General features: G+C 39.0%; 40 protein-coding genes (2 of these 40 running past the window's edge). 4 read left to right on the forward strand and 36 right to left on the reverse strand.

Annotated elements, in window-relative coordinates:
- The 3 genes in view from HCZ11_RS07520 to HCZ11_RS07530 are tightly spaced (at most 50 nt apart) and all read right to left on the reverse strand, a layout consistent with a single transcriptional unit that may run on beyond the window.
- Positions 1-990, reverse strand: partial view of an AAA family ATPase gene (locus HCZ11_RS07520; RefSeq protein WP_119231777.1) — the 5' portion only. The gene continues 486 nt to the left of window position 1, outside the view; 990 of the gene's 1,476 nt are visible here — the first part of the coding sequence; the start codon lies at positions 988-990; its stop codon lies off the left edge, out of view.
- A gap of 50 nt (positions 991-1,040) precedes the next feature.
- Positions 1,041-3,287 carry a hypothetical protein gene (locus HCZ11_RS07525; RefSeq protein ID WP_119231778.1) on the reverse strand — a complete coding sequence of 749 codons (2,247 nt, stop codon included), beginning with the start codon at positions 3,285-3,287 and terminating at the stop codon, positions 1,041-1,043.
- Between the two features lie 2 nt (positions 3,288-3,289).
- On the reverse strand, positions 3,290-4,111 hold the full coding sequence (locus HCZ11_RS07530) for a TnsA endonuclease N-terminal domain-containing protein (protein WP_167658088.1): 822 nt from the start codon (positions 4,109-4,111) through the stop codon (positions 3,290-3,292).
- Between the two features lie 460 nt (positions 4,112-4,571).
- Here HCZ11_RS07530 and HCZ11_RS07535 point away from each other — a divergent pair, with 460 nt between their 5' ends.
- Entirely contained in the window at positions 4,572-5,516 is a 945-nt protein-coding gene (locus tag HCZ11_RS07535; protein WP_217702831.1) for a DUF2971 domain-containing protein, read from the forward strand.
- Between the two features lie 406 nt (positions 5,517-5,922).
- Here HCZ11_RS07535 and HCZ11_RS07540 read toward each other — a convergent pair whose 3' ends face one another.
- The 7 genes from HCZ11_RS07540 to HCZ11_RS07570 form a co-directional block, all read right to left on the reverse strand.
- Positions 5,923-7,386: a hypothetical protein gene (locus tag HCZ11_RS07540; protein WP_167658090.1), complete on the reverse strand. Its 1,464-nt coding sequence runs from the start codon at positions 7,384-7,386 to the stop codon at positions 5,923-5,925.
- A 315-nt stretch (positions 7,387-7,701) separates the two neighbouring features.
- A complete protein-coding gene (locus tag HCZ11_RS07545) occupies positions 7,702-9,468 on the reverse strand; it encodes a hypothetical protein (protein WP_167658091.1) in 1,767 nt (588 codons plus the stop codon).
- Positions 9,465-9,944: a hypothetical protein gene (locus HCZ11_RS07550; protein ID WP_167658092.1), complete on the reverse strand. Its 480-nt coding sequence runs from the start codon at positions 9,942-9,944 to the stop codon at positions 9,465-9,467. Before HCZ11_RS07550 ends, HCZ11_RS07545 begins: the two co-directional genes overlap by 4 nt.
- Before the next feature lie 3 nt (positions 9,945-9,947).
- Entirely contained in the window at positions 9,948-11,111 is a 1,164-nt protein-coding gene (locus HCZ11_RS07555) for a dsDNA nuclease domain-containing protein (protein ID WP_167658093.1), read from the reverse strand.
- 307 nt (positions 11,112-11,418) lie between these two features.
- Complete coding sequence (locus HCZ11_RS19630) at positions 11,419-11,607, reverse strand: hypothetical protein (protein ID WP_254869122.1); 189 nt, start codon at positions 11,605-11,607, stop codon at positions 11,419-11,421.
- A 449-nt stretch (positions 11,608-12,056) separates the two neighbouring features.
- Positions 12,057-12,365 carry a hypothetical protein gene (locus HCZ11_RS07565; protein ID WP_167658094.1) on the reverse strand — a complete coding sequence of 103 codons (309 nt, stop codon included), beginning with the start codon at positions 12,363-12,365 and terminating at the stop codon, positions 12,057-12,059.
- 124 nt (positions 12,366-12,489) lie between these two features.
- Positions 12,490-14,682 (reverse strand): hypothetical protein, encoded by a 2,193-nt coding sequence (locus HCZ11_RS07570; protein WP_167658095.1) that lies wholly within the window; start codon positions 14,680-14,682, stop codon positions 12,490-12,492.
- Between the two features lie 296 nt (positions 14,683-14,978).
- Here HCZ11_RS07570 and HCZ11_RS07575 point away from each other — a divergent pair, with 296 nt between their 5' ends.
- Complete coding sequence (locus tag HCZ11_RS07575) at positions 14,979-16,769, forward strand: cold shock domain-containing protein (RefSeq protein ID WP_167658096.1); 1,791 nt, start codon at positions 14,979-14,981, stop codon at positions 16,767-16,769.
- Here the strand turns inward: HCZ11_RS07575 and HCZ11_RS07580 are convergent.
- The 25 genes from HCZ11_RS07580 to HCZ11_RS07700 all read right to left on the reverse strand — a co-directional run bounded on the left by HCZ11_RS07580 (position 16,747) and on the right by HCZ11_RS07700 (position 52,002).
- Positions 16,747-16,920 (reverse strand): hypothetical protein, encoded by a 174-nt coding sequence (locus tag HCZ11_RS07580; protein WP_167658097.1) that lies wholly within the window; start codon positions 16,918-16,920, stop codon positions 16,747-16,749. The two genes, HCZ11_RS07575 and HCZ11_RS07580, sit on opposite strands and share 23 nt — an antisense overlap.
- 89 nt (positions 16,921-17,009) lie before the next feature.
- Positions 17,010-17,471 carry a DUF2384 domain-containing protein gene (locus HCZ11_RS07585; protein ID WP_167658098.1) on the reverse strand — a complete coding sequence of 154 codons (462 nt, stop codon included), beginning with the start codon at positions 17,469-17,471 and terminating at the stop codon, positions 17,010-17,012.
- Between the two features lie 62 nt (positions 17,472-17,533).
- Positions 17,534-18,298, reverse strand: a complete 765-nt coding sequence (locus HCZ11_RS07590) for a hypothetical protein (RefSeq protein ID WP_167658099.1) — start codon at positions 18,296-18,298, stop codon at positions 17,534-17,536.
- The gene (locus HCZ11_RS07595; RefSeq protein ID WP_167658100.1) at positions 18,295-19,128 is read right to left on the reverse strand and encodes a hypothetical protein; all 834 of its coding nucleotides are present in this window, start codon (positions 19,126-19,128) and stop codon (positions 18,295-18,297) included. The genes HCZ11_RS07590 and HCZ11_RS07595 overlap by 4 nt, the downstream gene beginning before the upstream one ends.
- A 100-nt stretch (positions 19,129-19,228) precedes the next feature.
- The gene (locus tag HCZ11_RS07600; protein ID WP_167658101.1) at positions 19,229-20,647 is read right to left on the reverse strand and encodes a TnsD family Tn7-like transposition protein; all 1,419 of its coding nucleotides are present in this window, start codon (positions 20,645-20,647) and stop codon (positions 19,229-19,231) included.
- Positions 20,648-20,672: 25 nt separating this feature from the next.
- Positions 20,673-21,665, reverse strand: a complete 993-nt coding sequence (locus tag HCZ11_RS07605) for a TniQ family protein (RefSeq protein WP_167658102.1) — start codon at positions 21,663-21,665, stop codon at positions 20,673-20,675.
- On the reverse strand, positions 21,662-23,104 hold the full coding sequence (locus HCZ11_RS07610; protein ID WP_167658103.1) for an ATP-binding protein: 1,443 nt from the start codon (positions 23,102-23,104) through the stop codon (positions 21,662-21,664). Before HCZ11_RS07610 ends, HCZ11_RS07605 begins: the two co-directional genes overlap by 4 nt.
- The gene (locus HCZ11_RS07615) at positions 23,104-24,873 is read right to left on the reverse strand and encodes a transposase family protein (RefSeq protein ID WP_167658104.1); all 1,770 of its coding nucleotides are present in this window, start codon (positions 24,871-24,873) and stop codon (positions 23,104-23,106) included. The genes HCZ11_RS07610 and HCZ11_RS07615 overlap by 1 nt, the downstream gene beginning before the upstream one ends.
- A 443-nt stretch (positions 24,874-25,316) precedes the next feature.
- Positions 25,317-26,123 (reverse strand): TnsA endonuclease N-terminal domain-containing protein, encoded by an 807-nt coding sequence (locus tag HCZ11_RS07620; protein WP_167658105.1) that lies wholly within the window; start codon positions 26,121-26,123, stop codon positions 25,317-25,319.
- A gap of 417 nt (positions 26,124-26,540) precedes the next feature.
- Complete coding sequence (locus HCZ11_RS07625; protein ID WP_167658106.1) at positions 26,541-27,806, reverse strand: DUF2130 domain-containing protein; 1,266 nt, start codon at positions 27,804-27,806, stop codon at positions 26,541-26,543.
- A 207-nt stretch (positions 27,807-28,013) separates the two neighbouring features.
- The gene (gene brxL / locus HCZ11_RS07630) at positions 28,014-30,077 is read right to left on the reverse strand and encodes a BREX system Lon protease-like protein BrxL (protein WP_010607316.1); all 2,064 of its coding nucleotides are present in this window, start codon (positions 30,075-30,077) and stop codon (positions 28,014-28,016) included.
- A 62-nt stretch (positions 30,078-30,139) separates the two neighbouring features.
- Positions 30,140-32,722 (reverse strand): BREX-1 system phosphatase PglZ type A, encoded by a 2,583-nt coding sequence (gene pglZ / locus HCZ11_RS07635; RefSeq protein ID WP_167658107.1) that lies wholly within the window; start codon positions 32,720-32,722, stop codon positions 30,140-30,142.
- Positions 32,719-34,587, reverse strand: coding sequence for a DUF262 domain-containing protein (locus HCZ11_RS07640; protein ID WP_167658108.1), 1,869 nt, complete (start codon positions 34,585-34,587; stop codon positions 32,719-32,721). Before HCZ11_RS07640 ends, pglZ begins: the two co-directional genes overlap by 4 nt.
- An 8-nt stretch (positions 34,588-34,595) precedes the next feature.
- Complete coding sequence (gene pglX / locus HCZ11_RS07645) at positions 34,596-38,144, reverse strand: BREX-1 system adenine-specific DNA-methyltransferase PglX (protein ID WP_167658109.1); 3,549 nt, start codon at positions 38,142-38,144, stop codon at positions 34,596-34,598.
- A gap of 13 nt (positions 38,145-38,157) precedes the next feature.
- On the reverse strand, positions 38,158-38,685 hold the full coding sequence (locus tag HCZ11_RS07650; protein WP_167658110.1) for a hypothetical protein: 528 nt from the start codon (positions 38,683-38,685) through the stop codon (positions 38,158-38,160).
- Entirely contained in the window at positions 38,682-39,800 is a 1,119-nt protein-coding gene (locus tag HCZ11_RS07655; RefSeq protein WP_167658111.1) for an ATP/GTP-binding protein, read from the reverse strand. The genes HCZ11_RS07650 and HCZ11_RS07655 overlap by 4 nt, the downstream gene beginning before the upstream one ends.
- A complete protein-coding gene (gene brxC / locus HCZ11_RS07660) occupies positions 39,797-43,363 on the reverse strand; it encodes a BREX system P-loop protein BrxC (protein ID WP_167658112.1) in 3,567 nt (1,188 codons plus the stop codon). The genes HCZ11_RS07655 and brxC overlap by 4 nt, the downstream gene beginning before the upstream one ends.
- A gap of 15 nt (positions 43,364-43,378) precedes the next feature.
- The gene (locus HCZ11_RS07665) at positions 43,379-44,002 is read right to left on the reverse strand and encodes a DUF1788 domain-containing protein (protein ID WP_167658113.1); all 624 of its coding nucleotides are present in this window, start codon (positions 44,000-44,002) and stop codon (positions 43,379-43,381) included.
- A 1-nt stretch (position 44,003) separates the two neighbouring features.
- A complete protein-coding gene (locus HCZ11_RS07670) occupies positions 44,004-44,585 on the reverse strand; it encodes a DUF1819 family protein (protein ID WP_167658114.1) in 582 nt (193 codons plus the stop codon).
- Entirely contained in the window at positions 44,582-44,779 is a 198-nt protein-coding gene (locus tag HCZ11_RS07675) for a helix-turn-helix domain-containing protein (protein ID WP_010607323.1), read from the reverse strand. The genes HCZ11_RS07670 and HCZ11_RS07675 overlap by 4 nt, the downstream gene beginning before the upstream one ends.
- 117 nt (positions 44,780-44,896) lie before the next feature.
- Positions 44,897-46,417, reverse strand: a complete 1,521-nt coding sequence (locus tag HCZ11_RS07680) for a sigma-54 dependent transcriptional regulator (RefSeq protein ID WP_167658116.1) — start codon at positions 46,415-46,417, stop codon at positions 44,897-44,899.
- Positions 46,418-46,608: 191 nt separating this feature from the next.
- Positions 46,609-49,500 (reverse strand): aminomethyl-transferring glycine dehydrogenase, encoded by a 2,892-nt coding sequence (gcvP, locus tag HCZ11_RS07685; protein WP_167658118.1) that lies wholly within the window; start codon positions 49,498-49,500, stop codon positions 46,609-46,611.
- Positions 49,501-49,699: 199 nt separating this feature from the next.
- On the reverse strand, positions 49,700-50,089 hold the full coding sequence (gene gcvH / locus HCZ11_RS07690; RefSeq protein WP_054551324.1) for a glycine cleavage system protein GcvH: 390 nt from the start codon (positions 50,087-50,089) through the stop codon (positions 49,700-49,702).
- A gap of 51 nt (positions 50,090-50,140) precedes the next feature.
- A complete protein-coding gene (gene gcvT / locus HCZ11_RS07695; RefSeq protein WP_167658119.1) occupies positions 50,141-51,223 on the reverse strand; it encodes a glycine cleavage system aminomethyltransferase GcvT in 1,083 nt (360 codons plus the stop codon).
- Positions 51,224-51,402: 179 nt separating this feature from the next.
- Complete coding sequence (locus tag HCZ11_RS07700; RefSeq protein WP_130050852.1) at positions 51,403-52,002, reverse strand: hypothetical protein; 600 nt, start codon at positions 52,000-52,002, stop codon at positions 51,403-51,405.
- A 124-nt stretch (positions 52,003-52,126) separates the two neighbouring features.
- Between HCZ11_RS07700 and HCZ11_RS07705 the strand changes: the two genes are divergently transcribed.
- Together HCZ11_RS07705 and HCZ11_RS07710 are read left to right on the forward strand one after the other, a co-directional pair.
- Positions 52,127-52,972: a LysR family transcriptional regulator gene (locus tag HCZ11_RS07705; protein ID WP_130050851.1), complete on the forward strand. Its 846-nt coding sequence runs from the start codon at positions 52,127-52,129 to the stop codon at positions 52,970-52,972.
- Between the two features lie 928 nt (positions 52,973-53,900).
- Positions 53,901-56,051 (forward strand): TonB-dependent receptor, encoded by a 2,151-nt coding sequence (locus HCZ11_RS07710; protein WP_167658121.1) that lies wholly within the window; start codon positions 53,901-53,903, stop codon positions 56,049-56,051.
- A gap of 395 nt (positions 56,052-56,446) precedes the next feature.
- Here HCZ11_RS07710 and nagP read toward each other — a convergent pair whose 3' ends face one another.
- On the reverse strand, positions 56,447-57,671 hold the 3' portion of the coding sequence (gene nagP / locus HCZ11_RS07715; protein WP_130050849.1) for an N-acetylglucosamine MFS transporter NagP. 77 nt of this gene lie beyond the right edge of the window; the window shows 1,225 of its 1,302 coding nt (coding positions 78-1,302); its start codon lies off the right edge, out of view; the stop codon is at positions 56,447-56,449.

Below are 57,671 nucleotides of genomic sequence, written 5' to 3' on the forward strand. Positions count from 1 at the left end.
AGGCTTGTAATAGCACTGCACGTAGTAATTCCAAAACGGATTGGCAATGTGTTTTTTGGTAACAGGATCATACACAGTTGTCTCAATTCCATCACAACGCTCAGATATACCTGATGAAATACGTCTAGAGGTAGACATGGTAGTTTGGAATAAAGGCCACGCGGCATAGGTGCCTGCCACAATCATAGGGATGCCAATGCTATTAAAAAACGCGTCGATAAAATTCAGTGTTGACCGGTTTTCATCTTTAGCATCATTACGGTCATAGACGCAGCGCTGTATTTCATCAATGAAAACAATGCCAATGTTGTACTTCATTGCCACTTTCTTTGCCTCAATCACAAAGGCTGAATTATTCGCCTTGGAATCTTTCCAAAGCTCGTAATGGCTAGAGCCTAGTAGCTGGTCGATTGCAAAGAAAAAATTGAGAATAAAACCCTTTTTGGTTTTAGTCGCGGGAGCCTCAAACTTGACATAAACAACCTGCTCCTTACGAAACAAGTGACCTTTGTATTCATTGTGTTCGATAACCTGTGGCAGCAAGCTCAAACACTTATCTATCGTCTTGGTTTTGCCCCCGCCACTAATACCGATATGCGAGATACACGTTGATAAATTAATCGCGCTTGGCATTTCATAGTCTTTACCTTTCCCAATTTCACTTTGCATGATGTTGTAATCGATAGTGAAAGGTCTTCTATGCAAGTACCCCACCATGATTGCTTTGACGATGTGCCTATAAATTTTAAACGTCTTAGGCGATGGCACAAAGGTCAGTGGGATTAATTCAATCATTAACTCCCTGTCGAAGTCACTCATCTGAGTAACGCTTACATCAACGTTATGATTAACCAAAATCGCCTTAGTGAATGCCTCCAAACTCTTTGCTGGTCGAATCGCTTCAATCAACGGATTGTTGTTATAGGCAGTGATGTTGTGAGGAATATATTCCGCTTTTACAGCCACTGGTTGTGCTTCTAAAATTTGCATGTTTTTACCTTATTTATATTTAATGTTGTCTCCTTCATGGTTATTTTTTCCTATTGATTTTGCCCAGATGAGGGATACATCTGCTGCATTTGGCGCATCATTGAAGACTGCAACGTCTCCATCGATACTGTTTCTTCTTTGGATTTCGACTCACCTACCATCAACGTGCTAATCATGGAGGCGGTCTGCCTATCCATATTCGCCTTGGTAATTTCCTTCAATGCTTTAACCGTAGATTGCGATGATTTGGCCTTAGGCCTTGTCAAATCTTTAAGCGCATCCAACGCTTCTTTGGTGAGCCGTTGCGTATTGTTCTTCTGTATGAAGCGGGCTTGCCGGAGTTCGCGTTGTTGTTCAGCTAGAGCCGTTTTCTTCTGAGATTGTTTATGCGACACATCGAACCAAGTAACACCTTCAAAGGTATCGTCCTGTTCGGTGTTGAGTGTTGCTTCATAAACAACGCCTTCATGCTTGTACCAAATCTTGTCAGTAGAGCCATCAAAGTAACGGATGTCTAATTTCTTCACTGGGCGTTTTGGGTTTGCATTAAGCCAGCCTTGTCGTGCCGCATGTTCGCAGTGGTAGTAAACGTTGCGGTACTTAATCCCCTTTGCAGTAGTTGCTGCCCGACTCCGAGGTAGTAGCTTGAACATGACATCTTCTTTTTTCATAGTCATGCCTCGTCCATTGTTCATGTAATGGCGCAGCCCAAAGTTCCACCTAGCTCTGGAAGTTGCACGCACACCTTCCACTTCCATTGCTTTGCTGGATACTCTCGGTTTTGGCACAAAGTTATTTCTGATGATGGTGTTTATGATCAGCAATTGCACAAACTTGTCGTAGTCATACACTGCGAGGTTCGAAGCGTGCGTATCGCCTTTTTCGGGTATGCGTTCAACCAGTCCCGGCATGAATTGGATGATGTCGTTTTTGGTATGCTGAAACTCACCTTCCACAGTACCTTTGGTGTAACCAGCATAAATTTGCAAATAGTTGATACAGTCAATGCCCATTTTCTCATCAAGCAACTGCATCATGTTTTTCTTGGGATATTCCACACCATTATCAATGGCAAGTTCCGTACACAGCAGGTTACAGGGCCAATCTTTATGCGTGATATCGACACCAAACTGTTTGCAGAATTCCACTTTATCTGTGAAAGCATTGTAAAGTGCCTGCATGACTCCGCGCCAGTTGGGGCCACCAATCCCAACGTGAAAGCCTACCGTCATCCCTGAGTCCACATCCATCACACGGTATACAGTGGGTCTGCCAGATGATAAGCGCTCTTTTTTGTTGTACGGGTAGATAAGATAAACATCTTCAATCGTGGCATCTACCTCATAACGAAATGCTGGACCCGGCACATCTGAACGGGCACGTTTTAGCTTAGCGCGGTATTCAGATAGATACCGCTTATCACCTTTTTGCTGCCACTTCAGTCGCCCTTCTTTTTCAGCCGCTCTAACAAAGGTATAGTATTGGTCATAGCTAATACACTCATTCTCTTCCAGCGGTTTACGCTCGACAATTTCCTTTCCGTCTTCATCAATGTACTTCTCTTTTTTTGACTGAAAATAGAAGTCATACACCTCATACTGTTTGGTATGAGGCATTCGCTTGAATTTCTTTTTACCTAATCTTTCCAAGTGCTTGAGAATATTGTCTTCGTCTAGCTTGGTGCGCCCACGAAAATAGGTATCTGATGATTTTCTGCCACGCTTAGACATTCCCTCAGTCGGGACAAGCGGTAGCACAAAGTTGCTGCCACATTTTCGATAATCCGGATACATCGCGTTGAAACAGCTACCACGATAAAAGTACTGTGCAAGTAATCTGGATATTTGCGCTGCATTTACGCCACTTTCAGCGCTGATTTCCTTGATAAGTTCAGTACCTCTGTCGGTATACAGGTATTCATAGGTTTTTTCTGAATCCTCAACAATAGGCTTTATCAGGTCATAGTTAAATCGAGCGTTATCCCGCCTTTTTAGTTTGATTTCTAGCTGCTCATTTGGAGACTTGCTACGCGGTACGTAAAGGCCGTTGTCATATTCAATCCCACGGATTTCATATTGGTAATGCGACAACATATCGGCTAACTTTTGTGCATCCATTGTTAGTGGTTTGCTTTGAAGGCGTGAGCGTCTTTTTTGTAAGGGTTTGTCCACTCTCGGTTTGCGTTTAACCACCGATTTATTCAAATCGTAATAAGCGACCTTATCGCGGGTTGCATGGACTATACGCAGGTGTAGTGAGCCTGTTGGCGTGATGATTTCTGTATGTTTACGGAACATGATTAAGCGACCTCCAATAAAGGAACTGGCTTAAACACATCAATTTTTATATCTAAATCAATCGGTAATTGATGAGACCATATGCCCCACTGGAACAGGCCGAAGCCATCGTCATAACTGAGTCCCAATCGATGACTGACTCGCTGAATAACCTCTTGTAACGGTGTTTCAAAGTACAGGCTTGCCATCTCAACAAACGCCATAAAAAATGGCTGTTGATGGTGCTTAATCTCGTGAATGTATTTCAAGCACCCCTTGGACCACTTTAAATTGTATGCACAGTTAACGCTGACGTTGTGGTCAGTTTCCAAAACAAACGGTATCTGTTTGTCTTCATAGTATCGTCTTTCCAACTCAAGTTTTTGCAGAGTACGCGTAACAGATACAGGGTGCTTGATTTCTCTATCCAGCGAATCCAGCGTTTTATATGTTCTGGCGACCTCTTTTGTTGCGAGGTTTTTGTCGTTTAAATCTGCCTCTAGACAATAGAAGTCGGTACTGAGCACATAGGCTTCACCTTCTTCATCGCACGGATACTTGATACCCATATCGATTGCGATACGAACACATAGCTCTAAGTCCCACAATGGATATTGCTCAAAGTAATTAACGGTTTCCGGCAAGGAATCTCTTATGATGCCTAAGCGTCTTTCACCATCGCTTAAGAAATGGTGGTTGCGTTTGCTCTTAGCGCCTTTGTACAAATGCCTTCTTGTACCCTTAGGACCGCTCCACACTTTAATTAGAGGCTCGTATTGCTTCTTATCTAACGCATCATGCCATTTATCAAGCGTTTTAAGGGCCTTATTAAATTTTAAAAGCATTCACCCGCCTTACCCATGAAAATCTTTTGACTTGGGAAATATAAATTTGGCGAATGAAATAACTTAGAGTTGGAAGTTTGATGTTTTTCATTTTGTCTACTCAAATTCGTTTAAATACGAACGTGATCGTAGATCTAAATTTTGAACAGCACAACTTGCATATCTGTATAAGGCATTGAATTTTAAGTAATTAATATTTATAAAAATAAATATTATAATTTTCTATTAATTATTTAGACTTCATAAACAATTGAAAAAACATCAAATATTTTGTGATATTTTTTGATTATACGAATACGCATATTTCTCATGGTTATCGATTTAAAATCAGATATTGATTAAATAAATACATTCCTCTTATGACATTCACATGCAGAAGATATTTTGACAGCTTTATTCACAATGGATTCTACACAGTGTAGATTAACTGATTAAGATAACCTTGACGTAATACATGGAAATGGAACAACCAGAAAAAGTTTACCGATATAGAAATTTTAGCAACCTAACAATTGATAGCCTTTGTATGGATCAATTGTATTTCGCTAACCCAAATTCATTTAATGACCCAATGGATTGCCAACCAACGATTCAGTCTGACTCAACCAATGAAGAGTTGAGCGATATTTTAACAGTACTAGTTAAAAATAGAGTCGAAGCGGAAACTCTTGCTTCTTTGAATTCAGCAAAAATCAGTGATGAAGGAAGTAAAGACTACGCGAAGAATTTGGGTGTAAAAACAGCACAAGATGAACTAGCTAGAATTGCATATTATGCTACAAACCCTGATTACGACGAACAAGGAATAAATAAGCAACAAGCGCAAAACTGGCTTTTACGATGTGAAATACAAAGAGAGCTTTTGAATAAATATCGAAAAGGGGTTTGCTGTTTCTCTTCGACTTACGAAAACTCGCTACTTTGGAGCCATTATGGTGATCAACATCAAGGAATCTGCATCGGGTACAATTTAGATCGAAATCCAAAGCCTGCTCTTCGAAAAGTTATATACAACGATAATCGAATTCTGCACACCAGCCTAATAGCCAAAGCAATACTTGATAAAGATCCGGAAGCCCAAAATCAGCTAGACGAAAGTGTATTATTAAGAAAAGCAACACCTTGGGAATATGAAGATGAATGGAGGCTTTTTGATAAAATTGGATTAAATGACTCACCACTTGCTATGATCGATATTACATTCGGCCTTAGATGCCCCGATTCTATTATCCATACAGTTGTAAATGCATTGAGTAACAGAGAAGGCGGCATAAACTTTTATCAAATGAGACAAACGATTGGCAGTTATAAGCTTTGTAGAGAGCAGATCGATGGTGAAATATCAGCATATTTCCCAAGAGTGGCACGATCAGGTATTGAGATGTTCGGACCAATAGACAGCTAACCCAGAAGAGCAAAGCCCCGCGAGTGCGAGGCTTTGTATTCAAAAGGTTTAGATCATTCCAACCCTAGCAGTATTTTGCTTTTGGGTGAACTTAGATTTTCTCATCGTCAATTTTCCTATTTCAATTAATGGAAAATTCTACTTATGAACTGTTTCATTTTATGGTGGAGTTACAATCGCAGCTCGAACAGCAGCAATTGTAAGGAAAACAAATTCCCCATCAGGGTTAGTGTATTTATACGGATTATTATTGGTAAAAGCATAGCGGTTGAAACCATGTGCAATGCTGTTACCACGTTGTATGTGCCAATTGCGGATCTTCACACATCACTAATAGGCTTAAAATTGTTGGCAAAAATTGTAAACCCAACTATTTTAGTCCTCTTAAGTGATTTACCAGCTGAATTCAACCTATATTCAAGTACTTACGATATGAAATATGTACAGCCCAAACTATTTTATTTTCTCTATTTTGAATGGTTCTATATAAGTCTGGATTTTCTTGATAATGGGTAAACGTGCGTCCATCATCATGTTTACGTGAAATGAACCCAAGTTTATATAAAAATGCACCTAAGTCTTCTGCTGAATTGTATTTAATCCCATCGACTGGTGGTACATCCTCTATTGTTCGCCCTCGAATGAAATTAGTTTCTAGTAAATCAACCAATTCATTATATGTATAGTGAATATCTTTAGCTCTAAAACAGTCAATTAGAGCGTCTAACTCAGTAAATTGATGCTTATGCTCTTTTAGCAAGTCACTTTTTCTATTTTTACCAAACTCTTCTAATATATCATTAATATCACTGAGTTTTATTTTTTGACTTCTAGAATTGTTTTTCTTCGATTGAACTGCTGACATTCGACAAAGTTGACTTACCCACCGAGGTCTTTTATTTGAGAATGACGCAATAGCATCAAACATTGAAGTTTCTCTTTTTCCAGCCCAGCTAATCGGGTGCTCAAATGCTATTTGAAATAACCTATTGTAGTCTGATGAATAACTAAGTTTTGCTTCAGGTGAGCCTTCATGATTGCGTTGTATATATGACAATATTTTATTTGCAAGCATGTCACGCAAATACCGATTTGTCCAAGTAATTGGAAGAATATACTGTTCCCATTTATCAAGATCTTCTAAATAACGCAAGTTTTGCCAAACGTCCGATCTAACTGTCGCTCGGATATTTAGCTGCTTCATATCAAAAGCTATAGAACGAATAGCACTAAAAAAAGAACCAATTCGTGCTTGATATTCTTCGGTATCTACATACTTAGCATCAATGTCATCAACCAATAACCATACTTTAGAGTTTTTATGACTTTCTTGGTAAGCATTTAAAACACTCTCTAAGTTTTCGGGTATGTTTGATGTTACCTCTTGTTTTATTAAAGGTATCTTTCCTTTCAGTCTTGAAACCATTCCACCTATTAAGTTCTTCGACTTCAAACCATCTAGTTCAGCTACTTCTACCATCGTTATGCTATTACTAGATAAAGCTAGGTTTATTTGACAGCCAATTTCAATTATTATTTTTTTGCAAATGATTCTTTTCCAATAGTTTTCGAGATATGCTTGATCTTTCGCTGAAAAATCCCCTAACCCCAGTAATTCATTACCAGTTACTCGAACAACTAATGGAGATAAATATTCCTCTTCTTCCCTTAACCGATATTCCAATCTAGAAAGTAGAGCTGATTTCCCCATGCCTTTTCTAGCACTAACAACACTTAATGGTGTTGCTGCATCAAAAAAATCATAAAAATCATCATTGTCTACATAGTATGAATTTAAGATATCTAAACTTTCGTCTTCACCCGCTTCATTGCCAAATAAATTTTTATCCCTAAGGTTAAGTACTATCATAATTCTCCGTAATTCGTTTTTCTGGTTATACAAGAAAGTTGTATAAGCTATATTTATATTCAGTTTTTTAGCTCAGCATCGTTAACAAAATACAAAGTAAAAGACTAACTTGCTCGCTAAAGAAATCGTAAAGAGCAGCCATTCGCTCATAGCTGTCTGTCAGATAAAATCTAAACCTATTTGCTTATGCTGTAAGCTCAGATATAAGCTACTGCAAATTAGAGTAAAAACGATCTGTGACTGGATCATAGTATCGTGCCTGCATATAAATTAGTACGAACTACGATCCAGAAGCTTAAGTCTGCTGTCTAAGTTTTATTTACCTAAATACATTGTCTGATCAAATGATTCATCATCGTATGACGGCAACCAATCTTTATCACCATTTCCAGATTCGTATTTATATTCGGTAGTTGAGAAAACGACTTGAACATTATTCTCATCAGCCAAAATTTTCAGTGCCTTGATAAACTGATCTAAATCTTCTGCACTAATATCATGCTGTCTTGGAGTATCAAGAATCAAAAACCTTATACCCATAGGGTTTAACTTAACAATTTGTTCAAACAAAGCAGCGTGATAAGCTAAAACGACTCTTAGTTTCGTACTTCCTTTTATTTGATTAAGCTTTTCTCCACCAAAACTAGCTTTGAATCCATCATATAAATCAATATTGTCAGAAACATTTTTAGTGTTAATCACATTCTTCCAGTTTGATATTGAATTCTTTAGGTTAGATTGGAACCTGATCAACTCAATTGAAGATTTGTTAATTCCAGAGCCTAAAGATTCCTGCTTACTTATGGCGTTATCTCTTTCTCTCTCTGCGGCAATATATTTTTCTTCGAGTACATTAATATTTTCTAATTCCCGCTTTTTAATTTCTAAGGAAACAATCTCAGATAAACTTATATGAATAGACTCTACCAGCGCAGATAGGCCATCATCATCTACAGCATTTTCTCTTTCTTTGTTTAGGGTTTCTATATCATCCAAGTGTGTTTTCAATTCAACTTTAATAGCCTCAATTCTTTTTTCGGAACTTACGCTACTAATTTCTAAATCTTTTATTTGATCTTTTAGATAAAGAAGATTTTTACCGTATGACTCCGAACTACCAAGAAATAGGCCACACCCATCAACAGAACAAATATCAGCAAAAGATTTAAAAACCCTTCTGGCCTCTTCATTTAGAGATAGCGTATTTATTTCCACTTCAATTTCAGAACGAATAGTCGATATACTGGCGCATTTACTTTCTAATAAATCAAGCTCTTCCTTTAGCAGCCTAACTTGTGTCATTTTAGAGGAAAGCAATCTGTCTATATTATCCGTAGCATCAAGCTTTAAGTTCTTACTCGACTTTAACTCTTCAATTTTTGCCTTAAGCAAATCTAATTGGTTATCAACTTCAACAATATTTAATTTACCACTCTCACTTTCATTTAACGCATCTTCATACAATCCTTTTAAGCGATGAACTTTATTATCCAATCGCTCAACAGCCTTTTTCGCATCAATGGCACTTTTTTTCTTATCAAAGGAATTCTTTGAAGGTAGGTTTACACAAATCCTGACAGCCTCTGAAAATTGATCTCTAATGAAATTACTGCCCGGAGACTTATAAAAATCTGTATATCCAATATCTTGATCTAAATAAAAAATTGGTAATACTGTCGATAAATAAGGGTGCGTGTGTGTATTGGAGTTAGTCACCAAATGAGGGAATTCATACCCAAATACTTCAAATAAATAACGGCTATAATCGCCCTCTTTAAAAAATCGTTGATTAGTACCTGTTGGCTCCAAAACTTGAATGTCAAACTCTCGCGAATATTGACGCTTTAATTTATATTTTTTCCCATTTAAAGATACTGTTAACACAACACTTTCACAGTGAACATAAATATCATCTCTAAATTCGCACGGGTAGCCTAAACAAAAGGCTATTGACTGCACAAGAGGGGTTTTTCCTGAGCCATTTGGCCCGTACAACTGAGTGATAGATTTAGCAAATGTAAGCTCACTTGATCCCCATCCATTGCTGCCACGAGCATACACTTTTAGACTTTCTAACTTCATGCTAATTCAAGCTCCATTTGTTTTTCTCTGCATATATTTCGATAATGTCTTTGAATTAAAAGCAGGTTGTAAGACAAGTCTGATTTCTCATCTATGGCCTTGTTAATTACTTTTTTGCCTAATTCAGTAGCTTCTAATTTAGTCTTTCTGTTATTAACCGAAACCAATTTCGCTATTTCCAAAAACGAAAGTGCTTTTACCGTTCTCACTCGGAGATTTGCAGACCAGCCTAAATGCTGAGAAGAACCTTTAAACTCTTTAATCGACCTTTCTATGCACTCTCCAACTAATTGTCCCAATTCTGGAGTGTTAGGTTTCCGCCTCTCTTTTGCCATCAACAAAACAACCATAGAAATAAAAGGTAAGTGAAATAAAGCTTCATTACTCAGCCTATGTGACCTAACAGTCTTTACTTCATCAAGTTGAATTCTAAGATTTGAAGCTTTGGCTACCTCAAAAAACTCTTCTATATCCATAATTTATTGAGACCTCACCATTACTGAGAACAATCCACCTAAAACAATCTCTTCACTTAAAGCTGTGAAGCACTTTTCCTTTTTTAAGTCACTAAATATTCTTTCTACATCTTCTTTTAATTCAGTAAATCCAAACCCTGTCACTATTCTCTGTTTTACAGCGTCCGATAACTTAGATTCCAGCATCATTAAATTAAAGTCAGGTACATCGTGCCTGTACTTCCTATACCAAATGTCCCATTCAGTTTTGCATTTTGCTGCATAGTCAATGAGTTGCTTTGGTGTATCAGTTTTCTTTAAAATCCGCTGTAATATTGAAAGGTTTTTTAGCGCCTTTGTGTCACCACCACTAGTTAGCATATCGTAGCCAATTTTCGATAAACTCAAGACTTCCAGCAATTCATCAATGCCAACCCCAGCTAATTCATCCAAGGTTTTTTCATCTAACGATTTCGGCAAAACTCCCACAGATTTGCTTTCTACCAAAGCCATCAAGTTATCAATAATCTCTCTTGCTTCCATATACTGAAGATCAATTTCGCTGTACAGAAAGATTTTTTCTCTGGCAATAGACTCGAATATAGCGCCTTCTACTTTTAAGTATTCGACACCCGGATCTATTCCAAACTTTGAGATTAAAGATTTAACTTCATGTTCTTTATACAATTGAGTTTCGTCACTGAAACAATTGTTAAAATGCTCAACTAGAGCTGCTAAGGTTTTATTTGTAAAATCTTCTTCATCTAACGCTTCCAGCAGATCTTCAACTTCGTCTTTGACATGGATGTTGGTTAGAAAAATAACTTTTTCACACGAAGCTGAAAAATTGACAGTATGAATCAAAAGTTTTCCAGCAAAGCTATCCGTAATTCTCTCAACGATATCTTCAGGCTTTTTTTTATTGTTTATCCCAAAAATATCTATTAGCGACCATTGTGCATTTCTTCTTTTCTTAGTTTTAACCTGAAAAAAGTGATAATACGTTTTCCCGTCAATAATCTTTCTAACAACGAAGTCGTCATGCCAATCGCAAAACACTCGATCAACAGTATTATTTTCTAGAATTTCTAAAGTGGCTAAACTAGCAGCTCTAGTTTGGGCTTTATACCTAGATAAAGTATCTCTACCGTCCTGTTCTCTAGGATCTACTTCATGTAACTTAACCAACTGTCAGCAACCTCTCATTATTGGAGTTGCTTTGCAGGAAAGATTTGTGATTGGATATGCATCACTTTCTATCCATGAAAGCTTATTATTAATATTTTTAAAGGTTAATAATGACAGTTAAGTCGATTTAAATCGACACTGTATATTATTACAGTGCTTTTACCAATATCAAGTGTCAGTTTTGAATTATTAAAACACCACTCCCCCCTTCCGCAGAGTGATTTGTAGCTTCATAAACCTCTGACAGCTTCTTACGACTTACATGAGTATATAACGGTGTAGTGAGGATACGGGCATGGCCCCGCATCTATTGAAAGTGGCGTAAATTAGCACCATTGTCTAACATTATTGTGGCGGTATAGGTGGCACGCTCCACTGCGGTCAAACCTGCAAGTTTGGCATACTGTGATGCCATATCAGGCAACTTGCCCGGCACATAGAGTTTGCCATTTTTAGCCAGAAACAATGCCTTTTCTGAACCAGTGAATACGAACATTGGGCGAATCTTACCAATATAAAAAGCTAACCATTCACACCCTAGCAGACTGATTGGAACCAAACGTTCTTTTTACCTTTGTCGTGAACGCGAACCAACTATATTGAAGTAAAAAATAATATATCTGATCGTCAAAACAAAAAAGGTGAGCAAAATACTCACCTTTTGAAAGTTGTGTTAACCCACTTAAATAAGTTAACCATCTTAATTAAAACGTTAACCCACTTAATTACATGATCACAGTTGCAAACTTAATTCCGATAGTTGCATTCTTTATTCGAGATCTACAATTATGATCAGAGTTATTTAAGTTTGGGAAAATGCAGCCTCAAAATACTCATTTTCCTTTATCCAATTTTAATTTATAGATTGGGAATCTATTTATTAAAAATGAGTTCTCTATTATTAGCCATAATTAAAGTTTGGGAATCATAAACAAGTGAAATTCTCTATCTATATCTAGGCTTTCTCAAATGCCAACCACTACCTACGGGACATCTATAAGTTTCGAGCTCTCGATTGGAGCGCTCATAGAAATCATCAGCAGCTCTTTCTGCTTCAATAGAGCTACCGTAAATTCGCTTTTTAATACCATCACCAGAGACACACTTTTTACATGTCGTAATACCTGACTGAGCTATTCGAGCTTGGTCATCATGAACACCTGACCCAAATTTCAACATTTGGTAGTCAGACTCAATATCAACTTCTATTTGTTTAATGTGTTTTTTAAATAAATTTTCAGAAAAATTAGGCATACGTATACTCCTTGACTGGCCATATTGACCGTAAAGTTTTTACATGGCGGACGACTAGCGTCAAAGTAAGGGCATCAGGCTCTAGTACACCAAGTTTAGTTTTTAGATAAAAGGTAATTAATAGTTATGGGTTGCGCATTAGATTACGCCTAGTTCTTACGGCCTTTTCAGAGTCAGTTTCATAACCTAACTCAGTTCGCTGACACATAAGAAGCCACCATTCAGCAGCATTGATGCTTCTTTTTATATCTTGAATAGTGGGATCTTTCTTAGCATGTCTTCGAACTGCCTTATAACACTCGCTGGCAATAGCTCGCACATCCTCATTGGGATCTGATTTTTTAGTGAAGTTGACTGTTTTATGGACTTTTCCATTCAAGTCTAAACCTAATTCAGTAAGAGCTTTTAAGTAACCTTGCCTCCAAATTGATGATTGCTCTGTTACTTGGCTCGTTTCATATTTATCATCTTTAGCTTTTTCACCTCTACGAAGACGAAGGCGGCTTAGGAAAAATTCAGCTAATTGTTGGGAAAATTGTACATAAAAGTCTTCTTGAAATTGTTTATGCTTAGCTGCTGTAAGATTTCTATGCTCATTTATTTTTTTTGCACACTGATCTGCTGCTAGTTGTTTTAAAGAATCGTACCATTTGCTAAAACCTTTTTGCTCATACGAATAATCAAACTTTGAAAGAGCCTCATCAGAGAATGGTTCGGTCGAAGAGCGCATTAGAAAAAGGCGATGTCGTAAAGCTTTATCTGGTGCAGAACGATCTAAAAAACTAAGTAACCTAACAAGTTTTTGATGATATGCCTCTAAATTTTCTTCATTCTCCTCTTTTACGATTTCACCACGTATTATCCCAATACTTTTATCTATATAGGAAACCATCTCTTCTTGTTTTAGCCTGTCCATTGCTACAACAGTCCAATCAGGAATTAACGATTTAGAAAAATCCTTAGAGGCAATCAAGTCGGTAAAAAGCTCATTCCACCAAGCAGCGCATTCTGGATATAAATCTTCAGCTCGGCGGCTATTAAAAGGAATTGAACAAGATAAAATTAGTAGTTTGCTTTGATAGTCTAACTCTTCTAGAGCGGCTAAAAATACTTTTTTCCATAAGGTGAAATACTTACCATAACCCCATAAATCAACGCTATCCTTTAATTCACCTCGAGACTGACTAGGCTTTGATTCAAGTAACCTTCGAAAATCTTCTTTTATAGAAAACTCAATCCAAGCCGATATCTGTAGCGGTTTCAATTTTAAACAAAACTCATGATGAGCATTGTCTTTACGCTTATATAAATTATAAATATTTGAGGTGTTGTGGTTATAGTGCGTCTCAAAGTTACGATACGTAAACGTTTTAAAGTATCTGTCTAGGTCTCGAGCCCACTGTTCATGCTCTTCGGATGGAACATTATCTAAGTTAGTATTTATATAAAGTAATTCTTGAAGCTTTAGCTTAGTGTTTTCAAGCCATTCATAATTTAAAGCTTGAGTTTCATCACTATCTATAAGCTCAAGAGATATTGAATCATCAAGATTAGAGAAGGACTTATTGTAAAAGTATAAAAAATCGAACCACTTATAATTAAATCTACCAGCTTGAGAGTCGTAAGTTATCCATGCCCTTATAAAATCTAAACCACGAATTATATTAGTTGAAGTATTAGTTATTTCTTCAGTTTGCGGCCCTTGCACGACGTTTGAATTAGCTATATAAGCCATAGCTTTATATAAGCGCTTGCTATCTAGTGACTGTAATCGATGAGATATTTCATCAAAGAAACTCCAAAGTAAAAAAGCTCTATCGCTATCATTCAACAAACATAATGAAGTATCATCAAAAAATGCTTTAGTGAGGCAGTAATCCTTTCCGTACAACCATGATGAAAACATAATATAGCTACCACATTTATCCATACCGTCATTAAATAACCCAAACAGTGCGTTAGGGTAATAAATGTCAGCTACGTCCTTTAAAAAAGCAATTATTGCCTCATCATCCAAAGGGAGTAGGTAATATCCGTAATAACTTGCAATACTATTTACAATAGTTTTCTGTTGAGTCAATAAGATAGAAATGCACTTTGCAGACTCTGATGTATGGGATTGAGTTTCAGCTAGAGCATCTTCAAGAGCTAATACACCTCTAAATACATTCATCCATGTATCTGAAAAGTGTTTAATCATTAAAGTTCTGAAATTGCCTTGTATATCAAACTCATCCAGAGCTTGTATGAAGCGTTCTTTAGGGTCGTTTTTTTCATCGAAGGTGATATTGCCAAAAGGCGCATCAATCCTGCACATAGTATTCTCCAAAAATAATGAAGTTAGGTTTCACAAAAGTACCCGGCATTACCGGTTTGCAGCTGAAACCTCCCGTGCAATAGATTGGGAGCGGAGTATAAAGTTAGAGCAAACATGCTCTGTAGCCGACTGCAATTTTGTCTCTTCTAAAGCTAAATTAATTACCCTGTGAAGTCAAGAACCCGATTACTTTCTATTAATCCTAGTTAATACTCACACAGAATAAAAAATTAAACTGGAACATTTAACTTACTAAATATAGTCTAGATATAGGAGCAATTGAAAAAGAAGACGTTTTGACTAAGGAAAGAAAAATTGGCCGGGTAAATTGGTATGGTGGTTATAACAACAAAACTCGGAGAGAAAACAATTACGGTTTTTTAAAAACTATAGATGGTGACAGCATCTACGTACATGAATCCGAATTACTCTGCCCGCCTTCTAAGTTGTTTTCTGGCCAGTGGGTTACGTTTAATTTAACTGCTGAGGAACGAGGCCCTACAGCTAGCGCTGTAAATTTAACTGTAGATGAGTCTAATGTTTCAGCAATATTAGACTTTTTAAAACTAAAGGAGATTAATATATCAGTCCGTTTACAGCTATGTTTTAAATTATCTTTAGATATGAATAAACCTTGGTTTCCATTAATAAAAGATATTATTGAAGAGTATGAACTTAGCTCAACACCTGAAAATATTTTCTTTCCTAAATCATGGTGTGATATCGAACCTGACTCACCAATATACCAAATACTTCCAAAGAAAATTAGAGAAGATCGCTTCAACAAAGAATATAAAAAGGTAGAACCATCTATAGTTACTTTATCTAGTGAAGTAACTCATGTATTAAGAGAATATAAGTCGATGTCACCTCAAGATAAAGACTTAGCTTTAATGTGGGCAAGGAGTGATGCCCCCTATGAAAATGCAAAAATGCTCTCCGCTAGAGCTGCAGAGCTAATAACTATAGAATTTTTATCTGAACTACAAGTTAAAGTTACAGATGTAGCAAAACACCAGATATCAGGGGAGTCAAATCTTTGGCAAACCCATGATTTATGTATGAACTCAAACTCCCCAATAGATGTTAAAAATGCACGATGCACTATCAACGGAAATACATTTGTTGAATATACTATTAAACGCTTTAAAAAGGATCACCTGAATCAGGACGTTTCTATCTTTGGCGTATTATCACCTTACCTTAAGTTAGAAGATTTTAGCAGGGATACAGTAAAACCTAATCAACCAATAAAAATTCTTGGCCTCACGACATATGACTTAGTGAAAAGCCTTCAGTTGGAGTTCACCAAGCGAGCTTTAACTGTTGATTTCGGAGAGTCGACAAAATGGCCTATTTGGATTTTTAATAATAATTTAATGTGGTTTCCAAACCAAACAGAAGCGATAAGTAAGTTCTCAAACTTTACCGGCTTTTTTGGGCATGATAATTGGTTCCCTAGGGAAACAAACCTTATTCCAGCACTTGTCATTTCGGGTACAAAACTTCCAGCTTACTATGATAAGCAGTTAGCTAATTGGCAAAAATGGTTTATTAAAAAAATAATTGAAAAATCACAAAATGGAGAACTCACTCTTCCTTGGCTATATCTATTTACATTCCAACACTTCATTGAGGCAATAACTAACATTAGCTCAGCTGAAAAAAAGCAATATAAACCTAATGGTTATTATAAATTACTTTTTTATAGCGAACGTAACAACTTATTCAGCCAATTAAGTACAGCTCATAGACCAGCTTCTTTAGTTGATCCTTTATGTATTATTTGGAAGCTTATTTCAACATTAGATGAAATTTGGCAAAATAGGTATTCAACAAACCTTACCAATATTCGAAGATTTTATTTAAAAGGAGAAGGTTTGTTAAGTGGTTACGACAATAACAATAATAAAATAAGCATTATCGCATATTGTGGAGGATACATTAGTGGTAAGGGTAAGTGTGGGAATTCACCATTAATAATTGGAAAAAATGTGACCTGCGAAGTTTGTAAGATGCTAGTTTGTGATAAATGCGGTTATTGTTGCGAAAGATGTAAGAATCTTAAAGCTTTGAATAATTGGTAACACCACTAACTTCATCTATTAATAACATATTGTTTTCATAATCTTCTGACAATAACTCTAGCACTTCCAACGCAGAAGCATGTTCTTCTGGGGTATAAATTGAGCTGATGTAAGAAGCCTGCTTGGCGAGAGCTTGACCAGCTTCGCGCAATTAAATGTATTCATTGCAGCTCTGTTTCAATAACTTGCTTAGCATGAGTTTTAGTATCCACTTTTCGGCCCCTAAAGTTAAATCGTCTATTACACTGTGTAGCTATATTTTAGTTTATTAACTGTTTGCTTTATCAATTCGCGGCCGCGAATAGAGTTCATATAATGACGCGGAGGCTCGCCATTAAACAGTAAAACCGGAGTATCTAGCCAGCAGTTGAAATTCTCAATATTACCGAAGTACTTAACACCAAACTGCCCAAGTCTCGCAATATCAAGGGCGCTGTCACTCAATTGCTTATTTAGCTTTTTTGACTTATGCCGTATCAACTTGCTTGATGTAGTGTTTAGGCTCTGAGCGATAACTTCTACGCTCCAGCTCAATGAGTTAGCAAGTGCGCACACTCCGTCTTTTGTAACACCTGTATTCGTAAAATCGATTTCGGCAAGTGGGTTTGAAAGCGTTGTTAGCTCACCTTGAGTGACGACAGATATGAAGTCGCATTTACTTGTGTTGCTAGCTTGAAACTCAACCATGTTCCGCTCACTCATTTGATGTCTACTATTAACTTTAGTGAGCCGCACTCATAACTTCAAGCCTCATCACCAGCCATTCATTCAAATCGTATAACTGACTGCTCAAAATCTAAAATTGGTAAGTGCTTACGAATAAACGCCATGTCCTTTTGTCTTATATAAATTTCAGTATCTAAACCAGCCGAATACCCTTTCATTCGCACACTTTGCTGCGTTAATTGAATTTCTCCATAATAAAACCGTGAATTGATTTGGCGACTCACGTTGTAAAGCGTTGAATTACGGCCACTGAGTGTAGCCCCATAATGTATGACTGCCAACAGGTCTTCACGTGTAATTTTATCGAGATGAAGCTCTAAGCCGGGCGTCGTGTATCTTTTTAACCTGACCATCATTTCATGAAAGAGATGCATACCAAGACCTGCATTTTCACCGCGCACTAAATCGATAGGCTTTACATACCATGATGCCCTATTGCGGTATGCTTTTATCTGAATACATAGCTGCGGCTGGGGAGTTAAAAAACTCAGTACTTTAAACGCACTCTTCTTCAATTCATCCTTAAAGTGATAGTCAAACTTTAAATCAGACTGATAGCTAAGCTTTAATTCAAAAGCCGTGTTACTTCTTTTGGGTATGATGTAAATCTCACCCCACCATGAAATCAAAATATTACAACCAGCAGCTTTAAACTCTTTAAATAACTGCTTTAGAACACTTAAGCACTCAGCCCATTCTTCATTTTTAACATCGATGCCTGCTCTACCTCGTGCATGATAACTTAGAATAATACGACGTTTTCTGGCTTTTTTAAGCTGTGATAATAGGGCCTGTATATTCATGGTGCCGCCATTAGGCTCAGGTAAAAAGAAGTATCACGTTTACCGACCTTACCTGCTTTTGTGATACCTGCTCCTCTAAAGCAGATACGCCCACCATGGTAGTAGCATCCCTCAAACCGCAAGGTCGTGACTGTGCCTTTGTCACTCTCAACATATGAAATAAAATCACCAAAGCCGACATTAAACGCTTTATATATAATGCGCTGTAGCAACTGCTCAATTTCAAGTTCATGCGCTTGAACTTGCGCATCAAGTTGGTTCGACTCTTCAATAACTTTAGTCAGTGTGCTATCAGCATCAAGCGACAACGTATTTACACATGATTCGTCGAGTTTTTTTAACGGCTCCTTGACCTCTTCTAGCTTCCAGTATAACTCTGACAGTTCTTCGTATCGTTCCGTTTTACTTTCAAGCTCTTTTATCAGTGATAAAACAAACGGCAAGTATTGAGTATTACGAGAAAGCGATACAACTTCTGTGTCATCTAATATCACTTTCTCAATATCTACATACGGAGTGATAAAGTGCGCCTCGACTTGTGGCGACATAGTCCCTGAAAAAGCAATTTTCCTTGCCGTTATATGAAGGAATGAGTCAACACCGTTGTGAAACCGCTCATGTAAATCATAAAACCAGTTCACTATCGTTGTTTTTACTACAACTTCTTGTAAATTATGCTCAAGTAGCAGTTGCCGATTTTTTAACACGCACTCTTTAAAAGCCTGTGTATACTCAACTAACGCATAACTCGGCAGAGTTAAACGATGAACAGGCTCACTCTCGTGCTCTTTAAACTGATTAACATCGAAGCAAATCACTTGATGACTCATCCATATGCCTCCGTCAGTGCTAGTTTTAGCGTCTTTTTAAGCTTTAACGTATTCAATAAAAAGACCAACCCATCTTGATAAAATACAACAAAACCACCTCTCAACCGCTCTTAAAATAAAACTTTTTGAATGAGTTCAACCATGGCTTATCGTGCTTAAATAACCACACGTATTCTTTGTCAGCGCTGCGGCGTAACAATGTTATTGTTGGGCTTTTAAGTGTATACAATGTTGCAATGAGTGCGCGCCTTGCTTGCTGGCGGTGACGATAAAAACGAATGCGACGCCGAAGCTCTTTAATGATTGGTTGGCCGCTCAAGACTTGCTCGACATCGCTTTTTTTTAAGTTAAATTTATTCGCAATATCAGCAACGTGTAGGCCGATTATGAGCTGAATAGTGATACCTCGGCGAATAGAGTTACTGACTTTTCGTTCTTGTTCTTTTAATGAAATGCTATGTTTTCTGGCGATATTTCTTACCGTTGCAGCACTAACATTAGCAATTACTGTAATTTGTCGAAGCGAGAGTCCTTGTCTTAAAAGCGTTAGCACAGTGTCTTGTCGCAATGCATCTATTTCAGATTGAGATGTAATTGGCTCAGAATGAACCACTTTCAATGGCTCTTTTTGTGTACAAGCCTCAATAAAGTCATCAACATGCTCAAACAAAAAAGTGCAGATTAATAAATGCTTTAATGGGTGATGGTTTGCTTCATCATTGTAGAAAATGCTTGCGGGGAAAGCATACTCTGCGTCGTTTTGTAATAGCTTAAAAACGGCATCATGGCTCATGTACTCATCAAAATACACTCTCATCTGCTCACGCCACAAGCTGTGACGCACAAAGCTCGTGGTAGCCAATTCTCGGTTGATTAGTCTAATCGCATACGTTTGTTTTAAGCGCACTGGGTCAAAATGATGCGATTGACTGAAAGCGTAATTAAACGATGCGAGTTTATGCTCAAGCGTTGATATAGCAAATGAGGGCTCGCAGTCTATCAACGGGAAAAGAAGCCGCTTTCGTTGCTTGGGTATAGAGACAAGCCGGCAATGGTGCCTGTAACAAGTATTTGATAGCGGTAATTGATGCGCTCTAAGCCAATAAGTTTCACCAAATTGCTTTTCTTGCTCTTTAGCGCACAGAGGGCAAAAATGATGAACATCGTGACATGGAATGCGATTAGCTAACAGCCCCAGGGTTTTAAATGCATCAAGACTGTTTTCTTTTAGCAACAGTGCTCTAGCTTGCGCTCTGATGCTTTCTGTTGAGAATAATGTGTAGTATTGAAATAACGAATGCTTATCGAGAAGCTCATCGTGAGAGCAGCCACTGACCAAGGATAGACGATTAATAAAAGAAGGTAAGATTGAATCTAACTGAATATTTTTATTATCAAATACATTCAGCATGGACTGAGATATCGATGATGACACATCATTCAGCACTAATCGCGATGCGATGCTATAAACGGTTTCCTCGGCGTAAATACGTGGGTATATTTGCTTCTTTCGCATCATCAACCTCTGCTTATATACCCGTTAGTTAAGCGGCATTGTCATTTATCAAATCAGTTATCTCAATCGGAGAAACAACCTGCGGTACAGGCTCTGTCACGTTTGAGCTGACGAGTGAATATTGCATTGATAAATCAAGCTCATCTTGCTTTAAAAACAGAGCTATCAGCATCAAGTAAATCATTGGATGAAAGTGTTTCGCAGGATCTAAAAACCCCATCAGGCCAACAACAGAATTCAATGGATACAGCCCTGAAGCCAAAGGTCCCCAGCTAAAGTAAGGCATAAAATGAGAGCGATTAAAGCGTTTAGCTAGTCGATTTTGAACGTACTGAACTCGCTGAACATGATACGGGTCCTTTCTGTCATAAGAGAAAATACATATTTTTTGATGTATCAAATTTACTGCTCTAATCTTGCGCTCTGACTGCGGTATTTCTTTCAGCGCATCAACCCAGCTCGATAAAGCGATATCGGTATTTTTATCATATTGGGACGCAACCACTGACTTAGATGACACTGGCGGCAGAGAAAAATGATAAGGGTCACTTTTTTTAAGCAGCACATTGTGTTTTCGACAAACACGCTTGTAAAAGCACTGATGTGCGACATGAAAATATGTTGTCCCGTACTTTTCATCGTCTTCGCGCGCGCACTCGGGACAGTAACGCCACGTCAAATCTTGCGATACATTCAGTGCGTTATGAAACTTGAATATAGATAGCTTGTTCAGCATGTTTTCGACAGAGCTATCTTTAAAAACTGATTCATCTAAAAACAGGCTGTAATCAGTGATATTTGTATACTTTTCAATGAAACGTGCGAGTGAGTATTTTGACGAAAATGACTCTGCGAGCATTGAAAATACTGGCTGCCACAAACGTCTGGGTGAGTCTAATTTTGAGTTGTATTCTGACTTCATCATCGTTTCAAATTTTGTAAATCGCGTCATTTGAAAATAGCGATACATTATGCTCGCAGCGTGCTCGCCGGGCAGTGGCATAGGCGGCTGATAAATCATGACTCATCTCGCTTTTCATAACTTGCAACTATTGAATCAGCATCGATGACTTCGTCACCTTCATCAATTCGCTCAACTGCACTTGCCGGCTTCAGGTGATGTGCACTAGTACGTTTTCGCTTAGGTTTTAAAGTGTGCGTTTCTGCTTCATCATAATAATTCGATAAATCATCTTCTCCCTTCAAAGATGATTGCTGATTTAGCTTATTCAGAACATTATAATTTCTACGCAACTTCGAAAGCGGCGCATGCCACGTTTCAAGTCGCGCTTTATATACTTTTTTTAGTAACCCAAGGCAGTCCTCAACTTCTTTTTCTTGAGTGATAAGGTAATAGTTTCGAATAAATGCAATAGCAAGTGCTGAAATTGCGTCACTTACCCCAGCACAGAGAACGAGTAACTGAATTTTAAATTCATCAGTATGTACATGAGTATTTTTAAATAAGTCATTGTCGAAGTATGCTGTAAAAAAAGCTTTAAAATGTGACGAGTTCAGATGCCAAAGCGGAAATTTAATATGTGATGCAGAGCTCAGACGTCGAACTGTTTGTAGTTTTGTTGCTTTAGTTTCAGCTTCACTGGCGGTACTTTGAAATGTTGTTAATGCATCTTTAGTTGTTGAGATAATAATCGGCACACCTATCTTATTAAAAAGAGCTTCGAGCTCAGGTAAGCTCGGTGCATCTTTGAATTTTGATGATGGATTTAAGATAAATTGTGCTTCATCAATATGTATTATTCCGATGTCATACTGCTGGGCTGCACTTTGCATTGCATGAAATAGCTGATCAACTGAGTCACGCTTGCTCACAAAGTTTGCTGTCAGCGGGTGACCTACGACACGCTCAAGCTCATGAAAGAAATTAAACACTAAAGCTTTGCGACTTTTAGATGCTTGCATGTCAAAAGACAACCAGACGACCTGCTGCTTTTTAAACAAATTACCCCGGTACACTTCATGTTCAATAACTTGAGGGAAAAGACTCAAAACACGTCTAATTGTCACAGTTTTACCTGTACCGGCTTCGCCACTCACAAGTATAGATGGAACAGTGGCAACATACTCCGCTGGCCTTGAAACATCAAAGGCTTCATTATTTTTTAAGCGATAACTTGTAGCGTTGCATTGCTTTCTATAGTTTGCTGTCAGAGGTGAACGCTTTTCATAACACTGTCTAAGCTGGAGATATACACTTTCGTAAACTTGATATGCATGCTTTGTTTCAATGTATATCGATTTCATATCAACTATAAAATCGTTTACATCCATTTTAGAAAAGCTTTCAAGTTCACTCGGCAAAGGTTTAAGAACGCGTATGAGTTCAAAAAAATCGTCCTGTGACAGGGCGTGAGGTAACGCTTCAACAAAAGGGTTTCCTTGATACTTTTCAAGTGCTTGATGCTTATAGATGGCCTTCATTTTAACAATAGAATTCATTAATAAATATCCTCATCAAACTCATTAAAATTATCATGCTGACTTTCATTTTTGGCTTTCTCGACATCTTTAAGCTGCATAATCGCTTTTTGCTTTTCTGCCTTTTGTCTCTGTTCATCTTCAATCATGATTGCTTTGCGCTCATTAATGCCAGCTTGTATTGTTTTTTGCGTGTTAGGTGGTGCGTCTTTGAAGTCGTTTTTCAAACGATACTCTTCGGCTTGTTCACGGTGATACTCGAAATTAACAAGTGCGCCTTCTTTTTTGTATTCAAGTACTTTTCGATGGTTTTTTATTTCATTGAGTCGAAATTGGGCTTGCTGAGCAGTCATGCCTGCATACTGTTCATATTTCGCTTTAAGAGATAATGGCTGAAGCTCACCGCTTTCATCTTTAAAATAAATCACATCTATCGAGCCACCAAAACAGATAACATCTACTTTAAAATGCCCTTCGCAAGCTTTTGAAAACCAGCCCTGCTCCTCTACCCATGCACTGTGGTAACCTAGACCGTTGAACCTTACTTCTGTACGAGTTACCTTTGCTGTTTGTTTTGGCATAAGCGAGTACATTAACTGAGGTAGTTTTTGCTGAGAGATCATCGGGCGACTATAAAGCTCATCATTCATAAAGTGCAGCCACATAGCAGCTGGTGAAGGGACAACATCATCCATAGCCATCTCCGTGGTCAACAAGCTTTCTCGACAGTTAAATGTGTTATGAATACAAATCGCTCTGATTATAAGTCTATGTACATCTTCAAGCTGTAATATAGCTTTTTGAGAGGCATGCTGAATACTTGCATCTCGGCCTTTTTCTATACTGCCAGTTACGTTTGAAAAAAAGCCCATAATGATATCGAGCACTTTTTCTACAGTCCCTTTTCTATCGCCTTGGCCCGGTGGACAGTAGTCAACAAAATTAAAACCTATGATTTCTGTAAGCACTCTCGAAAATTCATTAGAAGTATTCTCACCTCCGTTATCAACACGCAGCCCCTCAGGGAAATGCTGAGATGGCCATTCAGCTGTATCAATATCGACATTATATTGAGATGCGTACACTTTTTTATTTTGTGCACAATTAATCAATGCCTCTGCAACACTAGCCCAATGAGGAGCAGCAAAATACAGTGAATATCCCATAATTAAATTTGTTTTAACGCAAATAATAATGCATATATACGGCTTGCCCGCTGCCTCTCTTTTTTCTAAATTCAGAGGATATGCGACATAAAAAGGTAACTCAGTTGAATCTGACTCACATAGTTGAGCGGCATACCTTACTCCTTCAGCGGCGCTACCTGTCTTATCATTGCGGTTATGTTGATAAGAAGATTTACCTCGTTTTAAAATCGCCTTTTGGATTGAACTAAACGCTTTATTAAACAATCGGTTAAATTGCTGTTTATTAATTCTTTTTGAATCATCAATCACAAGTTCAAAATGTGTTTCAGTTCCTCTTTTAACGATTTTTTTATATGAGCAATATTCTTTTAGGTACAGAGTATGTAAATGTTTTATACAAAACTTACCGTCTTTCTTGTCGACACAGTTTCTTAAAGCCAGTTGTTGAACTTTTAAAAGGTCACTCGGCTCAACTACTCTAGTTGATAGCTCAGGATTTAAGACTGGTTTTGGACCCGGTTTTTGCTGATAATTACGAAGACCTTTGCCGATTATTGCGTATTTAATTGGTAAAAGTGCATTAATACGACACCCTAGGGAAATGTAACAATTGAGCGCTCTACGTATTACTTTTTCATTCACACCTAGACTAATTGCGCGTTGAGTAATTGCACTACCTAAATGACCTTTTAAGTATTTTAAAATAGCCTTATCTGATTTAAATGGCGCTATCGCTGAGCTCCTAAAATCACGTTTATTTAACCACTTTGGATGCTTTATTATTAATTGTTTATCGCTAAGAAGTGTAAGCTCATCGTGTAAATAAAAAGAAGCACAACCGTCATCATCAAGCGAGTGCTTAAAGTACTTGTGAGCTAGGTTTCTTGTCAGTGCGAGCGGTTTTTGTGGCTCACTCTTTCGCTTCATCAAAGATAAGTTTGTTATTATAAAATACTGAGTCAGCTCATCAGTCTCTTGGATGACTTTTGATACTAGAAACTCGTCATCCTCAGCAAACTTTGATTTATATTTCTCAAAGCCCTCTAGAGTTAATTGTACTATGTCATTTGTAACAAACATCAGCTTTAAACCTCTTTGCACTCAGTAATAGCGCATAGCTGAAGAGGCTTATGCAGTTTAATTTCTTTTTCTAAGTCGATAGGTAAAATGTGCTTAAACAATGAATTTGCAAACAATGTCATACAATGCGGTAGGTCAACTTTGAGTGACGAAGCGGCGGCTTTCAGTGACTGTCTCAATGAGTTGCTCGGATGCTCAATAACATCATTGAGAAGAGCGCTTGCAAATTTTCTTAATTCACTGTCGCTGAGCTTAGAATTATAGTAATTAATATAATTCAGTAAGTTATGTGCTTTTCTTTTTGAAACATCATCTCTCAAGACTTGCTCTGTTCGCACACCAAATCGCTTCCAATACATTTCTGCAATCTTAAGCTTCTGGTTCGTACGTGTTTGATTTCGACCACCAATACTATATTTAAATGCATAAGCTACACGATATTCCGAGTCATTATCATCACGATATGTAATAAGTAGATCAGTCGTTAAAACTGTTAATTCTCCAGTGAGATGTTTACGGGGGTGAATGACATCAAATTCGTCAGCGATCTGTTGCGTAAGCATGTAATCAAGTGGGTATTGCTCTTTAATTTCAATCACATTTGGTTCAAATAGTTTTGTGATATAAAGATGCTTTTCACCTTGACTCATAAACGTAATAACTCGTTTTTGTACTGGACACCAAGAGATTGATCGAGTTCCAGCAGACATGAAAGTGCTTTTCACATAAGGGATGTGAATACCCCGCTTTTTAGCTTCGTTAAACGCTTTGATTCGTTTTACTGTTGATTCTGCTACATATAAATCTTTCACTCTATTTACTCCAATTCTCTACTCTATTTTTAGTAATAACAGCAAATCAAAGTTAAGCAAGTAAATGTCAAAATTTATTTTTGTAACCAACTGTTTTTAAATATCTTTTTTTTGGTTTAAATAGAAAAAAACAAAACTAAACACTAACCACCTATTTATTACACAAAAAGATAAATTAGAAATAAAAATAAATATAATTCAATGATTTATTTTTTAAAAAATATAAAAAACGTCCTAAAACCGATACCTTTTATTGTATGAAAAACACTCTACAAATCATTAGAACAGGTTGAAAAACAAGCTGTATATCCATACAAGCTTGAGAGTGGTAAAAGAATGAGGTTAGACTTTTTATTAAACAGAGCTTTCAATAAATGAGACCTCCAGCTACATTGGAGGTCTCCCCAATTTCCTTAATCAGTCGCCTAACAGGGCGATGTCATCTAATAAAGGCATGCTTCCGTGCGACAGTCCTTGCAATTCCCCGCAAATCGCCATCATTTGATTAGTAATGCCGCCAATTTGACCTTCGCGTTTCTTCCAGATCCGCTGCATCGCTGATTTTTCCTTATCCAGCTCCAAGCGCATTTGCTCTTGGTGATCGACTACTGCCTTAATACGCTGCACAAACTGCGTACTACAGATGTAGTCATAGAGCGCTTCCATTTGCTCATTTTTGCCTACACTCACCGCTTTTTGGCGCTGAGCTTCGGTTAATACTGTTCTAAGCGCTTCTGATAACCCCTTGGCTAGCGCAGGCTTAACTAACCAAACACCATCTTTCATAACCATTGGTTCTTCAATTCCCGCCGGGAACGCCGTAGAAACCAATACCGCAATATCTCCAGATACTTCTTGCGTGTCGGCCTTAAGCTTAGTGATCCAGCCATTTGACCAGTTCTCGGCACGTTTGGTCTCCCAAACGATCTTTCCACAAACCGTACCTGTTCTTAATCGAACCGTTTGAATGACGTCCGCACCACGAGTGCCTTTTCCAACAGGATCGATATCGTCTAACGGATACGCCTGAGCAAGTTCGTGCTCTAGTTCAAGCTCTAGCACTTCTCCCTGAAGTTGCTGCGATCCCTGTTCCAATTTGCGCTTTAGATCTTCATTAGCCTTTGACGCATCATCGATTTTCTTTCGAAGTTCAGCTTCTTTAAGCCTGAACTCATCACCAATGGACGCACGAAGCGACTCCTTTTCACTTTCAACGCGACGAGCTAACTCAAGCTCCATGTCTTTTTGCTTATCTTCAAGCTCAGTTTTAGCTTTGCGCAATGCAAGTTCTTGCTCACGGAATTTTGCTAATTGCTCTTCTTTAGATTTTAAGGACTCTTCCAAAGCATCATGTTCAAGCTTGACCGACTCTCGGATCTTGTCTTCCGCCTTTTTCTTCTCTTCAGTAATTCTTGCTTGCAATGATTTAGCACTGTCTTGGCTTTCAGCAAGTTGCTCTTGAAGCGTCTCAATCTGCTTCTTGAATGTTTTCGCAATAGACTTTTCAGCATCTTTAGCTGCTTGCTCTTGAAGGCTAACCAGCTCTTTACTGAGCAGTTGCTGATATTCATCTTCGTGTTTTTCAATCAGGTGCTTCGCAACAGCCTCTTTGATTGGGAATTCACTGTTACAGTGCGGACAAGCAATTTGGTCGTCGGCGTTAAGAATGATTTTTGAGTTCATGGCAAAATCTCACAATAGTTAAACACATGCCAACTATTACAATCTTGATGCCAAAAATTATCTTGTTGTTTTATATAGATTTTACAAAAATAGACGGGACTACTTATGTATACTTAATTACATTTACGTAAATTAAACTACATATTCATAAAGAAAAGCCGAGGCAAATAAACTTCGGCTTTTGTTGACTGGGTGACTCTGACTATTCTAGTCGACTTTAATATAAGTCACTTCGAATGCTTTTACGGCTCGATGAGTTTGCAAGCGGGTAGATAAACTAAAAGCATCATTAGAGTCATATTGCTGAAATATATCTAATCCTCTATCGAGCGATATCTTCCAACCATGATCGGTAACAATATGCCGAGCATGTTGAGTTCCTGAGTTATCAAATGAATACGCAAACTTTATCCCAACAGAAAACATTGTACTTTGGATCTGTTCGAAAAAGTCTCGCTGAGCTTCACCTTTTGACTCATCTTCAACGGTTACTAGGCTAACGACAACTTCTTCACCTTCCTCTTTTAATTTCACTATCGTTTCAAGCAACTCCATTAGGTTTTTAGCTTGATAGAACATTCGAATATAAGGGTCGGTAATCGTGATGTGCTTAGCGCCTTTTAAATATGGCCCAAAAAGCTTGTCATAACTCACACCACGTTGATTTTCAGCATATGTTACGTGATGCTCTTTCAATTCAGAACAAGGCGCGGACACTGCCTGTGATGGCTGTTGCGCAGAACTGACACCTACAGGCTCAATATCAGGCTCTGGCATACCAATATCCGAAACTTCACCAACGGTCTGATTAAAATAATTCGGATATTGCAGTTCTTCTAGGGTTTGAACAGCCAATTCTTGTCCAGCTTTATTACTATATGCAAAGTTAACGTCTACATAAGTACTATCTATTCGGAACAGTTGATCTTTAACTCGTTTACGACCTTCCATTGCAAACTTAAGAATTTCTTCAATTTCTGCTTCTGTTGCTCCGCCTTGCGGGAACAATATTTTCATCAAACCGCTAAACGTTTTATGTATTGCATCCCTGTCACGGGTTGAAATTTGAGAAGAAAGCTTGAAATACTCTTGGTATCGATCTGAGTAATCTTGGTTTCTTAAATGGCGCAAAACCTCCGCCAAATAATCTACAACAAAGCCATATCCGCTAGAGAACATTTCACCACGGATAATGTCGACTTCCCAGCCCGGAATATAGAAATGAAGACGGTCTAAAAATGCCGAGTCATAGAACTTTTCAGGCAAGGCATCAAATAAATCGGAATGCTTCAACATGTAAGGCAAGCTATGCTCAGTATTCCCCACAAAAGCCATTGATGCATCAGCGCCCAAGGTTTCGACACCACGAGAGAACGACTTGTTTGCCATGTAGTTTTTCATGATATCAACGAGCGCTTTATCGACTCGTTTTTGCTTACCTGCAAATTCATCAAAAGCGACGGTATCCCAGTAACCAACCAAACCTAATTTGCCGCTAGAGTTGTTTACAAATAACTTAGGTACTGTTACTTCACCACCAGATATCAAAATACCATGCGGCGAGAATTCAGAGTAGATATGCGATTTACCCGTACCTTTGGGGCCAAGTTCTATTAAGTTGTAGTTACGTTCACAAAATGGGATCAGGCGAACCAACTGAGTAAGTTTACTTCTTCGTCCAAAAAACTCTGGATTAAAGCCAATGCTTTGTACCAGCACATCAATCCACTCATCTAAATCAAACTTGTTTCTAGCACTGATATAACCATCATAATCAAAATGAGACATTTGGATGGGCTTAATGGTACTTAAAATCCAAGGGCTGGCGTCTTTATCTTCAGTATGGTCGTACTCAATATCGGCAATAACCCATACGCCACCAACCAATAATTTCGGGTGTTTCTTTACCGTACCAGAATCAATCAGAACCTTTTTAATGCCAAGATTCGAGAACTCCGTCTCATACACGTCTTTCTTGTCATTGAGTGATACACTCACTTTATCAATAACTTTATGGCGACCTTTCTCACGAATGGTGGAGCGAATTAACCCAGCTTCATTACGATGCACATAATGCTTAGCTAAAATTTCTTTAACCGTTTGTATACCTGATTCAATGCTTGCCTCATCACTTGTCGCACAATACTGACCTAGCAAGTATTCAAGTACATAAGATGGAACAATAGCGTTACCTTTTACGGTTTTTACCAAGTCTTTTCTAACAACAAGACCTGCAAATTCATCACATATTTTTTGGTTAAGTTTATTCATTCTTTAGTCCCAAATTTAGTAGTTAAAGTCCCTTTCAACTTTATTATTCATCGTCTGCTATCTTAAAAATCGAAATCAGATGTAAAAGAGCGCTTAATGGTATAGCGTAACTGTTTGTATTCTTCCCATTGGTTTGTTCCAGCAACAGGCTCTTCTAACTTTAAGATAACTTCTTGATGGTTAGCCGAATCCGCTTCTTGGTTGAGTAAGAATCGTAACTTCATCTCACGTTCACGCGCATTTTCAGAAGTTAAATCTACGTCCACCGTATGGCTATCTGAAATCAGCTTGCCTGATTCGGTATATATACCTAAACGTAACTTTCTAGGTTGGATTTTGTCAGTCACTGCTTCAACTTGATACAGAGTAACCGATATCTGCCCACTCGTTATGATGCTATAGCCGCTGCGCAATACTTCAACCTCAACCATAGTGATATCGCTAGAGCGCTTTTTATTAATACTGATGATAGGGATAATGGTCTCTTGAAGTGAGGCTCCACCATGAACAAAACGACTGCCAGAGCCGCTTAGCCTCATCCGTTGAATTCCTTTTGGAATAACAGCATGAACATCACCAGTTAAGCCCAATTGCTCGGCAGTAAACGTTTTAAATGATCTCCCCGCGCTGAGATTTTTACCTAAAACAAAACGTCTATCGTTATAAACAATTTCGCCTTCAACATCCTTCGCAGAATAATCGCTGTCATCTAACGCACTATTTTGATAAATAAAGCCGTGATCAGCGGTGATAACTAAGTTGTTAGCATTGGCATTGGCTAATTTCTTAATTAGCTTAATTAAATCATCAAAAGTCTTCTCAGTTGCTTCAAACGCTTCACCTTCCGATTGCATTTTATCGCCAGCATGGTCAATTCGATTATGGTAAATGTATAAAACGTCATTTCCCTTCAACAGCTCTCTACTGTTGGTCTGATTCATCTCCAACAGCTCTTTAGCCTGAATCGCACTTGCTCGTTCACCATGAATGGTCTTTAGCACCTTATCGCGGTTATCAGTACCTTGGGTTGATAGCTCTCCCATAAATACAGTGCCTTTGCTATCAGCCAAGCGCAGTGGATACTCTTTTGATTGTGGTAACAACGAGGCCATGCCTAATTGCGTATAACTAGGCAAAGACGACAAAGCGTGGTTTAGCTTTGCTTCATAACGGTCTTCTTGCCTAATTCGGCTTACCATTTCTTCACCAGCTTCATACCTGAATGCATCAGATATGATCACACAAACCTTTTTATTTTTGTTTAGGTAATTGGTCTCAACATATTTGTTGAAGAATCTGCTTTGAGGATCAACACCGCTAACCTGCCATTTATCCATATCATTAACATGTTGTTGCCAGCCATTAGTTAATGGCTGTACATAGTTATTGATATATAAATTTTCTATTTGTTCAGTAAGCGAGCTAAGCAACGAGTGTTGTGACGACGCTTTTAGCGCGTAAATGTATTTACGATATAACTGATCTAACTTAAACCAATGGCGAGTATAACTTTGAACCGCTTCAGTCGCTGATGGCATATCAAGTTGAGTCGTGTCTAACAATGCAAAGAACTGGCTTGCTACATCAACAGCGTCGTACAATAACTCAAAATCTTTATACCAATGACCTTGTCGTCGCTGACGACACCACAGCGCTACTTCGCCTTGCGATAAGGTTCTTTTAGCAACGCCGTTAACCAATTCATGTATCACCTTTTTGTCAATGACTCTAAAGTAATCCAGATCCAGTACATCCTTTAGAGAGCGATGCTGAAGGTCATCTTCAATTTTCATTGAGTTTGAACATTGCTCAGACAACCATTCAAATGTTTCTTGATGGGTTCTGCTGTCTTTCCATCGTTTAAAGAATACTAGAGCGTTATTAGTCATGTTTTGCAATTTAGCTGCATCAGAGTCCTGACTGACACCTTGCAAACCACTTGGTAGCTCAGCACAATAACAGTACTTAAACAGCTCAAACACAAAATCCATTACTGATGGGCTATCACTCTGATAACCATAATGATTGTTCACTTGCTCCCATAGAAAGTGATGCAAGTTGCAACGCTCAATAAACTTGTAAGTCTTACTCTCGGCTTTTTCAGCAATCAAACGTTCAAGGGCAACGTCTAAACGCACATCCCCTTTTTGCTTTGCGCCAGTTGCTATTGCCAACATTTTTAACCTAATGCGACTTAAGGTATCGTCACTTTCAATTAAGTTTTTTAATGTGGCTCTTCGTTCTTCATCTTGTGAAGCGGCCTCTTTTGCTTTGCCTTCAGGCTCAAAAAAAGCAGCATGTTGCTGAACAATTTCAGCAAATTCACTCGGCAGCTCTAATTCACTTAACCAAATTGCATTTTGATCTGTTTTAAATACCGTATTCGCTAGCTCTATGTCGTATAGCCAATTCTTAACTGGCTCTGGCTGACTACCTTCTTTGTATACTAAGAATCTTGATTTGTGGTCATCACGCAACAAGATGTGCTTAAGTGAAAACTCATTATTATCAATTTCAACTTTTTTAACGTCCTCAAGCTCAAGCGTTTCGAAGTCATTACGCAACTCTTGCTTGTCGTCGTACCAAAATACGATTCTGTGTTTTGTAAATAGTCGCGCTAAGGCGTTGGAAATTCTTGATGTCATGACATTACTTCCTCGTCTACCACTTCTTCATCTTGATCGTCTTCAGCAATTTCTAGATCTAGTACTTCCGTCATGAACACTCTGTTTTGCAATCTAATTTTTAGTGCCTGTCTGCGCTTTTCAAAAAACGCTTTAAACTCTGAAAAGCATAAGCTGTCATTATCTTCTAACAAAATATTGTTCTTTGAAACATTCACTTCCGCGGAATCTATCCACTTTACTAGAGGAAGCGCCCCTTTAGACATATTTTGAGAGTCATTTAGTAAATGTAAATTAGCTATGCTATTCCAGTGTTTGGGATCTGAATAAAAGTTAAACAATTCATCGCTATTTTTGAGGAATTCATGTTTATTCAAATTCCCCTTTTTAAATGAATCTTTTGGATGCAGATGATCTATATGGAAGGTCTCAGTTGGATTCATTTCAGGAAAAAGCAGATGTAATAACGCTCTACATTTACCTTCTCCATACTGTATATCCAATAAATTTTCGATGTACTCATCATCAAAACGCAGATCTTTATTAGACCCTTTATACTTTTCAATAATGGCTTCTATTGGAAATATTGGTTGTGCAAGGTTTTTGTCTAAAACATCCCTCATTCCAGATAAAATTGTGTCAGCTTGTCCACCAAACACACCTTTGAGCAGTACCATATAAAACCATTTACTAATAACGTTTCTCTGTTCAACACATCTAGATAGATTATTAATATCTTTATACAAAGCTCCACCGCCAGCCTGCTTTTTGTAAAGGTAATAACAAACAGGTATAACAGCATTTTTTGATGTTAGGGATTGTGGGTTTATACCGAATCTACGAATTAGCTTTAAGGTTTCTTTTATGCACGCCTTAATTTGAGGCCATTGATTTTGTATTGCTTCAACTTGCTCTGCCTTAAAGTTCTTCACTTTAAATTTTACGTCGGAATTGGTTAGCATTAAGCAAGTTTTCAGTATCCAGTCTCGGCCAACATAAAACCCCATATCAGAACTTTGATTGATAGACTTAGTGAGGCTATCAACTTCATGCCTAAAGTCACCATCCCAATTTGCTACTGCAATTGACATCAACAAGTCAGAGAAATCTAGCTTAGTACCGCCGCTGTTTGTACGAATGAACACATCCAGTACATGATCAATTTCTTGGCTTTGTTCATTAAAGTAGTGAATCAATTTTTGATGTCGAATTACGGAATAAAGTTTAAATAGTGTTTTCTGAGCAAAGTCATTACCATTAAGTTTGTGCTTTTGAATATAGGGTAAAACAACATTCATCAAAACATCAGTAGGTTCTGCGTAAAATTCTTCTCTAAGAATATTGTGCAAACAATACCAATGATGATCTTTCGAAGCGGCTTGCTTATCTGTTAAAAACTTAAAGTTATAAAACATCATTGACTCGTTATCATCAGATTTCACTTCTGATAACAAATCTAAATACAACTTCCTTGGTGGTAAAACTGCATCGTCTTGTGACGTCGGCCACCATACTCGGGGTTGTTTATATGCATAAGTGCTGCACAAGCCGATATATAAAGATGTGAGTCGTTGTTGACCATCTATCACAGCTTTAAAATCGGCCGATGCTGCATTTGTTGGTTTGTAAGGGTTTTCTTCGTTGAAACGCTGACAAAAGCCGCTAATAAACTCATAAAACTTATAGTCATTTTTAATTTGGCTATCTGTTACTTCCCACATCATAAAACTATTAATGGGATAACCACGAAGTATCGAATCAAACAGCAAACAAATCTGTTGACTACTCCACACAAACTTACGTTGAATTGCTGGCAACAAAAATTCGCGATTAATGCTATTAATCGCGTCTTGAATACTTATCGCCTTTTCATAATCACCTGCCATTGTGTTCCTTACGATAAACCTGTGACTTTCTTCAGTGCTTTGCCAAATAATGGATAGTTGTGCTTAACGCCATCATCTAGGTCAATTTCAATTTTTTCGCCAGCCAGTGGGTATAAAACGTCGTGCTCGTAGTCATTGATCTCTTCTAACACTTTGTTGATTTTACTAATCGCTTTAATCGCGTTGGTTTTATCTTTTTGGCTAGCAGAAGCGCTAATTTCAACTTGTTCATAGCTTTCTTTTCGCGCTTCTAATTTTGTTCTGAATTCACGTAAATAATCGTTAAGCACAATACTTACCGTATCTGGCTGATAACGATGCATATAGATCAGAGCATTGAACGAGCCTTTAGGACTAGAGAACATCCAGTAAATCGGGCGTTTTTTATAGCGTTTAACATGGTCAGCGTAGAAATCTTTTAAGAAATATTTCTTGATGTCTTTACCAATTGCATCTTCGATAAATGCTAAATTTTCAGCAAAGTTTTCTTCGCCAAAAGTCACTTTTAAAAATTCTTTAAATCGCTCAGAAATATCGTCCTCAAACCAATCACCTTCAAAGTCGATAACAGGAATCACGTTATCTTCGTCAGGCATAAAAGATGTTTCAGCTACTTTTGCATAATAATTATCTATCTGCTCACCTTGACTTGCGATTATCATACCGGGGACGGCTAAGCTGAAACGCCCAAACATGCAGCCCACAGAATAGCTAATAAACTCTGCTATGCTGTCCGCTAGTAAGCGAGTCTCGTTACTCTCATCCGTTCCCTGCGCCCCATATTGGTATGATGGATTGCAGGTAAGGGTAATCTCCTCTATTGCTACCTCTGGAGAAAGTTCTTCTTGCAAACCGTAGGCATTAATGAATAAGTGATTATTATGTTCTTCTAGAGTCTGCATTTCATTTGTCATCTTTCGCCAATATAACCTAAGGTTACAGTAACTACCCTTCAATGTTTCGTCTCGGTGATTGGCTGAAAGTAACGCGCACTCAGTAAATTCCGGGGCAATTTCAGAGCTTTTCCAGTCTTCATCTGAAATCTGAATGGCACGTTTCGCCCGCTCTTCAATCTCAGATTCGTTAATAATTACACAAGGAAATCTGGCAAAATCACCTGACAGAAAATGCAGCGTTGGATTAAGAACTTGAGAGATATAGTCGCCTACCTTAGTATTTGTAACGCTTGCTGCATACTCTAGAGATATGGAGCTATTTTTGTGTAGAAAAGCACTTTTCCCTGTATCGTCGAATAGAAAGCCTTCCGGCATTATTCTAGTCACAAGACCATCGGTAGTAATATCGGACCAAGTCAACCCCTTCTTAAAAATATACTCCAAATTAAAGTTCGTCGCCCAAATTCGGTTATCTGTAGGATGTTTTGTTGTTTGCATCTCACGCCCATCATCGAACCAGTCAACAACGAACAAATCATTGCCCGACCATTTTCGCCGTTCACCACCTTTGTTATAAGGAAACCACTTCAACCCTGAAAATTTAGCTTCTTCTCGATTTGCGAAACTTCTCCCTAATTTGTTTCTAGACACCTCCCAATGGAAGCGGACATATTTTTCATTGTTGGCTGTAACCAACCCTTTTCTTGGATCCAGAAGGGTTCCGAAAGAAGGACTATCGGAAAACCGACGTAAAGTTTCTTCTGTCAACCAATATGAAATAGGACCGGTAGGTATCCTTTCGAAATCGTTTTGGCGCCTAAAATAAAGCGCCTTGCTAACACCTTTTGACACGTCAAGAAGGACTTGGGACTTTTCTGCCTCAGAGCGACCTTCAGTAAGTCGAATAAATGCACCTATATTTGACTTTGGTTTCCGATTTCTCAATACGAAGGCTGCGGTTGAAACTACTGCACCACCAATACTATCAAATGCCCGCTCACCTAGATGTGCCAAGGAAATTATCTCCGTATCATGCAATATAGAACGTCGAAGATCTTCATAACGAGAAAGGAACATCCAGCCCTGCATCACTATTTGGGAGGCATAGCCGCTTTCCAGAACCAACTTTACGTTACGCTCTATGAAGGTTGCACCGACGTCGGGCTTTGACTTAGGATAATTTTTGCCTATGAATTTTTTTAATGAAGGGTTCATTGCAGCAGTCCCCATATACGGGGGATTTGCAACAACCACATGGTACTTCTGAGATAGGTAATCAGCTTGACCGACCAACCGTAAAACGCGCTTGTGAATTTCAGTTAAAAACAACTGTCCAGAAACATCTTTAGCTTCCAAAACTGCTCTTACATCTTCTGCATTTTTTAATGTTGGTTGAATCAACGAACCAAAGTTATCTGCTTCCTCAAATTCTTTAAGCGTTGCTCGAACATCAGCCGTAAACAACTCCTTACCTGCAAATTCGATGTACTCCTCTAGATCAGCATCATTAATTTTAACTTTTTCTAATCGGCAAATATTGGGTTTTATCGGGTTGCGGAAAAAGCGTCTTCTGTTATTACTGTCATCAAAAGGATTCCCTTTCATCGCCTTCATACTAAGGGCAAATGCAGCAAGTTCGGCAGCTCGCTCATCAATTTCGATGCCGTATAAATTCTTAGTTAAAATTAACTCTGGAATATCAGCAGGGTCGTAGTTTGCATCAAGATAAATCGCATAGAGTAAATCGTAGGCATAGGTAAGCATATGCCCTGAGCCAGCAGCGGGGTCACATATCTTAAGCTCTTCAGGTGTACTTATCTTAAGAAAATCATTTTCTTCTTCTACAGGTTTTATGTAGTAATCCATTTGCTCAATCACTTTTGAGCTTGGATTATTTAGCATCCATAAACGACCAAGCGAGTTTTCGACTAAGTACTTAACAATCCAATGCGGTGTAAATAACTGAGTGGCCGCAGGGATATTCTCAGGCGTAATCTTTTTGTTTTTCTTTAAACCCTCAAATACCTGATCTTTCTTTTCTGAAATGTAGAATTGATATAGCCAGCCAATTGATTCAACTGACTCACAATTCTCTGGAGTCATAGCCTCACGAGTGTAGGCAAGTATTGAATTACCTGATAATAAGTCTTCAGGCATAAGGAGTTCAGTGTAATCTTCGATACGCTCAAACAAATAGGGCATTAATCGATGGTAATCATTACATACACCGACAATAATTAAGCGATAGGCTTCTGCCTGCCCGTCTCGGCTTGGAATAGTCCCCGATAACAAGCCTCGGATCTTGCCACTGGTCTTAGCATCAAAAACAGACTCATCCAAATGCCCAGCTTTCGCTTCTGCTAAAATTTCAGGTTGGAACTGGCCTGCAATTGGCGATACCACCATAATACGGTTGTATTGATTGGCATCCATAAATCTAAGCGCACAAAAACGGTTAAACCATGTATATGCCACTTGTTCAATTAGAAGTTTGTCATCCCCGAACTCTTTTTGTTTAGCTTCGAGTTCTTTTACCGCATGAGGATATTCACGTCTTGCAGCACTGTCTTGTGCTAATACTAACCTTAATTTACTTTGCACTTGCTCAATCAGGCTTCTACGAGCGTATTGAGCAAATTTTTTTAATTTTGATGTGTCCATAATTCTTCTCGGATTACCCTGTTATAATGCTGACAGGCCACTTAGGAAAGTTTTGATTCCACCTTTCCACATTTAAAACTTGGCAGCTTGTCGCTAACGATTTAGTCCACCTTTGACTCTTTCTTCCAATTGGCAGCTCTTGCTTAAGCGCCTTTGTGAACTTCGAATTTAAGGCGTTATCGAATGTCATCAAGCAAATATAATGAATCGGTTTATCTGTTTTATCTTCAGCATGCCTGTACAAGTAAGAGTCTCTATATTTGTACTTCAAGTAGTTTTTGAGCCATTTAAAAGCCTTCTGCCTTTCCTTTAACGCATCTCCAGTTGAACCATCGTTAACATCATAAGCAGCAGCAAACTCATCATCGTAGTCCTTAATTTCCACATACACATATGCATCTTCAAACTCAGCGACAATGTCAACACCTTTCATTGGGACACCGTGGAATTTAGGTTTGGTGGAGTCAGCTTCATCGAATACAAAAGCCTCAATAGCGTCAGAAAATTCAAACCTAAAACCATCTGTTTCAACAGGAATCATTTCCCTAAGTTCCCCATGTCATTAATGATCTCTTGATCAATTAAATTCCCAAAAGCTTCGTCAATAACATTTGGCGATAATTCTAGATATTCCTCTGTGGTTGTCTTATCAATATTAAAACTTTCACTATTTTTATATAAAGAGTGATAAGTAATGTGATCCCCCTTATCTTCATCACTCAGTAACTCAAACCACTTCAGTAAAACATAGTCATGTGTAGCAACAATTATTTGCTGTCCATTGCGAGCTAACGCCAGCAAACAATTAACAAGCAACTTCATAAGGATGGGATTAATGTTCGACTCAGGCTCATCCCAAAGAAGTATATTTGCTTGCCCTCTAGCTAAAGCACCGACATCAATTAGTCGTTGTAATAAACCAATTTTTCGGTAACCTTCTGCTGTCATAGTTACTGATGTTTCTGTTGATTTTTCTGTCTTAAATTCAAGCTTTTTAAAATCCGCATATGCTCTTGCGCTTTGGCCCGAAGATGCATCAGGATTCTTTCTTTCAACAAATGTTCCTTTAACAAAATTGTGTTCGTTACCATTAATCTCGAATTTGCCGCCAATAGCATTAGCTAGCATAGGAATAATTTCACCTAAACGAGGATCACTATTAACAGCTTCAGTCAGTTCAACACTAGGTTCTGATAAAAGAATTCGACACAAATCTATTATTGAGTCATCAAATAAAGCATTTAAAGCTTCAGTTGTGACGCTTTCAGCTTGAATTGCAGGCAGAAGTGATAACACTTCTTTGGTTGGAATTAGTACAGGCTTTCCAGCTTTAGCAATTGAATTGTCACCTTTCACTTTTTCAGTTCTAGGACCAAATTCAGCAATAGAGAATTGCCCTGTGGAATCCTCAACTGTAATTCTAGCTTTGCCATCGCCACCACGATGATACAAACCTGATAGCTTTCCATTGTGGGGTTTAAATAAACCTAACAATTTATCAGTAACACCTGAGTCAGATGATAAGGCATAAATTGATTTCAAGATTTGCGTTTTACCGCAGCTATTCTCGCCAATGATGATATTGATACCTGACGAAAACTCTAACTCTAGCTTTTTAAAAGCTGCGAAGTTTTCGAGTGTTATTCCCTTTATCATAATTGAATGTGCTTCCCTGCTTTAATAGCTGCCAACAAAGCCTTTTTGTACTCCTCAACATACCCATCTACATCATCTTCTGTAGACAACCAAGGTTTGTTATATGCAACTCGGATTTGCTTCGCTGATACGCTCTGGATCTCAGGTTTCGCAGGCTCTTTGACACCCGGTACAACGTCAGAAGTGCCGCTATTAGGTTCACTTCCTGTTCCATCATCAGTCCCACTTGGTTCAGAAGGCTCGTTTGTTGGTTGTATGGGCTGAGACCACGCCATCATTTTTTGCACTAACTGAGAATATGTATGTTCCTCGAAGCGACGAGCATCGTCACGGATCATGGCGATTAAAGACTGCTGTTTTACCTTATCTATAATACGTTCAAACTCAGCTAATAATTGCTGCTGTTGACCACTATCCAAGTTTATAAATTCATTAAAGCCTTGTAATTGTGACTTCTTCAAATCAATTTGTTCTAACGCTTGGTTTCTTTCTTCTTCAACCTTTTTGGTGATCTTGCTTGCAAGCAGTTCAGAATCAGCTTTCAACTGCTGAATGGCACTTCCTTTGTATATGGTAGCGTTGACTAATGCATCTTTAATCTTTTGAAGCTCATCGCCTTCTACATATTCACTATTGGCTGACTGCTCTGTGATTAGCTTTCTTGCGTTATCATAAGTTGCTTTTTGAGGGCCATTCATGAATTTAGTCATAGGTTCGATGGTTTTATCTTTATAGTCGAACCAAGTATCTTCTTGTTGAGCCAACTCGGTCATAAACCATGTATAAGGCTTTGACTTTAGCTCACCTAATTTTTCTATGATTTCTGTAAGTGCTCTTAAAAATGGGTACTGTGCTGCTTGCGCTTGCATTTTATCGAGCGTTATAGCTTGCTCTGAAAACGACTCTTGCACTTCTTTGGCTATCGCTTTCGCCTCGGTAGCAAGGAGTGGTTTATCAAAGTAATCTTGAGAGAAGTCTCTAACCGCTCTGATTTGCGATGGCGTGAACTCCACTTGCGGATCGAGTATAAGATTGGCATGCAAAGCCATATTTCTTAGAGCGCGAACAAGCTCACCATCATCTAATAAATTAGTTGATTCACGAACTTCAACTTTACCTCTAGCACACAAGTGAGCAAGATTGCATAGGATCGCAGCATATGACCAACCATAAGTTTTGCGTTCAAACTTGTCGATTAATGACTTAACCGTTGTTCTTACACCGCCTCGACTATTACTTTGTATAAACGAAAACATTTCTTGCTGAGCTTCAGGTAGTTGAGTGTCGTCACCAAATAGTCCCTGATCTGCTTTTTTAATAATGTCAGCGATATCGTTTTCATTAAATTGTATGTCTCGCAGCATTTTTAAATTTGGGTATGTGTGTTTTATTAACTCTCCAAATGCTTTCAACATTTTGTTCTGGCCGTCTTCTCCAGACAATTCAACTTCTTTACCCGCAACATAATACTTTGCTGAACCAACTAATTTTGATGTTAATGCTTTAAGTTGGTTATAACGCTCAACATTTTGAATGCCTTTTTCAGTTAAAATGCGTTTAGTTGTATCTTGCTGTGTCGCTTTAGTTTCATGGGCTACGTATTTTTCAGTCTGTTTATACAAAACCAGATCACTAACAAGTCTTGCGCTTTCTGGAAGTACAATTCTTAACTCATCATTGAATAAGGTATCTGACTTATGCTTCTCAAATGCATCTCTATGATCGTGGAAAGACGTGATCACGTTGATAGCCAACTCACTTTCACGACCAGATAGCTTGTCATCTAGTTTGCGACTGAAAGGGTAATCTTGTTTATTCTCTTCCCAGCGAATTTTTCGTGTTTTTAACACACCATCGTAAATTAGTTTTTCTAACTCAGCGGCAACAACATCTGAATCGATTTCCGTATTCTTTATTTCTTTTTCGATGTCTTGTTCTTCGTCTGTTAAATACTCAAACAAATCACCGTTACGTTGAATGTAAGTTTCTTTTTCAAGTAGGTTTAGAGCTTCTTCTACTTTAAGTTTTAACGAAGGTATATCACGTGAGAAGCTATCATGCATTAAGACACATAAGTTTCTAATGGTTGGTTTAAACTCTTTAACGTACTTAACCAAAAACAGTGCTTTTAATAATCTGACGGCAAAATCACTGTCTAAATTGTTTTCAGCTCTTAATATTGATTGCTGGTTCGCCGTTTTTAAAGCTGTTCTGATCCCCTCAAACATCAGGTCAAATGTAGCTAATTCCCCAAGGCTATGATCTTTTATCGCAATCGCTACCTCTTGGAATACACCAAGCATAGAACGCTCACCGACTGAGCTATGTTTACCCTCGAAAGCACTGTGCGTAGATAGATTTTGAATCGCAGATTGAAATAAGCCAAATTGGTATGGGATAAAAGGATAGCTTTGTAAAAAGTGCTCCCTATCACGAAAGTTTCTATATGATTGGGAACCATCAGCAAAATCGAATAACGTTTTGAAATTATTTTCCTGCTCATGGTAAAGATCAGAAAGCGCTGGAATAAATTCATCTTTCTTTTCAAGTAATCTGCGCTGAATAACTTCGGCGACATCTTGGCTAGTAAGCTTCATGCGGTTTTTGAATCTAGCTTGGATCTTTGTGAAATCGTTCTCACTATTCTGTTCAACTTCACCGATGACTTTTGACATGTCTTCTTGTGCAGTAACAATGACCCACGCTTGACCTTTACATTTAGTCGCTAAGCTTTCTGCTACCGTTTGTAGATTGGTCATTAACTTGGTATTGCCAGCAATATATTGACCTACTTCATCCACAAAAAAGTTTAACCTGAAGCCTTCTTCTTGTTTTTCTATATAACTTTGAACCTGCTCAGCAAAGTCTTCAATTGAGAGTCTGTAATCATCGCGGTATTTATCTAAAATTCCCGTTACTGACTGGCCTGACACTTGGTTATATGCTTTATCTACCGCATCAGCCATTCGTTTAGCTCTAGCTCGGCCTTTTTCCCACTCCATACCACTAGTAGATTTAAAGATCGCTTTAAAGTCTTCTAATAAGCCATCATCTTTTAGTTCTCTTTCGAATTGGGCGATGTAGGCTTGTTTTCCATAGAAGCCGCAATGTTCGTCAAAAACCTTCACGAATACAGCAATTAACGCGTCCAACTCGGTTTTACTAATAACATCCGCTTTCTGGTCAATGTTAAAAAGGATACTTTCTGAAGGGATAGCAACGGCACGTTTAAGGTCACTCGCAAAAATTCCCCCTTCATTCAAGGGGCGCTTTTCTAAAAAGATTTCTAGCGGAGTAATGCCTTCAATTGGATTGTTTTCCAATAATAACGCTAGCATTTTTAAAAGGTGAGATTTACCTGAACCGAAAAAGCCTGAAACCCAAACACCATTAGCGCCATTGTAATTAAGATAAGCGTCCAGAAATATGTCGAGTCGTTTTGCAACTTCATCCGTAATAACGTACTCATCTAGCTCTAGATATAACGCAACATCGTCATCGGCTTTGATAACACCTTCAATTGGCCTATCGACTTTCTTAGCGAATAATTCAGATAATTTCATAATGCAGCTTAATCCTTATATAGCGCGATCTAAAATGTTAAATGCTCTGTAGTATTTGTCGTCTTCTAATGTGCCAAATAATATTAGCGACGTGCCTTTTTCTACTGAGTGTTTGTATTGACCGGGGTAAAACATGAGAGTTGGTTTATCTTTGGCTTTTATTTGTAAGTTCTCTAACAGATTGCTTGATCTGATATATGGGTAGACTTCACCAACACCCGTAATAATTAATATGTCAAAATCAACTTCGGACATTTTTTTAACAATTGCAGGAATTAATACCGTTTTGGTATCAACGATCCCCTGTATCTCTTCTTTTAATTCTTGTTTGGACATGGTCGACTCATTTTCAAGTAACCATTCCCAATCGCCTTCTTCTTTTAATATTTCTACAACAATGTCGTATAAATTGACTTCCAGTGTCTTTACCTGAGCATCAGTTAGGTAGTTTCTAACTTGCTTCACTAGCAAATTAACTTGGCTTTGTAATGACGGTTCAAAAGGACAAATGTGAAAAGGAATATCACCATTCAGACCTTCCATATTTGTGAATGCCTGACTAGAGAGAACATCAGTTAAGTGAGTGTATGCTTCGTTAAAATTCAATTTGGTTAGCACACTATTAAACTTCCCTGCCATATTAAACGTACTCTCCCGGAAATAGCCTTAAATCATCGATATTGTTTTGTGAGATCAACTCTCTCAACTTTGGAGATAGCTGCTGATTTAATATTTCTTTTTCTTTTGTGATCAATCCACACTCAACCAGCATTTTGAACATGATTTGTTGTGATTTATAACGAGATTTTTGCGTTATATTATCAAGGTTACTGTGCCATTCTGCCTTCGCATTAAGAAAAGCATCATAGTCTTCGGAATAAAGCTGATAACGGCTTCTGTCATAGTATTCAGACAATACTTCAACCGCGAACTGATAAGTAAATGGGTATTGTCGGCAAATGGCGAGCCACACTAAATGCTTAACGTCAGCATCAGACTCAATCATCAACGCCAATTCTTCGTCAGTAAGGTTCTTTAACCTCTTTGAAACTTCACCATAAATTGTTTTTAAGGTGCTGTCGGTTCGTGACTGAAGAAGGTTGTTGCTAATCACTTCATCACGAACTTGAGTCCAATCTTTAAATTTATTGTACTCTTCAGCAATAATTAGATTTTCGTGGATCATTGCAGGACGTAGTGTTAGAGATAGCTTATCGCTCATCTACTATCTCCTTCAGAAGACTCTGAGGCACTTCCACTTCTTACCCACTCGTCTACTTCATTTGCTTTGAATTTCCAAAATCGTCCAATTCGGTGTGCTGGCAATCCTTTTTTTTCACGCCAAGCGTAAACTGTGTCTTTGCTAACACCCAAGTGAGTTGCTATTTCCTCAACTGAAAGCCATCTTTCGGTCATTATTTAAGCCATATTTAAATTAGATTTTCGCTAATCCTAATATCGCACGTAACCTGTTAACTGTAAACATGGTTTAAACCGATTTAGTATGATTTGATAGGATTTAGAAAGACTTTATTAATTCTTATTTTGCTTCTTTTTTGGGAGTTCTATCTTTAACTTGTTCAATAATGTATCTAAGTTTTGATGAACACCAAGTCCTAACATTTTTGCAGTTTTAACCTTGGCATTTCCTGTAGCCTTTAATGCAGCAGTTACATACGCTCTCTCGATGTCCTCTTTGATTTTGTTAAGATCAACAACATCGCCTAGCGCTAGATGTACATCTAAATTGTTATCTTTCTTTGCTCTTTGTATTAAAGAACCAATAATATCCTGCTCTGTAATTTCAACGTTATTTGATAAAAGAAGTGCTCGATTCAGTGTACTCCAAAGCTCTCTTACATTTCCTCGCCATGGTTGTGCTCGAATAAACTGCATCGCTTTAGCTGAAATGCGTTTATTTTTGTAATTCTTATATTTACTCGCTGTTGAATTAATTTCGTTTACAAGGGATTCAGTTAGTGGCTCTATGTCTTCCATTCTATCTCTTAAAGCAGGGATTTCTATGACTCCTACTGCTAAGCGATAAAATAAATCTTCCCTAAACTTTCCATTCGCAACCATTTCAGATAGATCGCGATGAGTTGCTGCTATAACTCTAACATCAACGTTTATTGATTTGTCATCACCGACACGTGTTACTTCACCTTGTTGCAGTGCCCTTAACAACTTTACTTGAGCATCTGGTGTCAGCTCACCGACTTCATCTAAAAATAAAGTGCCACCATCTGCCTGTTCAAATAAACCTGAGTGGTCTTTTACAGCGCCAGTAAACGCACCTTTAACATGCCCAAAAAGTATAGAATCGACTAAATTTTCAGGTAGAGCGCCACAGTTAATCGTTTTTATTGGTTGAGAAGCTCGATTGCTAGCTTTATGAATCGCATTGGATATAACTTCTTTACCAGTGCCTGTCTCACCAAGAACCAATACAGGCAAGTCCAATTCAGCTAATTTTTCAGCCTTTTCAATAACCGATTTCATTTGGCTAGATATCGAAGTGATATCTTTAAATGCTTTGCTTTGGACAGGTAAAGTAGATGCTCTTGATGAAATTGACCTTGCAACGGAAGCGTCATATTCAGCAACAAAGTTAAAAGGAATGTCGTCTATAAAAATTTCACCACCTTCTTTTGATTGACAAAAGTTAGTGTTGTTTTTTCCTTTCCCTAGGATAACGCTTACAGCCGACATAGCAGGAGTACCAGATGATAAATTTATAAATAAACTTTCACTTTCTGCTGAAAGTTTATTTATCCACTTTTGTGATACATCAGAAATTGATTTATAGTCAATTGGGCTAGAAATTCTTACTCTATTAATAGACACGTCTTCATATGGACGATGTGCTATTGCTAATTTCTTCTTGAGCCAGTTTTCATAATCGGCCCAACTCTCATCCCAAGAATTGGCAATGATTACAATTTTATCAAACGGCTGTGCCATTTTGAGAGCTATAACAGAAATAGGACCACTAACATCCTTTTTCATGTTGCTGATATCAGTTTTACCCAACCACGAGTATAGAATATTCACTGCTTACACTTTTACTTGATTATTATGTAAATAATCTTACATGTTCTATTATTTTTTTACATAAAAAAGGTGAGCTAATTTGCTCACCTTTTCAAGAGTTATAGTTTGGGAAAAGAATTCCCAATCTTTAATAACTTTCCCAATCTATAATTATCATTCCCAAACTATAATAACTCTGATCAAATTAAACCTTAGTCACGGTAAGTCTCAACCGCTGGGCATGAACAAACTAGGTTACGGTCGCCGTATACGTCATCGATACGGGTTACTGTAGGCCAGAATTTGTCTTTTGCTACGCTTGGTACAGGGAATGCTGCGTAGAAACGGTCGTATGCACGGTCCCACTCATTGCCTAGTACGTCTGCTTGTGTGTGCGGTGCAAACACTAGCGGGTTGTTTTCAATTGACCATTCGCCAGATGCGATACGGTCGATCTCTGACTTGATTGACACCATTGCTTCGATGAAACGGTCGATCTCAACTTTAGACTCAGACTCAGTTGGCTCAATCATTAGTGTGCCCGCTACTGGGAATGACATAGTTGGTGAATGGAAGCCGTAGTCTTGTAGACGTTTAGCTACGTCCATTTCAGTGATGCCTGTTTGCTCTTTAAGTGGGCGTAGGTCAACAATACACTCGTGCGCAACGCGGTTGTTACGGCCACGGTATAAAATTGGGTAGTGCTCGCTTAGCTTCTCAGATAAGTAGTTAGCGTTCACGATAGCCATTTCTGTTGCTTGTTTTAAGCCTTCAGAGCCCATCATAGCAATGTATGCCCACGAGATTGGTAGAATAGCTGCTGAGCCGTAAGGGGCAGCAGAAACCGCGCCGTTACCGATGTTTGTGCCAGCAACATTAATTACGCTGTGGTTAGGCATAAATGGCGCTAGGTGAGATTTAACACCGATAGGGCCAACACCTGGACCACCACCACCGTGTGGAATACAGAATGTTTTGTGTAGGTTAAGGTGCGATACGTCAGAACCGATTGAACCTGGGCTTGTAACACCAACTTGCGCGTTCATGTTTGCGCCGTCCATGTACACTTGACCGCCGTGCTGGTGCACGATGTCACAGATTTCACGAATTGTTTCTTCGTAAACACCGTGTGTAGATGGGTAAGTAATCATGATACAAGATAAGTTTTCAGATACCTCTTCGGCTTTCGCTTTAAGGTCTGCCATATCAACGTTACCGTTTTTATCACAGTCAACAACCACGATTTTCATGCTTGCCATTTGTGCAGACGCTGGGTTTGTACCGTGCGCTGAACTTGGGATCAAACATACGTTACGGTGACCTTCACCGCGTGACTCGTGGTATTTACGAATTGCGATTAAGCCTGCATATTCACCTTGTGCACCTGAGTTAGGTTGTAGTGAAACTGCATCGTAACCTGTGATGTTTACTAACCAATCATGTAGCTCAGTCATCATGATTTGGTAACCCGCTGCCTGATCAAGTGGGCAGAATGGGTGTAAGTTTGCAAACTCAGGCCAAGTGATAGGGATCATCTCAGCTGTCGCATTAAGTTTCATGGTACATGAACCTAATGAGATCATTGAGTGGTTAAGCGCTAAGTCTTTGTTCTCTAGGCGCTTGATGTAACGCAACATTTCAGTCTCGCTGTGGTACGAGTTGAAGTTAGGGTGCGTTAAAATTTCGTCATCGCGTACTAGGCTTGCAGGAATAGAGTTGCTGCCGTTTACTTCGATTTCGTTCGCCAGTGCGTCGACGCTTAGGCCGTGACCTTCACCTAAGATGATGTCGAATAGCTCTGCTACGTCTGCACGAGTTGTTGTTTCTGATACAGAAATTGAGTATTCACCTGCACGGTTAGACGCAAAGTTAACGCCGTTTGCTACTGCTCGTGCAACGATTTCGTCTTTGTTATCTGCAACAACAGTCAGTGTATCGAACCATGTGTCGTGCTTAAGGTTTACGCCTTTCGCTTTTAAGCCTGCAGCTAAGATGTCTGCAAAACGGTGAATACGCTCAGCAATCGTTTTCAGGCCTTGTGGGCCGTGATAAACCGCGTAGAACGCTGCCATGTTCGCTAGTAATACTTGCGCTGTACAGATGTTCGAGTTGGCTTTTTCACGACGAATGTGTTGTTCACGTGTTTGCATTGCCATACGTAGTGCGTCGTTACCTAAACGGTCTTTAGAAACACCGATAATACGACCTGGTAGTGAACGCTTGTACTTGTCGCGTGTTGCGAAGAATGCAGCGTGTGGACCACCGTAACCCATAGGTACACCAAAACGCTGTGCTGAACCAAGTACTACGTCTGCACCTAGTTTACCTGGTGCTTTAAGCATTAATAAACTCATGATGTCTGCAGCAACACAGGCAATCGCTTTTTTGTCTTGTACTTGTGCGATTAGGTCAGTTACGTCAGTGATTTCACCGGTTGTTGATGGGTATTGGAATAATGCACCAAAAATCTCATGATTAGCCGCTTCGCTTGCAGGACCAACAACCACTTCAAAACCAAACTGGTCTGCACGTGTAGCAACAACGTCGATTGTTTGTGTATGTACGTCATCAGCAATGAAGAAGATGTTAGCTTTTTTAGCTTTAGCAACACGCTTTGCAAGACCCATTGCTTCTGCAGCAGCCGTTGACTCGTCAAGTAATGACGCGCTTGCTAAATCAAGACCAGTTAGGTCTAGGGTCATAGTCTGGAAGTTTAATAATGATTCTAAACGACCTTGTGCAATCTCTGGTTGGTATGGTGTATACGCAGTGTACCAGCCTGGGTTCTCAAGTACGTTACGTAAAATTACGTGTGGCACGTGAGTTGGGTGGTAGCCTTGACCGATGTATGATTTGAACACTTTATTTTTGCTTGCTACTGATTTTAAGTAGCTTAGTGTTTCAACTTCAGTGCGGCTTTCGCCAATTGATAAACCTTGCTCTAAGCGAATGCTTGCAGGTACCGTTTGACCGATCAGCTCTTCAACACTCGATACTCCAAGAGCGCTCAGCATGTCGCTTACTTGCGCTGGGCTTGGCCCAATGTGACGGCGAATAAAATCTTGCTTTTGCTCTAATTGTTCAAGAGATTTGGCGTTTGACATTTGTCCAGATTCCTATGATCCAAAAAAAAGTGGTTACTGCCAATGGGTAACTGGCAATAACTTAAAAACAGGTTGATTCAGTAACTTACAGCGTATGGAAAAGTAAGCTATAAAATCATAAAAGCCCCAGTGAAACCCAAGCTACGCATTTAATTAGCTGGGGATCTAGACGGGGCTTTTAGTCGGCGTGACTAATTAATTAGTCTTCGTCGATTGTGTTAGCGTAGCCTTCAGCGTCTAACAGGTTATCAAGCTCTGATGTGTCAGATGCTTTGATACGGAATAACCAACCGTCAGTGTACGGGTCGTTATTTACTGTTTCAGGCGAATCTTCAAGCTCTTCGTTGATTGCAACGATTTCACCGCCGATTGGTGCGTAGATGTCTGATGCTGCTTTTACAGACTCAGCTACTGCGCAGTCTTCACCCGCGTCAACTTCATCACCAACTTCTGGTAATTCAACGAATACCATGTCGCCAAGAAGTTCTTGTGCGTGCTCAGTGATACCTACAGTAAACGTACCGTCACCTTCGTCGCGAACCCACTCGTGTGAAGTAGCATATTTTAATTCGCTTGGGATATTGCTCATCTTTTTGTTCCTTTGGTTTATATTGGGTGATAACACCAAATTTTTTATAGTTTAGATAACTGATTTGCCGTTACGTACAAAGCAAGGTTTAACAACCTTAACGTTAACCAGTTTTTTACGCATCTCTACTTGGGCTGTTTCGCCAGTTGAACGCGGAACGCGTGCTAGCGCAACACTGTGACCAAGGGTTGGTGAGAATGTACCAGAGGTAATCACCCCTTCACCACCTTCAACGATGACTTTTAAACCGCTACGCAATACGCCTTTTTCTTCAAGCACTAAACCAACTAGTTTGTCTGTGCTCTTGTCAGCGCGTTGCTGTTCTAATACTTCACGACCAATAAACTTACGATCTTCTGGCTCCCATGCGATTGTCCACGCCATGTTTGCAGCAAGTGGAGAAACGCTTTCGTCCATATCTAGACCGTAAAGGTTCATACCTGCTTCAAGACGTAATGTATCACGAGCACCTAGACCTGCTGGCGCTACGCCTGCGTCTAGAAGTTGTTGCCATAAATCAGCAGCTTGATCGTTAGGTACTACGATTTCATAACCATCTTCGCCAGTATAGCCTGTTGTCGCAATAAATAAATCACCTGCTTGCACACCAAAGAAAGGCTTCATACCTTCAACAGCAGCTTGTTGCTCTGCAGTAAGTACTGTTGCTGTTTTGGCACGTGCATTTGGGCCTTGAACAGCAATCATTGCAAACTCAGGACGCTCAGTTACCGTTACGGCGAAATCAGCTGAAACTTTAGCTAAATGCGCTAAATCTTTTTCACGAGTTGCTGAGTTAACAACTAAACGGTAGTTCGTTTCTGAGAAGAAGTAGATGATAAGGTCGTCGATTACGCCGCCTTCTTCGTTAAGCATACCTGTGTAAAGTGCTTTACCCGGTACTGTTAACTTAGCAACGTCGTTTGCAACTAGCTTACGTAAGAACGCTTGTGCTTGCTCGCCTTGAATATCGACAATTGTCATGTGAGATACGTCAAACATACCTGCATCTGTGCGAACCGCATTATGCTCTTCGATTTGTGAGCCGTAGTTGATTGGCATTTCCCAGCCGTGGAAATCAACCATTTTTGCGCCAGCTTCTAGGTGCTTAGCATGTAAAACTGTTTTAGAAGTCATAATATTCCTTCACTTTTAAATTAACCCACTAGTGTGGGGCGTGGCCTCAATTTAATGAGGGGGAATAACATGGGCGGCGATTATACATTAGTTGCACAGTTGTCACACCCAAATTGCGATTTTGTAACTAAAAAACAGCTAAACACCCAAGTGCGTAGCTGTTTTAAATATTTTATGTTTTAAGCAACGTTGGCTAAGGCTAAATCAAAACCGAGCTGCTGTAAGTGCGTTTGCCATTTATCAAGCTCTGCTTGGCGCGCCACCAGCTGAAATTGCTGTGTTGCTTGGTTATCTATCGCGGTAATAAATACCTCACCGCTTTGTGCACCATAACAACTGCGCATGTCTGATAAACGCAGCCCCGGTGTTAGCTTAAAGCTGTCTACCAAGGCATCAAACGCCTGCTCACCACTTAGGGTTAGCGCGCTTAAATCGTCACGCATTACATAATCAATGTCGTAACGTAGTTGTTGCTCATTAATAAGCGACTGTAATTGCACGCTAGCATCTTTACCTAGCACAAAACGAAATGCAGTTTCGTTAAAGTAGTACAGGGCATAAGCGTAGCTGCTTGTTAGGTCATCGTCTAATGAACTACGTAAGCCTAAACCGCTAGCAGTCAGCTTATTAATATCAAGACCTAAAATAGCCGTTAAAAATGGGATTGCTTCAGTGCCACTAAAATCCATAATGGCAATATCGCTATTAGCTCGTAGCACATTATCTGCTGGAGTCTCAGCTTGGCTGTGGCGAGCAAACATTATTGGCGTAAAAGTCATATGTGACACCTATCAATCGTTAATACTTGAAGTATATTGCGCCGTGCTGGCAACAACAAATTGTAATTATTTATCAATTGATAAATAATGCTTATATATATAGCCCTATAAATAGAATTTTTTAATGAAGAACATTTCTACCGATAGCTTACGTACTTTAGTAACCGTTGTTGAAGTTGGCGGGTTTGCCAAAGCAGGTGAATTATTGGGGCTATCGCAACCTGCTGTGAGCTTACAAATTAAGCGCCTAGAAGACATGCTTGGCCATAAGCTATTTAAAAAACAAGGTCAGCGCCAAGTACTTAATCAATATGGCGAATTGCTTATGCCATTAGCTAAACAAATGTTGCAACAAAACGATGCTATTTTGCAGCAGTTCACCAGCGAAAATGTCACAGGTAAAGTGCGCTTGGGGATCCCCAGTGAATTTGCCGCACGTATTCTACCTTCAATCATTGGTGACTTCGTTGCCCTCTACCCGGATGTATCACTAGAAGTTCGCTCTCGCTTGAGTAAACATTTGTTGTCGGTCTCGCGCCAAGATCAATTCGATTTAGTACTGGCATTAAACGAAGAGCTAGAGTCAGCCAAGTTCCCTATTTTTATGCAAGACCAATTAGTATGGGTAGGCGATTTAAACCTTGCACAAAACGATGTGGTAACGCTAGTCACCGCTCCTGAGGGATGTATTTATCGCCGCCGAGCAATAGAAGCACTACAAAGTGCCGGTATTAAATACCGTATTGCCTACAGTAATGCTGACTTAACCGGCCTGACTGCCGCGTTAAAAGAGGGCTTAGGCATTACTGTGCTCGCAAAAAGCACCGTACCTAATGAGCTGAATTACCAATTACAAACCAAAGACCTACCTGAACTTGGGCAAATAGGTATTAGTTTAATTAAACGCACTGAAGATCCAGGAACCGCCGTCGATAAACTTGCTGAGTTCATCGCCCTGCGTTTGACATAGGTGTGAGTGAGTTAGCAAGTTAGCAAGTTAGCAAGTTAGCAAGTTAGCAAGTTAGCAAGTTAGCAAGTTAGCAAGTTAGCAAGTTAGCAAAATTGTAGTAGCGATTTCATATCGCATAATAAAATGAATATTCACAAAGAGAAAAAGAGACGCTGCGCTTTAGAGGATAGTAACTAATAATTTTTATTGGGTTACTCATTCACTTCTCATTGTCTTCTCTTTGTACAAAAAAAATATTGAACCACAGAGTACACCGAGGCGCTTCGCGCTACATAGAGAAAGTAATGATCACATAGAGAAAAAGAGACGCTGCGCTTTAGAGGATAGTGACTAATAATTTTTATTGGGTTACTCATTCTCTTCCCATTCTTTTCTATTTGTGCAAAAAAATATTGAACCACAGAGTACACCGAGGCGCTTCGCGCTACATAGAGAAAGTAAAAATCACAAAGAGGACAAGAGACGCTGCGCTTTAGAGGATAGTAACTAATAATTTTTATAGGGTTACACATTCACTTCTCATTGTCTTCTCTTTGTGCAAAATAATATTGTAGATCGTCATTTATGGCGACACATAATCACTAACATTGACGGGCTAAAGCCCGACCTACGAATTACCCGTTGTTTAAGAAATATCGCGCGAAATAAATTTCACGCCTACAGGCGAGCATTTCAATTTAACTATGTGCAGGCACAATCTAGCTTAAAGCTTCTTTGCTCATTCCCCTTTCTAACTCGCCAACTTGTTAAGTTTTACTTAACACATCACCGAACCGGAATGGTATTACAATACTACTGTAATTTATTTAAACAAGTGAATACAACAACTTACAGATAACAGTACTTTTATTACAAATAGGATTGATTCGCATTATATTACATGTTTTAATTGCGCCCGTTAAAAAAATCTAAATACACAGGACACACAATGACACCTAAGTTTATTGTTTCTACGCTTTCGACTGCGGTCGCTTTATCTTTAAGCGCGAATGCTTTTGCAAAAGATGTAACTAAAGAAGAGAAAAACTTTGAGCAGATCACTGTAATTGGCTCTGCATCAGCAATTAACGATATTCCAGGTTCTGCTACATTCATAGACGAGCAAGAACTAGAAAAGTTTGAATACACTGATATCTCTCGTGTTTTAAGTGCTGTACCTGGTGTATATGTACAAGAAGAAGACGGCTATGGTCTTCGTCCTAATATCGGTATGCGTGGCACAGGCACAGGCCGTAACGACAAAATCTCTGTAATGGAAGATGGTGTACTTGTCGCACCTGCACCTTACTCTGCTCCTTCTGCTTACTACTTCCCTACTATGGGTCGTATGGAGTCTATCGAAGTACTAAAAGGTGCTGCTTCTGTTAAGTATGGTCCGCGTACAACCGGTGGTGTTTTAAACTTAGTTTCGCGTAGCTTACCAACAGAAGGCTCTAAAGGTTTACTTAACGCTGAACTTGGTAGCGATGGTTTCTACAAAGGCCATGCTTACTTCGGTAAAAAGAAAAACAACGCTGCTGGCCTTGTAGAAGTATTTACTTACGGCGCAGATGGCTTTAAAGACTTACCAGTTGGCAGCGACAACACAGGCTTTGAAAAGAACGATTTCTTATTAAAGTTTGGTTTTGACTTTGGTGACAACGAAGCACACAGCCTAGAAATGAAATTAAAGTACTCAGACGAGCGTTCTGACGAAACTTACATGGGTTTAACTGACGCTGATTACCAAGCAACCCCTTATCGTCGTTATGCTGCATCGCAAAACGACGAAATGAACACACAACACAATGCATACCAAATTAACTATGCATACCGTTTTGGTAAAGGTTACGAGCTACTTGCTACAGCTTACTTAAACGACTTCCACCGTAACTGGTATAAAGCAAGTAAAGTAAGCACAAGTTACCTTGAGCAATATAGTGAATTTGAAGCAAACCCAACTAGCGAAGGTATTGAGGGTGTTGGCGTAAAAGCAAATAACCGAGATTACCAAGCAAAAGGCTTACAAACTGAATTCCATATTCCAGCAGGTAACCACTACTTTACTGTTGGAGCACGTTACCATGAAGATGAAATGGATCGCTTCCAGTGGGAAGACAAATACACGCTTAACCAAGACTTATCAATGACGCTAACAGAAAAAGGCGTACCAGGTTCAAACAGTAACCGTTTAGATAGCGCCGAAGCGACTACCCTTTTCATTCAAGATGAGTGGTCACTTGATGCATTAGTAATTAGCGCTGGTCTTCGCTACGAAGACATCACAATCAAACGTGTTGAATGGGCTAAGTCTGATCCAAACCGTGAAAATGGTTTAACAAAAGACATCAGCAACGACACTGAGATCTTAGTGCCATCTCTAGGTGCAACATACACAGTAAGCGACAACCTAACGCTGCTTGCTGGTATTCAAAAAGGTTACGCACCAGCAGCCCCTGGTAATGCAAACCAAGAAGAAGAAGAGAGTGTCAACATTGAGCTAGGTGGTCGTTACGATTACGCTGGCATTCAAGGTGAAGTAATTTACTTTAACTCTGACTACACAAACATGCACGGTAACTGTACTGCGTCTGTTGGTTGTAGCGATGACAACATTGGCGATCAATACAACTACGGTGAAGTATCGGTGTCTGGTTTTGAGCTAAGCGCAGGTAAAGTGTTTGCTACAAACGCAGCTTCATTCCCAGTTCGCTTAACATACACTTACACTGATTCTGAGTTCGATAATGCATTTGAATCAGATCTTTGGGGTAGCGTAGAAAAAGGCGATGCAATGCCATACGTACCTGAAAACCAATTAGCGCTTTCTGTAGGTGCTGAGTTCTCAAACTTTGTATTCGATACACAAATGCGTTACGTGTCTGATGCACACGCAGACTTAACAGACTCAGGTCGCAATGCAATCGACAGCCGCGTTGTGTGGGATTTAGCTGCTAAATACCTAATCGACGACAAACAAAAAGTGTACTTAACAATAGACAACCTGTTTGACAAAACCTACGTTGCAAACCGTGCAAACGGTGGTATTCAACCTGGCAAACCACGTAGCCTACAACTGGGTTACAGCTACTCGTTTTAATAAAACGTTTTAGCGAAATTTAAAAAGCCGTGTGATGAAAATCCCACGGCTTTTTTGCGGGTGTGAGTTAGCAAAATTGTAGCTGCCATTTTATATCGCGTAGGATTGGTGCTAGGTGCTAGGTGCTAGGTGCTAGGTGCTAGGTGCTAACAGCATAGCGTTGGTTTTAGGTTGAGAGTACCTACCCCTTCAATTTTTCAGCGTTATAACGCCTCCTACAACTCGCATCTCGGCCCTCGAAGATCGTACCTCTCCCCTTTACTCTTTCTAACTCGCTAACTTTTTCATCTGATAGCTGACGGCTGAAAGCTGATGGCTTTAGTTTACGATCAAAAAAGCCGCGGTGATGGGCGTACCGCGGCTTTGCATAACTTTAAAATTAGTTTGCTAATTTACTACCAGCTTCTCATCTTATGGCCTTTTAAGGCATAGAATAAAATGAATACATAACTTGGGATCATGACAATATATGCACCTTGTGCGCCAAGGCCAGCAACATTGCCTAAACCAATTAACAATGGGCCGAGTGCACCACCGGCAATACCCATAATAAGTAAGCCTGATGCAGTGCCTGTTAAGCGACCTAAACCTGCTAAAGCCAGTGGCCAAATAGCAGGCCAAACCATTGCATTAGCAAAGCCTAATAACGCAATGCACAAAAGAGGGTCCGGTAACTCAGGGCCACCAAATGGCACTAATAATAAGTTTGAAATAATGAATGAATCATTGCTGCCAAGTACCACTAGCAACACGGTAATAATACCAGCAATACCCGACATTAATAACGCTGTTTGTTGGCTCATAAAGCGCGGAATAGTCAAAATACCAATTGCGTAACCAATCAACATACACGCCATAGTATAAGATGTCATGACTGAGTAGTCGGCAACGCCAATTTGTAATGCGTAAGAGCCAATTGTGTCTGCCGCAATAACTTCAACAGCAACGTATAGTGCAATACCAACAACACCTAAAACCAAGTGTGGGTGTGCAAGCGTTTCTTTAATTTCACCTTTACCGTTTGATGTTTTGTCTTCATCAAAAACTAAATCAGGTAATGGAGCAAATTTAGCAAATGCGGCAAATAACATGATTAAAGCTGCAATCAATACATAGGGCATGATCAGGCTATTAGCCATAATATCTTTTTGTTCTTGCGATAGTTTACCTGCGCCATCTACAACACCGCTTACTACCACTGCAGCAAAAATCACCGGCACGATCACGCCTGCAAATTTGTTTAATAAGCCCATAATACAAACACGCACGGCGGCTGATTTCTCAGAGCCCATTTTAACCACATATGGGTTAACTGCGGTTTGAAGCACGGTTTGCCCAACACCAATCATTAGCTGCGCGAACAAGAAAATCTCGATCATCTGCAGTTTCGCAGCTGGAATATACATCAGCGCCGATAAAGCCATAATCGCACAGCCAATCGCCATACCGTTCTTATAGCCAACGCGCTTGATCAGCATGGCCGATGGGATGCCGGCAACTGTTACCGCTATATAGAAAGAAGAGATGATAAACGAAGCTTGTAACGGCGAAAGCTCAAGCATTTGCTGCAAAAATGGTGTGATTGCACCATTAAGCCACGTTATACACCCTAAGATAAAA

The organism is Pseudoalteromonas sp. HF66 (assembly GCF_011806445.1).
GTDB classification, from domain to species: Bacteria; Pseudomonadota; Gammaproteobacteria; order Enterobacterales; family Alteromonadaceae; genus Pseudoalteromonas; species Pseudoalteromonas apostichopi.

What these genes read in the sequence shown, in the direction of transcription:
- HCZ11_RS07525 (WP_119231778.1), bottom strand. Translation starts at nt 3,287, where the DNA reads ATGTTCCGTAAACATACAGAAATCATCACGCCAACAGGCTCACTACAC.
- HCZ11_RS07530 (WP_167658088.1), bottom strand. Translation starts at nt 4,111, where the DNA reads ATGCTTTTAAAATTTAATAAGGCCCTTAAAACGCTTGATAAATGGCAT.
- HCZ11_RS07535 (WP_217702831.1), top strand. Translation starts at nt 4,572, where the DNA reads ATGGAACAACCAGAAAAAGTTTACCGATATAGAAATTTTAGCAACCTA.
- HCZ11_RS07540 (WP_167658090.1), bottom strand. Translation starts at nt 7,386, where the DNA reads ATGATAGTACTTAACCTTAGGGATAAAAATTTATTTGGCAATGAAGCG.
- HCZ11_RS07545 (WP_167658091.1), bottom strand. Translation starts at nt 9,468, where the DNA reads ATGAAGTTAGAAAGTCTAAAAGTGTATGCTCGTGGCAGCAATGGATGG.
- HCZ11_RS07550 (WP_167658092.1), bottom strand. Translation starts at nt 9,944, where the DNA reads ATGGATATAGAAGAGTTTTTTGAGGTAGCCAAAGCTTCAAATCTTAGA.
- HCZ11_RS19630 (WP_254869122.1), bottom strand. Translation starts at nt 11,607, where the DNA reads ATGTTCGTATTCACTGGTTCAGAAAAGGCATTGTTTCTGGCTAAAAAT.
- HCZ11_RS07565 (WP_167658094.1), bottom strand. Translation starts at nt 12,365, where the DNA reads ATGCCTAATTTTTCTGAAAATTTATTTAAAAAACACATTAAACAAATA.
- HCZ11_RS07570 (WP_167658095.1), bottom strand. Translation starts at nt 14,682, where the DNA reads ATGTGCAGGATTGATGCGCCTTTTGGCAATATCACCTTCGATGAAAAA.
- HCZ11_RS07585 (WP_167658098.1), bottom strand. Translation starts at nt 17,471, where the DNA reads ATGAGTGAGCGGAACATGGTTGAGTTTCAAGCTAGCAACACAAGTAAA.
- HCZ11_RS07590 (WP_167658099.1), bottom strand. Translation starts at nt 18,298, where the DNA reads ATGAATATACAGGCCCTATTATCACAGCTTAAAAAAGCCAGAAAACGT.
- HCZ11_RS07595 (WP_167658100.1), bottom strand. Translation starts at nt 19,128, where the DNA reads ATGAGTCATCAAGTGATTTGCTTCGATGTTAATCAGTTTAAAGAGCAC.
- HCZ11_RS07600 (WP_167658101.1), bottom strand. Translation starts at nt 20,647, where the DNA reads ATGATGCGAAAGAAGCAAATATACCCACGTATTTACGCCGAGGAAACC.
- HCZ11_RS07605 (WP_167658102.1), bottom strand. Translation starts at nt 21,665, where the DNA reads ATGATTTATCAGCCGCCTATGCCACTGCCCGGCGAGCACGCTGCGAGC.
- HCZ11_RS07610 (WP_167658103.1), bottom strand. Translation starts at nt 23,104, where the DNA reads ATGAATTCTATTGTTAAAATGAAGGCCATCTATAAGCATCAAGCACTT.
- HCZ11_RS07625 (WP_167658106.1), bottom strand. Translation starts at nt 27,806, where the DNA reads ATGAACTCAAAAATCATTCTTAACGCCGACGACCAAATTGCTTGTCCG.
- brxL (WP_010607316.1), bottom strand. Translation starts at nt 30,077, where the DNA reads ATGAATAAACTTAACCAAAAAATATGTGATGAATTTGCAGGTCTTGTT.
- pglZ (WP_167658107.1), bottom strand. Translation starts at nt 32,722, where the DNA reads ATGACATCAAGAATTTCCAACGCCTTAGCGCGACTATTTACAAAACAC.
- HCZ11_RS07640 (WP_167658108.1), bottom strand. Translation starts at nt 34,587, where the DNA reads ATGGCAGGTGATTATGAAAAGGCGATAAGTATTCAAGACGCGATTAAT.
- pglX (WP_167658109.1), bottom strand. Translation starts at nt 38,144, where the DNA reads ATGGACACATCAAAATTAAAAAAATTTGCTCAATACGCTCGTAGAAGC.
- HCZ11_RS07650 (WP_167658110.1), bottom strand. Translation starts at nt 38,685, where the DNA reads ATGATTCCTGTTGAAACAGATGGTTTTAGGTTTGAATTTTCTGACGCT.
- HCZ11_RS07655 (WP_167658111.1), bottom strand. Translation starts at nt 39,800, where the DNA reads ATGATAAAGGGAATAACACTCGAAAACTTCGCAGCTTTTAAAAAGCTA.
- brxC (WP_167658112.1), bottom strand. Translation starts at nt 43,363, where the DNA reads ATGAAATTATCTGAATTATTCGCTAAGAAAGTCGATAGGCCAATTGAA.
- HCZ11_RS07665 (WP_167658113.1), bottom strand. Translation starts at nt 44,002, where the DNA reads ATGGCAGGGAAGTTTAATAGTGTGCTAACCAAATTGAATTTTAACGAA.
- HCZ11_RS07670 (WP_167658114.1), bottom strand. Translation starts at nt 44,585, where the DNA reads ATGAGCGATAAGCTATCTCTAACACTACGTCCTGCAATGATCCACGAA.
- HCZ11_RS07675 (WP_010607323.1), bottom strand. Translation starts at nt 44,779, where the DNA reads ATGACCGAAAGATGGCTTTCAGTTGAGGAAATAGCAACTCACTTGGGT.
- gcvP (WP_167658118.1), bottom strand. Translation starts at nt 49,500, where the DNA reads ATGTCAAACGCCAAATCTCTTGAACAATTAGAGCAAAAGCAAGATTTT.
- gcvH (WP_054551324.1), bottom strand. Translation starts at nt 50,089, where the DNA reads ATGAGCAATATCCCAAGCGAATTAAAATATGCTACTTCACACGAGTGG.
- gcvT (WP_167658119.1), bottom strand. Translation starts at nt 51,223, where the DNA reads ATGACTTCTAAAACAGTTTTACATGCTAAGCACCTAGAAGCTGGCGCA.
- HCZ11_RS07700 (WP_130050852.1), bottom strand. Translation starts at nt 52,002, where the DNA reads ATGACTTTTACGCCAATAATGTTTGCTCGCCACAGCCAAGCTGAGACT.
- HCZ11_RS07705 (WP_130050851.1), top strand. Translation starts at nt 52,127, where the DNA reads ATGAAGAACATTTCTACCGATAGCTTACGTACTTTAGTAACCGTTGTT.
- HCZ11_RS07710 (WP_167658121.1), top strand. Translation starts at nt 53,901, where the DNA reads ATGACACCTAAGTTTATTGTTTCTACGCTTTCGACTGCGGTCGCTTTA.